The organism is Planotetraspora kaengkrachanensis (genome assembly GCF_016862895.1).
Classification (GTDB): domain Bacteria; phylum Actinomycetota; class Actinomycetes; order Streptosporangiales; family Streptosporangiaceae; genus Planotetraspora; species Planotetraspora kaengkrachanensis.
Genome location: NZ_BONV01000050.1, coordinates 1 through 57671, shown reverse-complemented (window position 1 = coordinate 57671; position 57671 = coordinate 1). Strand labels below are relative to the sequence as shown.

Here is a 57671-nt window from a genome sequence, read left to right as displayed (position 1 = left end):
ATCCGGCCGCGCGGGCCCACGTCGCGTCCGTCTGGGGGGTCGATCCCGCGGACCTGCCGGGGCCGGGCAGGTCCGCGTTCGAGATGCTCGACGCGCTCGGCACCCCCGGCGGCCCGCGGGCGCTGCTCGTGTTCGGCTCCAATCCCGCGGTGTCCGCCCCGGACGCCGGGCGGGTGGCCCGCGGGCTCGGCGCGCTCGACCTGCTCGTGGTCTCCGACATCGTGACGTCCGAGACCGCCGCGCTCGCTGACGTGGTCCTCCCGACCACCCAGTGGGCCGAGGAGTCCGGCACGATCACGAACCTGGAGGGACGGGTGCTGTTGCGCCGCAGGGCGGCCGATCCGCCCGCGGGTGTGCGCAGCGACCTGTCGATCCTGTCCGGCCTCGCCGGACGGCTGGGGCATCACAAGGGCTTCCCAGCCGACCCGGGAACGGTCTTCGGTGAGCTCCGCCGGGCCTCACAGGGAGGGATCGCCGACTACTCGGGCGTCACCTACGAGCGGATAGCCGCGGAGACGGGCGTCTTCTGGCCGTGCCCCGCCGAGGCGCCCGGCGAGATCGCCCACCCGGGAACCCCGCGCCCCTTCCTCGAGCACTTCGCCACCCCGGACGGCCTGGCCAGGCTGGTGCCGGTGGATCACCGGCCGCCGGCCGAGGACGTCGACACCGACTTCCCGATCTATCTCACGACCGGCCGGGTGCTGGCGCACTACCAGTCCGGGGCCCAGACCCGCCGCATCGCCGCGCTCAACGAGGCGTCCCCGGAGGTCTTCGTCGAGCTGCACCCCGATTTGGCCGGACGGCTCGGTGTCGAGCCCGGCGGCAGGGTACGGGTCCGGAGCAGGCGCGGCGTCGTCGAGGCCATGGCCAAGGTGAGCCCGGTGGTCCTGCCGGACACCGTGTTCATGCCGTTCCATTGGGACGGCGTCAACAGGCTGACCAACGCCGCGCTCGATCCGGTGTCCGGGATGCCGGAGTTCAAGGTCTGCGCGGTCGCGGTGGAGCGTGTCGCGTGAGGCTCGTGGTGGTGGGCAACGGGATGGCGGGCGCACGCCTCGTCGGCGAGGTGCGTTCGCGGAGCCGGGACGTCCGGATCACGGTTTTCGGCGCGGAGGCGCGGCAGCCGTACAACCGGGTGCTGCTGTCCAACGTGCTGGCCGGCACGTCCACCCCCGACCAGGCCCGCCTGGTGGACCCCGCCTGGTACGGCGAGCACGACGTGACCGCGCGCCTTGGCGTCCGGGTGACCGCGATCGACCGGGATCGGAAGACGGTCCTCGCGTCCGACGGGACGCGGGAGCCGTACGACGTGCTGGTCCTGGCGACCGGCAGCGAACCGGTCGTGCCGTCGATCCCCGGGGCCGGGCGGGCGCTGCCGTTCCGGACCCTGGACGACTGCGACCGGATCAGGAAGGCGGCGACGTCCGCGCGCGGCGTGGCGGTCGTCGGCGGCGGGCTGCTCGGCATCGAGGCGGCCCGCGGCCTCGCCGGGCGGGGCGTCCCGGTGACGCTGCTGCACCTGGGCGATCACCTGATGGAGCGGCAGCTCGACGTGGAGGCGGGCCTGGTCCTGCGGCAGACTCTCGGGGCGCTCGGTGTCCGGGTGCGCACCGGAGTGACGGTGAGCGCCGTCCACGAACGGCGGGTGGACCTGTCCACAGGCGAGTCGATGGACGCCGACCTGGTCGTCCTCGCGTGTGGCGTCCGGCCGGTGGTCGGCCTCGCCCGCGACGCGGGCCTGGAGGTGGACCGAGGCGTCGTCGTGGACGACGAACTGCGCACGGACGATCCCGCGATCTTCGCGATCGGGGAGTGCGCCCAGCACGCGGGCATGGTCTACGGACTCGTCTCGCCCGCGTGGGAGCAGGCGGCCGTCGCCGCCGACGTCGTCACCGGGGCGGATCGGGCCGCGCGTTACCGCGGGTCCCGCATGGTGACGCGGCTCAAGGCCAGGAGTGTCGAGCTGGCGGCGATGGGCGAGACCCACCTGACCGACGAGCAGGCGGAGATCGTCAGCTTCAGTCACCGCCGCAACGGCACCTATCGGAAACTCGTCATCCGGGACGGCCGGCTGGTCGGGGCGATCCTGCTGGGCGAGACGCCGGCCGTCGGCACGCTGACACGGCTGTTCGACAGAGGGGGACCGCTTCCCGCCGATCGGGCCGGGCTGCTGTTCCCCGGCGTCCTGGCCGACGTCGCGGTGGCGCAGAGCCCGGTGCGGATGCCCGACTCGGCACAGGTCTGCCACTGCAACAACGTGACGAAGGGCCAGATCCGGGCCTGTTGGGAGGCCGGCGCCCGTGATCTGCCGGCCGTGACGGCCGCGACGGCGGCCACCACCGGATGCGGAGGCTGCCGCGACGCGGTGGAGGGAATCGTCGGGTGGTTGTCGGAGCAGGAAGGGGTGAGCGCATGACCTCCCGACCCGAGACCGGGACCCGGGTCGTCGTCGTGGGGTTCGGGCCCGCGGCGCACCGGCTGATCGAGAACCTTGCCCGGCGCGGATTCCCCGGGCGGATCACCGTATTCGGGGAGGAGCCGCGGCCGGCGTACGACCGGGTCGCGCTCACCTCGTACCTGCAGGGCAGGAGCGCCGAGGACCTGACCTGTCCCGTCCCCGACGGCGTCACGCTCCGGCTCGGCCGCAGGGTCGCCGGCATCGACCGGGTCAACCGAACCGTCGTCACGGACGCGGGACAGGCCGAGCCGTACGACGTCCTGGTGCTCGCCACCGGATCGGCGCCCTTCGTGCCGCCCGTGCCGGGGCGAGACCTGCCGGGATGCTTCGTGTACCGGACCATCGACGACCTGGACGCGATCAGGGAGGCGGCCGGGCGGGCAGGCTCCGGAGTGGTCGTGGGGGGAGGGCTGCTGGGCCTGGAAGCCGCGGACGCCCTGCGCGGGCTCGGGCTGGGCACCCACATCGTCGAGATGGGCGACCGGCTGATGCCCCGGCAGGTGGACGAGGGCGGCGGCGCCGTGCTCCGCGGTCACGTCGAGGCGCTCGGCCTGACCGTCCACACGGGCACCGGCGTGCGGGCGATCGAGCCGGGCCCGGACGGCAGGGCCGCGCGGCTGGTGACGTCGCAGGGCGGGGCGATCGAGGCCGGGGTCGTGGTGTTCTCCGCGGGGATCCGGCCCCGCGACGAGCTCGCCAGGCACTGCGGCCTGGACGTCGGCGAGCGGGGCGGCATCGTGGTCGACGCGGGGATGCGGACCTCCGACGAGCACGTCTACGCGGTCGGCGAGTGCGCGCTCGCGGGCGGGATCGTGTACGGCCTCGCCGGGCCGTGCTTCACCCAGGCCGAGGTCGCCGCCGACCGGATCATGGGCGGGACGGCGTCCTTCGAGGGCGCGGACGTGTCCACCAGGCTCAAGCTGCTCGGCGTCGAGGTGGCCCAGTTCGGGGCGATGTCGGGGGCGCTCGACGTGACATACCTCGACCCCGTCGCGGGCGTCTACAAGAAGCTGTTCGTCAGCGACGACGCCATGACGCTGCTCGGCGGCATCTGCGTGGGCGACGCCACGCCGTATGACACGCTGCTGCCGTTCGTCGGGAAGGCGCTGCCCGGATCCCCGAGCGACCTGCTCTTCCCCGGCGCCGGCGCGACGATCGAGGTGCCGGACGATGCGCAGGTCTGCTCGTGCAACAACGTCAGCAAGGGCCGTGTCCGGACCGCGGTCGCGGAGGCCGGGCTGACCGACGTGCAGGGGGTCAAGGATTGCACGCGCGCCGGAACCACCTGCGGCAGCTGCGTGCCGATGCTCAGGCGCATCCTGGCCGAGTCCGGAGTGGACGTCGGGAGGGGACTGTGCGAGCACTTCGCTCTCAGCCGGGCGGAGCTGTTCGAGATCGTGCTCGTACGCGGGATCACCACGTTCTCCCGGCTCGTCGCCGAGCACGGCACGGGACGCGGGTGCGACGTCTGCAAGCCCGTCGTGGCCTCGATCCTGGCGTCGCTCGGCAACGGCCACATCCTCGACGGCGAGCAGGCGGCCCTGCAGGACACCAACGACCACTTCCTGGCCAACATCCAGAAGAACGGCACCTACTCCGTCGTCCCGCGCGTCCCCGGCGGGGAGATCACGCCGGACAAGCTCATCGTCATCGGCGAGGTGGCCCGCGACTTCGGGCTGTACACGAAGATAACCGGAGGCCAGCGCATCGATCTGCTCGGCGCCCGGGTCGAACAGCTGCCGGCCGTCTGGGCGCGGCTCGTCGCGGCCGGGTTCGAGTCCGGCCACGCGTACGGGAAGGCGCTGCGCACCGTGAAGTCCTGCGTCGGCTCCACCTGGTGCAGATACGGCGTGCAGGACTCGGCGGGCCTCGCGGTGGCCCTGGAGCTGCGCTACCGGGGCCTGCGCTCCCCGCACAAGCTCAAGGCCGCCGTCTCCGGCTGCGCCCGCGAGTGCGCGGAGGCGCGGTCGAAGGACTTCGGGATCATCGCGACGGAGCGGGGCTGGAACCTCTACGTGGGCGGCAACGGCGGGTTCACGCCCCGGCACGCGGACCTGCTCGTCGCGGACCTGCCCGCCGACGAGCTGGTCAGGGTCATCGACAGGTTCCTGATGTTCTACGTCCGGACGGCCGATCGGCTCCAGCGGACCTCGGCGTGGATCGAGGGCCTCGAAGGCGGACTCGACCACCTGAGGGCGGTCGTCCTCGACGACTCGCTCGGCATCTGCGCGGACCTCGAGGCCCAGATGGAACGGCACGTCGCGTCCTACGTCGACGAGTGGCGCGCCGCAATCGAGGACCCCGACAAGCTCCGTCGCTTCGTCAGTTTCGTGAACGCCCCCGGCACCCCCGACCCCTCGATCGTGTTCGAGACCGAGCGCGACCAGATCAGGCCGGTGCCTGTCGTCCTGGAGGGAGTACGCGTATGACCACGCCCGCCGAGACCCACGCGACCGCCGAGAACGGCACCTGGACGCGGGTCTGCCGCCACGCCGACCTCACCGCCGAACGCGGCGTGGCGGCCCTGGTCGGCCGGCACCAGGTGGCGGTCTTCCTGACGTTCGACGGAGGGCTGTACGCGCTCGGGAACCGCGACCCGTACAGCGGGGCCCACGTGATGTCCCGGGGCATCGTCGGAACCAGGAACGGCGAACCCTGCGTGGCATCCCCCATGCACAAGCAGGTCTTCTCCCTCGTCACGGGTGCCTGCGTCGACGACCCCGCGGTCGTCGTCCCGACTTATCCGATTCGCGTCAACGACGAAACCGTGGAGGTGAGCGTGGCATGACCGCGCTTCTGGACGATCCCCTTGTCGCGCCTGAGACGGCGCCCGACGCGCTGGCCGGGTTCACCATCGGGGTGACCGCGACGCGGCGTCGCGAGGAGTTCTCCGCGCTGCTGGAGCGCCGCGGCGCTCGTGTGATCCAGGCGCCCGCCATCCGCCTGGTGCCCCTGGCCGAGGACACCGGCCTGCTCGCGGCCACCCGCGCCTGCCTGGAGGCTCCGGTCGACTACGTGGTGATCACCACGGGCGTCGGCCTGCGCGGATGGATGGCCGCGACCGAAGGATGGGGGCTGTCCGCCGACATCGCCCTCCATTTCGAGGCGGCCCGGCTGCTTCCCCGGGGGCCCAAGGCGCTCGGGGCGGTCCGGGCGGCCGGGCTGACCGACTTCTGGACGCCCGCCACGGAGTCCTGCGAGGAGGTGAAGGACTACCTCCTGGCCCAGGACCTCCGCGGCCGCCGCATCGCCGTGCAGTTGCACGGAGAGCCGCTGACCGGGTTCGTCGCCGCGTTGCGGGAGGCCGGCGCCGAGGTCATCGAGGTGCCCGTCTACCGATGGCTGCCCTACCGTGACACCTCGCCGCTGCGCCGCCTGGTGAGCCAGGCCGTCACGGGCTCGGTGGACGCGGTGGCGTTCACCAGCGCCCCCGCGGTGATCGCCATGCTGAACGCCGCCCGTGCCGACGGCCTGGAGGAGCCGCTGATCGCGGCCTTCAACTCGCATGTGGTCGCCGCCTGCGTGGGCTCGGTCACCTCCGCCCCGCTGGAGGCCAGGGGCGTGCGGGTCGTCCGGCCCGACCGGCCCAGGCTCGGCGCGCTCGCCCGCACCCTGGCCCGTCACCTGCCCGTGAACGGCGTCACGCGGATCGTCGCGGGCGGCCACGACCTGGAGATCCGCGGGCACGCGGTGGTCGTCGACGGCGAGCTCAAACCGCTGCCTCCGGCGCCCATGTCGGTCCTCAAGCGGCTCGCCGAGCGGCCGGGCCACGTGGTCGCCCGCGCGGAACTGCGCATGGTCCTGCCAGGCGGCCCGTCGCGCGACTCGGCCGAGCACGCGGTGGAGATGGCGATCACCCGCCTGCGCCGGGCGCTCGGCCCCTCCGGCATCGTGGAGACGGTGGTCAAGCGGGGCTACCGCCTGGCCGTCGGCCGGGACGAACGATGACGGCCACCCTCGTCCTCGCTGCGCACGGGGCCCGCGGCGAGGAGTGGGGGTCCGTCATGCGCTCCCTCGCGGAGCTGGTGCGCCGGGCCCGCCCCGGCCGGCGGGTGGAGCTCGGCTTCCTTGAGCTCAGCTCGCCCGCCCTCATCGACGTGCTGGCCGCCGTGCCCGGGCCCGTGGTGGTCGTCCCGCTGCTGCTCGCCGGGGGATACCACGTGCACATCGACCTGCCGTCCGTGATCGCGCGGACCCGGCCGGACGCGCGGGTCACCGGGCAGCTCGGGCCGCACCCGCTGCTGACCGCGGTCCTCGCCCGGCGGCTCGTGGCCGCGGGCCTGCGGTCGTGCGACGCCGTCGTCCTCGGGGCGGCCGGCTCGTCGGACCCGGCCGCGCTCGAGGACGTCAGGGCCGCCGCCCGGCTGCTCTCCGTACGGCTTTCGCGCCCGGTGACGGCGGCCTTCGCCTCGGCCGGGACCCCGACGGTGGACCAGGCACTGGAACGGATCAGATCCGGGCCCGCCCCGCGGACCGTGATCGCGTCCTACCTGCTGGCTCCGGGGCACTTCCACGAACGCCTGATCGCTTCGGGGGCCGACGCGGTCGGCGCCCCCATCGGCGTCGACGACGACGTGGCGGCACTGGTGTGGCGGAGGTTCGACCGGGCCGTCGTCGCCGGACACCCGGTGTCGCCGGTCCGGCCGGTCCGGGCCCGGCGCCTACCGAGCCTGTCCCTGACCGCGGACTTCCCGCCGCCGGGCGGCCCCGGCGTCACAGGCGCATCTGACGCGTGACGGCCGGGTGGCCAGGCGGCCGCGGCGGGCCGGTCAGCCGTCGGTGCCGCGGTCCCGGCGGCGCAGGTACCGCTCGAACTCGGCCGCGATGGCGTCGCCGCTCGCCTCGGGCAGTTCGGCCGCGTCCTTGCGCTCCTCGAGCTCCTTGACGTACTCCGCGACCTCGGAGTCCTGGGATGCCAGCTCGTCGACCCCGTGCTCCCAGGCGCGGGCCTCCTCGGCCAGCTCGCCGTACGGCATGGGGATGTCGAGCATGTCCTCGATCCGGCGCAGCAGCGCCAGCGTGGCCTTCGGGTTGGGCGGCTGGGCCACGTAGTGGGGGATCGACGCCCACAGCGACATGGCCTGCAGCCCGGCGGAGCCGAGCGAGTGCTGGAGCACGCCCACGATGCCGGTGGGCCCCTCGTACTTGGTCAGCTCCAGGTTGAGCGCCCGGGCGAGCCCGGGATCGCTCACGGACCCGACCACCGGGACCGGGCGGGTGTGCGGGGAGTCGTTGAGCAGCGCGCCGAGCAGGATCGCCAGGTCGACGCCCAGGTCGTGGCAGAGCCCGACGATCTCGGCGCAGAACGAGCGCCAGCGCATGTTGGGCTCGATGCCGCGCAGGAGCACCACGTCGCGCTTGGCGCCCGGCGGGCGGGCGAGCAGCAGACGGGTGGTCGGCCAGATGATGGACCGGGTGAGACCCTCACCGAGCTCCACGATCGGCCGGGTCACCTGGAAGTCGTAATAATCCTCCGGGTCCAGCTCGACGAGCGGGATCGCCTTCCACATCGTCTCGAGGTGGGCGATGACGCCGCTTGAGGCCTCACCTGCGTCGTTCCACCCCTCGAACGCGGCGATGAGCACCGGGTCGACGAGCTCAGGGAGCCCTTCGAACTCGATCACGCGCCGCCTCCCTAACTGGGCCACTGATTTATCGTTCAACCCAAGACTATTCGGTGAGGGTACCCGGGCGTCACCCACGAACATCACCGGGCCTTCGTTGTGCCCGGAAACACAGGGGACACGACGCCGCCAAGGGAGATCATGTGGAATTTGTCATGACACCCAGCCGATAGGCTTTGACGCATGACCAGCAGACCCTCCTTCCGCGAAGCGCTGACCGAGCGAGTCTTGGTCGCCGACGGGGCCATGGGGACGATGCTGCAGTCCTACGACCCCACCCTGGACGACTTCCAGGGCCACGAGGGCTGCAACGACGTGCTCAACGTGAGCCGTCCCGACATCGTCAGAGCCGTTCACGACGCGTATCTCGCGGTGGGCGTCGACTGCGTCGAGACCAACACGTTCAACGCCAACCAGGCGGCTCTCGGCGAGTACGGCATCGCCGACCGGATCTTCGAGCTCTCCGAGGCGGGCGCGAGGCTGGCCAGGGAGCAGGCCGACACGTGGTCGACGGCCGAACACCCCCGGTTCGTCCTCGGCTCCATGGGGCCGGGCACCAAGCTCCCCACCCTGGGCCACCTGCCGTACATGACGTTGCGCGACGCCTACCGGGAGAACGCCGCCGGCCTGATCGCGGGCGGGGCGGACGCCCTGATCATCGAGACGTGCCAGGACCTGCTCCAGGTCAAGGCGGCCGTCGTCGGCGCGAAGCGGGCGATCGCCGAAGCGGGCCGCGACGTGCCGATCATCACGCAGGTCACCATCGAGACCAACGGCGCGATGCTGCTGGGCTCGGAGATCGGCGCGGCGCTGACGGTCATCGAACCGCTGGGCGTCGACCTGATCGGCCTCAACTGCGCCACCGGGCCGGCCGAGATGAGCGAGCACCTGCGCTACCTCGCCAAGCACGCCCGCCTGCCGCTGTCGTGCATGCCGAACGCCGGCCTTCCCCAGCTCACCTCCGAGGGGGCCCACTACCCCCTCACCCCCGACGAGCTCGCCGACGCCCACGAGGGCTTCACCCGCGACTACGGCCTCGCCCTGATCGGCGGATGCTGCGGCACGACGCCCGAGCACCTGCGCAAGGTCGTCGAGCGCAACGCAGGCAAGGAACGCGCCGCCCGGCGCCCCCGCCCGGAGGCGGGGGCGGCCTCGCTGTACCAGCACGTCCCCTTCCGCCAGGACACCTCCTACCTCGCGATCGGGGAGCGGACCAACGCCAACGGCTCCAAGGCGTTCCGCGAGGCCATGCTCGCCGGGAACTACGAGGAGTGCGTCGACATCGCCAGGGCGCAGGCCCGCGACGGCGCCCACATGCTCGACCTGTGCGTCGACTACGTCGGCCGCGACGGCGTGGCGGACATGAAGGAGCTGGCGTTCCGCTTCGCCACCGCCTCGACCCTGCCGATCGTTATCGACTCGACCGAGCCCGCGGTCATCGAGGCCGGCCTGGAGATGCTCGGCGGCCGCGCTGTCGTCAACTCGGTCAACTACGAGGACGGCGACGGGCCCGACTCCCGCTTCACCAAGGTGATGCGCCTGGTCAAGGAGCACGGCGCCGCCGTGGTCGCGCTGACCATCGACGAGGAGGGCCAGGCACGCACCGCCGAGTGGAAGGTCCGCGTCGCCACCCGGATCATCGAGGACCTGGTAACGAACTGGGGGATGCAGGTCCCCGACATCATCGTCGACTGCCTGACCTTCCCCATCGCCACCGGCCAGGAGGAGACCCGCCGCGACGGCATCGAGACCATCGAGGCGATCCGCGAGCTCAAGCGGCGTTACCCCACGGTGCAGACGACGCTCGGCCTGTCGAACGTCTCCTTCGGCCTCAACCCGGCCGCGCGGATCGTGCTCAACTCGGTCTTCCTCAACGAGTGCGTCAACGCCGGCCTCGACTCGGCCATCGTGCACGCCTCCAAGATCCTCCCGATGGTGCGGATCCCCGACGAGCAGCGCCAGGTGGCGCTCGACCTCGTCTACGACAGGCGCCGCGAGGGCTACGACCCGCTGCAGCGCTTCATGGAGCTGTTCGAGGGCATGGACGCCGCCGCGCTCAAGGCCGACAAGGCCGCCGAGCTCCTCGGGCTCCCCCTGTGGGAGCGGCTCAAGCGGCGCATCATCGACGGGGAGAAGAAGGGCCTGGAGGGCGACCTCGACGAGGCGCTCACCCAGCGGCCCGCCCTTGAGATCATCAACGACGTGCTGCTCGACGGCATGAAGACCGTCGGCGAGCTGTTCGGCTCCGGTCAGATGCAGCTGCCGTTCGTGCTGCAGTCGGCCGAGGTCATGAAGACCGCGGTGGCGCAGCTCGAGCCGCACATGGACCGGGTCGACGGGGTGAGCAAGGGCCGGATCGTGCTCGCCACGGTCAAGGGCGACGTGCACGACATCGGCAAGAACCTGGTGGACATCATCCTGTCCAACAACGGCTACGAGGTCGTGAACCTCGGCATCAAGCAGCCGGTGTCGGCCATCCTCGAGGCCGCCGACGACGAGAAGGCCGACGTGATCGGCATGTCCGGACTTCTCGTGAAATCGACGGTCATCATGAAGGAGAACCTCGAGGAGATGAACTCCCGGGGCATCTCGGACAAGTATCCGGTCCTTCTGGGTGGAGCCGCCCTGACCAGGGCGTACGTCGAGCAGGACCTCGCCGATCTCTACCAGGGCGAGGTCAGGTACGCCAGGGACGCGTTCGAGGGGCTGCGGCTGATGGACGCCTTCATGGCGGTCAAGCGCGGCGTGGAGGGGGCGGAGCTGCCCGCGCTGCGGGAGCGCCGGGTGAAGACCGGCGCGGTCCTGACCCGGACCGCCGTCGAGGACCTGCCGGCCCGCTCCGACGTCGCGGCCGACAACCCCGTGCCGAAGCCGCCGTTCTTCGGCGACCGGGTGGTCAAGGGCATCCCGCTCGCCGAATACGCGGCCTTCCTGGACGAGCGGGCCACGTTCATGGGCCAGTGGGGCCTCAAGGGAGCACGCGGCGACGACGGGGCCTCTTACGAGCAACTCGTGGAGACCGAGGGCCGGCCGCGGCTGCGCATGTGGCTCGACCGGCTGCAGACGGAGAACCTCCTCGAGGCCGCCGTCGTGTACGGGTACTTCCCGTGCGTGAGCGAGGGCGACAACCTGATCATCCTCGACGAGGCGGGGAACGAGCGGACCCGGTTCACCTTCCCGCGCCAGCGGCGCGACCGGCACCTGTGCCTGTCCGACTTCTTCCGGTCGCGCGACTCCGGAGAGGTCGACGTCATCGCCTTCCAGGTGGCCACCATGGGCAGCCGGATCAGCGAGGCGGCCGCGGAGCTGTTCGCGAAGGACGCCTACCGCGACTACCTGGAGCTCCATGGTCTGTCGGTGCAGCTCACCGAGGCCCTCGCGGAGTACTGGCACGCACGGGTGCGGACCGAGCTTGGCATCGGCGGCGACGAGTCGCTCGCCGACATGCTCAAGGTCAACATCGCGGGTTGCCGCTACTCCTTCGGGTACCCGGCCTGCCCGAACCTGGAGGACCAGGTTCAGCTCATGGAGCTGCTCGATCCTTCGCGCATCGGCGTCACCCTGTCGGAGGAGTTCCAGCTCCACCCCGAGCAGGCCACGTCGGCGCTGATCACCCATCATCCCGAGGCGAAGTACTTCAACGTCTAGCCTCCGGGCTTTCGCGGAATGCGGGCCGGGGCGGCGGTGTTGACGCCTCCCCGGCCCGGGCCGTACTCCTCTCGGCTCCCCGGGGTGAGGAAGGCTCCGGGGGGACCTCTACCATGTTGGGTCCCCCCTCTTGCTCGACGAAGGCGCTCAGCCGGGGGAAGGGGTCTCGTGGACGCTGTGCTGTTCGACATGGACGGTCTGCTCGTCGACACCGAGCGGGTCTGGTTCGAGGTCGAGGAGGAGGTCGTCGGCCGCCTCGGGGGAACCTGGGGGCCGGAGCACCAGGAGCAGTTGGTCGGGGGGTCCTGGGAGCGGACCGTCGCCTACATGCTGGCCCTGACCCGGACCGACGTCGATCCGGCGATCGTCGGCGAGTGGCTGATCGAGGGCATGGAGAGGCGCCTGTCCACGGGGGTCGTCCTGATGCCGGGCGCGGGCGAACTCCTGCGCAGCCTGGGCGACCACGGGATCCGCATCGGGCTGGTCACCTCCTCCCTGCGGGTGATCGCCGACGCCGTCCTGAAGGGCGTCGGCCGCGAGCACTTCGAGGTGATCGTGACGGCGGACGACGTCTCGCGGACCAAGCCCGACCCCGAGCCCTACCTGACCGCGGCGGCGCTGCTCGGGGTGAACCCGGTGCGGTGCGCCGTCCTGGAGGACTCGCCGAACGGCGTGGCCGCGGCGACGGCGGCCGGCTGCCGGGTCGTGGCCGTGCCGAGCGTGCTCCCCATCGCGCCGGCGGAAGGCCGGCTCGTCATGCCCTCGCTGCTAGATGTGAACGTCGACCTGCTGCGGTCGCACGTCCTCTGATCACGGAGGGGCCGCTCACGGGCCGCTGATCCCGGAGCTCTGATCCCGGGAGCCGTACGTGCTCCCCGGCCGCCGGACGCATGCATGATCGCCACCGGCGGCCGACGGGTGATCACTCCCGCGCGGAGCGGCGGGCCGCGTGCCAGGATGGACAGTGATGTCCGGCCGTGACTTAGGGGACCGCCATGACCTTCGACCAGATCGCCTGGCTGCCGCTCAGCGCCGGGGTCACCGCTGTGGGGATCGCGCTGAGCTATCTGGCCTTCCGCCGCAGGGGACTCGCCGCGGGGTTGCGCGCCACCGCCTGGTCGCTGCTGCCCCTGGCGGCCTACCTCACCGGAGCGCTCAGGACGGTGTGGAACATCGGCTCCGCCGTCGTGGGCTTCGTCACCGGCCTCGTCTTCTCGCCGATGGTCTGGGCGGGCGTCGTCGTCACCGGAGTGTCGGCCCTGCTCTTCTTCGTCTCGGGCGGGATGCGGGGCAGGACCCTGTCCCGGGCGCGCGCGGCCGGCGCCGACCCGGAGGCGGCCGCGAAGCCGGGCACGCCCCGCAAGCCGGCCAAGGCGGCCGGGCCGCAGCCCGTCGAGGGGGGCGCCAAGCCCGCGCCCGCCGACGATTTCTCCGACATCGAGGACATCCTCAAGCGGCGTGGGATCAGCTGAAGATCCCACATTTGGTGACTTGTGACACTCATCGACGTTCTGTCACGGATCTGCGACACAACAGAAACGAGACCCCGACAATCCTTCCAAGATCAACACGAATGAGTTTCGCATGAATCACAGTTGAACAACAGGCGCCCTCTAGGTCCTGGTCACTGCAGCTCAGCGCATACATTGTGCGTTCCAGAGGCCCACACACCCGGGTCTCGGGAACACTGTCGTCTGCGATCCAGGGGGCCCCATACCCATGGCCGCGCGTAGCAAGGTCAGTAAGGAAGTCAGCACCTTGGTCATGGGACCGCGCAAGGAGGGTCTATGACCGCGCCGCTGGACGTGCCCGGATCGGAATTCGAGGCCACGCCAGAATCCGTCCTCGCGGGGCAGTCCGAGGCCAAGGCGATCCAGGGCCGTTCGCTCGGCCAGATCGCCTGGATGCGCCTCAAGCGCGACAAGGTCGCCCTCGCGGGCGGCATGGTGGTGATCTTCCTGATCCTGGTGGCGATCTTCGCACCGGTGATCGCCGGAATCTTCGGCCAGGACCCCACGCAGTTCAACTCCGATCTCATCGACCCGGCCACGCTGGTGCCCAAGAGCGGTACGGGCATAAGCGCCGACCACCTCTTCGGGATCGAGCCCGTCAACGGCCGCGACATCTTCAGCCGCGTCGTCTACGGCGCCCGCATCTCGCTGCTGATCGCCTTCCTCGCGACGTTGTTGTCCGTCGTCATCGGCACGCTGCTCGGCGTCACGGCGGGATATTTCGGCGGAATCGTCGACTCGATCATCAGCAAGGCGATGGACGTCTTCCTGGCCTTCCCGATCCTGGTCTTCGCCATCGCGCTCGCGGGCGTCGTCCCGGACAGCGCGTTCGGCCTGACCGGCGACACTCTGCGTGTCTCCCTGCTGATCTTCATCATCGGCTTCTTCAACTGGCCGTACATCGGCCGCATCATTCGCGGGCAGACGTTGTCGCTGCGTGAGCGTGAGTTCGTGGACGCGGCCCGGAGCCTGGGCGCCCGCGGGCCGTACATCATCTTCCGCGAGATGTTGCCCAACCTCGTCGCGCCGATCCTGATCTACGCGACGTTGCTGATCCCGACGAACGTGCTCTTCGAGGCGGCGCTGTCGTTCCTCGGCGTCGGTGTCAGGCCGCCCACCCCCACGTGGGGCGGCATGTTGTCGGACGCGGTCCGGTTCTACACGGTTCCGCACTTCATGTTCTTCCCCGGCATGGCGATCTTCATCACCGTCCTGGCGTTCAACCTGTTCGGCGATGGCCTGAGGGATGCCCTCGATCCGAAGGCTCGATGAATTCTCTCGATTTCCGGTAAGTTCCCCGGCTCTACCAATCAAGGGATCCGTAGATGCAGAAAACAACGAGACTGGGCGTGGCCGCGCTGAGCGCGGTCCTCGCTCTCGGCCTCGCCGCCTGTGGAGGCGGTTCGAGCAGCACGCCGTCGGCGTCCGGTGGGGCGACGGCGGCCGGAGCGACGGGCGAGTTCAACGGCGCCCTCACCGCGGTGGTCAACCCGTCGGACAAGAAGGGGGGCATCCTCAAGTTCGCGAACGCGGGTGACTGGGACTCCCTCGACCCGGGCGACACGTACTACGGCTACTCCTGGAACTTCATCCGGCTCTACGGCCGCTCGCTGGTGATGTTCAAGTCCGCGCCCGGCAAGGAGGGCAACGAGCTGACGCCCGACCTCGCCGAGGGCCTGGGCACGCCGAGCGACGACGCCAAGACCTGGACCTACAAGCTCAAGGCCGGCATCAAGTTCGAGGACGGCACCCCCGTCACGTCCAAGGACGTGAAGTACGGCGTCGAGCGGTCGTTCGACAAGGAGGTGTTCCCTGACGGGTACACCTACTTCAACGACTTCCTGAACTGGCCCAAGGACTACAAGGGCGCCTACAAGTCGCCGGACGCCAACACCGACAGCGCCATCGAGACGCCGGACGACCAGACGATCGTCTTCCACCTCATCAAGCCGCTGAGCAACTTCGACTACTTCGCCCAGCTTCCCGCCACCATCCCGGTCCCCAAGGCCAAGGACACCGGCGCGAAGTACAAGGAGCACGTGATCTCCACCGGGCCGTACAAGTTCGACAAGAACGAGATCGGCAAGGGCTTCACGCTCGTCCGCAACGACCAGTGGGACCCGGCGACCGACCCGAACCGCAAGGCGCTGCCCGACGGTTACGACGTCGCCACCAACGTCAACGCCGACGACATCGACAACCGGATCCTCGCCGGTGACCTCGACGTCGACATCGCGGGCACCGGTGTGCAGCCGGCCGCCCTCGGCCGCGTCCTGCCGGACCCGGCGATGAAGGCGAACACGGACAACCCGACCGGCACCCGCCTCTGGTACACGTCGATCAACGGCAACGTCCCGCCGCTCGACAACCTCGAGTGCCGCAAGGCCGTCGAGTACGCCGCCGACAAGACGGCGCTGCAGACCGCGTGGGGCGGCGAGTTCGCCGGTGGTCAGATCGCCACCAGCCTGCTGCCGCCGTCGATCCCCGGCCACGAGGACTTCAACACCTGGGTGCCGGGCGCCGACAACAAGGGCGACGTCACCAAGGCCAAGGAGGCGCTGACCGCCTGTGGCCAGCCGAACGGCTTCGAGACCAACATCTCCTACCGGGCCGAGCGTCCGAAGGAGAAGGCGGCCGCCGAGGCGCTCCAGCAGTCGCTGGGCCGCGTGGGCATCAAGCTGACCCTCAAGCCCTTCCCGCAGGCCGACTACTTCGCCCTGTACGCCGGCAAGCCGGGCTACGCCAAGGACAACAAGCTCGGCCTGGCCATGAACGGCTGGCAGTCGGACTGGCCCGACGGCTTCGGCTTCCTCCAGCAGATCGTCGACAGCCGCGTCATCCGTGACACCGGCGGTTCCTCGAACGTCAGCGTCCGCGACCCCGAGGTCGACAAGCTGATCGACCAGGCGATGGAGCAGACCGACGCCAACGCCCGCAACGCCATCTGGACCCAGATCGACAAGAAGGTCATGGATGACGCCTACATCCTGCCGAACGTCTGGGCCAAGGCTCTGCTGGTGCGCAGCAAGAACGCGACGAACGTGTTCGTCAACGACGCGTACGGCATGTACGACTACCTCGGCATGGGCGTCAAGTAACAACCCTGCACATCCGATAGATCCGCGCTACGCGTGAACGCGGCAAGGGGGCCGGCTCGTAAGGGCCGGCCCCCGGAGCCGGGGGGACAGTGGTCACATACATCATCCGGCGGCTGATCTGGTCGGTCGTGATGCTCTCCATCGTGAGCATCATCACGTTCGCCATCTTCTTCCTGGTGCCGCGCCTGGCCGGCGCGACGTCGGAGGATCTCGCCGCCCGTTACGTCGGGCGCACCGCCTCGGCGGAGCAGGTCAAGGTCGCGGCTGAGAAGCTGGGCTTCAACGATCCGCTCGTCGTGCAGTACGGGCGCTTCGCGAAGGGCATCGTGGCCGGCGCCGACTACGACTACGGCCCCGGCGTGGAGCACTGCCCGGCGCCCTGCTTCGGGTACTCCTTCCTCACCCGGCTGCCGGTCTGGCCGGACCTGCTCGACCGGCTCCCCGTCACGGTCTCCCTGGCGATCGGGGCCGCGCTGATCTGGGTCATCGCCGGAGTCGCCACCGGCGTGCTGTCCGCGCTGAGACGCGGCAGCTTCTTCGACCGGGCGGCGATGGGCATCGCCCTCGCGGGCGTGTCGCTACCCATCTTCTTCACCGGAATCGTGTCGCTCGTGGTGTTCAGCTACGGCCTGCACATCACGGCACCGGGCAACACGTATACGCCTTTCCTCGACAACCCGGCCACGTGGGCGTACAACCTGCTGTTGCCGTGGATCACGCTCGCCTTCCTGTACGCCGCCGGGTATGCCCGGCTCACCCGGGCGGGCATGCTGGAGACGATGGGCGAGGACTACATCCGGACCGCGCGGGCCAAGGGCCTGCCGGAACGGGTCGTGGTCGCCAAGCACGGCCTGCGCGGCGCGCTCACCCCCATCCTTACGATCTTCGGTCTCGACCTGGGACTGCTGCTCGGCGGCGCGGTGCTCACCGAGAGCACCTATTCCCTGCCGGGCATGGGCAAGTACGCCATCGACGCCATCGGCCACCAGGACCTTCCCCAGGTCATGGGCGTGACGCTCGTCGCCGCGTTCTTCGTGGTCTTCGCGAACCTGGTCGTCGACCTCCTGTACGCCGTGGTCGACCCGAGGGTGAGGCTCGTGTGAACGAGCGAACGAATAAGCACGGGAGCCCGCGAGTGAGGCCGACGAAGGAGGGCTCGTGAGCTTTCTTGAACTGAAGGACCTGAAGGTCCACTTCCCGACCGACGACGGCCTGGTCAAGTCCGTCGACGGGCTGTCCTTCTCGCTCGACCGCGGCAAGACCCTCGGCATCGTGGGGGAGTCCGGCTCCGGCAAGAGCGTCACCTCGCTGGGCATCCTCGGCCTGCACAAGGGCGGGCGTGCGAAGCTCGGCGGCGAGATCTGGCTGGACGGCGAGGAACTCGTCGGCGCCAGCGCCGATCACGTGCGCACGCTCCGCGGCAAGAAGATGGCGATGATCTTCCAGGATCCGCTGTCGGCGATGCACCCGTTCTACACGGTGGGCGCCCAGATCATCGAGGCGTACCGGATCCACAACGACGTCAGCAAGAAGGTCGCGCGCAAGCACGCGATCGACCTGCTCGGCCGGGTGGGCATCCCGCAGCCGGACCGGCGGGTGGACAGCTACCCGCACGAGTTCTCCGGCGGCATGCGGCAGCGGGCCATGATCGCGATGGCGCTGAGCTGCGACCCCGAACTGCTGATCGCCGATGAGCCGACAACGGCCCTCGACGTCACCGTCCAGGCGCAGATCCTCGACCTGATGCGTGACCTCCAGCGCGACTTCAACGCCGCCCTGATCATCATCACGCACGACCTGGGCGTGGTCGCCGAGCTTTCCGACGACATCCTGGTCATGTACGGCGGCAAGTGCATCGAGTACGGCACCGCCGAGGACATTTTCGAACGGCCCGAGCACCCCTACACCTGGGGTCTGCTGGGCTCCATGCCCCGGCTCGACCGCGATCGGACCGAACGGCTCCTGCCGATCAAGGGCTCGCCGCCGTCGCTGATCAACGTGCCGGCCGGGTGCGCCTTCCATCCGCGTTGCACCTTCGAGGACCGCACGGACGGCAAGGCCAAGAGCGAGGTCCCGCAGCTCGCGGAGACCGAGGGCGGTCACCTGGTGCGCTGCCACATGCCACGTGACATGCGGCGCTCCATCTGGGAGGCCGAGATCAAGCCGAGCCTGGAGGCGTCATGAGCCGGCGCGGTGAGCGAGACACGACGAACGCGGCGTCCCGCCGGAGCGGAGCGCGAGTCGTCACGCGAGGAGAGACCCATGAGTGAGCCCCTGCTGTCCGTCCAGGGGCTGGAGAAGCATTTCCCCGTGACCAAGGGGCTCCTCCAGCGCCAGGTGGCGGCGGTCAAGGCCGTCGACGGCGTCAGCTTCGACGTCGTCAAGGGCGAGACGCTCGGCCTGGTGGGCGAGTCGGGATGCGGCAAGACGACGACCGGGCGGCTGATCACCCGGCTCATCGAGCCGACCGGCGGGAAGATCGTCTTCGAGGGCAACGACATCACGCACATGTCCCAGGGCCGGATGCGCCCGCTCCGCCGGGACGTGCAGATGATCTTCCAGGACCCCTACAGCTCGCTCAACCCCCGGCACACGGTCGGCGCCATCGTCGGCGCCCCGTTCCGGATCCAGGGCATCAAGACCGAGCAGGGCACCAAGAAGGCGGTCCAGGAGATCCTGGAGCTGGTGGGCCTCAACCCGGAGCACTACAACCGTTATCCGCACGAGTTCTCCGGCGGTCAGCGGCAGCGCATCGGCATCGCGAGGACCCTGGCGCTCAAGCCGAAGCTGATCATCGCGGACGAGCCGGTCTCCGCGCTCGACGTGTCGATCCAGGCTCAGGTGGTGAACCTCCTCGAGGACCTGCAGGGCGAGCTCGACCTCACCTACGTGGTGATCGCGCACGACCTGTCGGTGGTCCGGCACATCAGCGACCGGGTCGCCGTGATGTACCTCGGCAAGATCGTCGAGCTGGCCGACCGCAAGAGCCTGTACGAGTCGCCCATGCACCCGTACACGAACGCGCTGCTGTCCGCCGTGCCGATCCCCGACCCCAAGGGACGCGGGCGGGAGCGCATCCGCCTGCAGGGCGACGTGCCGTCCCCGCTCAACCCGCCGCCCGCCTGCCGGTTCCACACCCGGTGCTGGAAGGCCCAGGAGATCTGCAAGACGGTCGAGCCGCCGCTGGAGACGCTCGCCACCGGCCACCAGGTCGCCTGCCACTTCCCGGAGAACACCCCGGCGGCCGCCGCGGAGCCCGCGGCCACCACCGCCTGACCGGACGGCGCCCCCAAGGGTTTCCACCGGTACGGCTCCCGCGTCCCCCCCGAGCGCGGGAGCCGTACCGGTGGAGTTCCTGTCACTGCGCGGCGATCGCCCGCAGCACGTCCATTCTGGCCGCCCGGCGCGCCGGCCAGGCCGCCGCGAGCACGCCGACCAGCGCCGCCGCCGCCAGGTAGGCGCCGAGCTGGGCGGCGGGCACGGACAGGACGTCGATTCCCTGGTCGGCGAGCGCACGCTGGACCGCCCAGCCGAAGCCGATGCCGACGGCGATCCCGAGCAGCGCGCCGAACACCGAGATGAGCACGGACTCGTAGCGGATCATCCTGCGCAGCTGGCGCCTGCCCATTCCGACCGCCCGGAGCAGCCCGATCTCCCGCGTCCGCTCGATGACCGAGAGCGCCAGCGTGTTGATGATGCCGAGGACCGCGATCAGGATCGAGAGCACCAGCAGGGCGCTGATCATCGTGAGGAGCTGCCCGACGCTCGCGCGGGCCTGCTCCTTGATGTCGGACCGATCCTGCAGCGTCAGGTTGGGATAGGCCGCCAGGGAGGCCTCCAGGCCCCTGCGGACGGTCGCGGCGTCGGCGCCCGGCTCCTTGACGACGAGGACGGTGGAGACCCGGGAGTCCGGGTAGTGGGCCGCGTGCGTGGCCTCTCCCAGGAGGTACGGCCCGGCCATCGGGTTGTCCGCGAAGACGCCCGCGATCCTGATCGTCGCATGGGCGCCGTCGGCGTACTGGGCCCGCACGGACGACCCCGTCGTCCAGCCGCTCGCCGCCGCCGTCCTGGCGTCGACCAGGATCTCGTCGGCATCGGCGGCGAGCGTGCCCGACTTCATCTCGAGGCCGAACGGCGCGGCCAGCTCCTCGGGGTCGCCGACGGCGGCGAACACCTGCTGGTCGCCCAGCCTGACCTGGGCGTACGTCATCGGCGTCGCGTTTTTCACACCCGGCACGGCGGCGAGGGCGGCCGACACCGACGGGTCGAACGATCCGGGCGGTCCGAAGCCGCCACCCGCCGAGACCTGGAAGTCGGCGCCGAGCGAGCCGTCGAGCGCCTTGTCGATGGAGGCCGTCATCGAGGCCGCGAGCACCGACACCGTGGCGATCAGAGCCATGCCGATCATGAGCGCCGCCGCCGTGGCGGACGTCCTGCGGGGATTGCGCTGGGCGTTGCCGCTGCCGAGCCTGGCCGTCGTGCCGAACAGCCGGACGAGGGGCGCACCCAGCAGCCGGGTGACCGGCCGCGCGAACAGAGGGCTCAGCATGGCGACCGCCAGGAACACCAGCAGCGCGCCGCCTCCGACCGGCGCAAGCGGGTCGCCGGCGTCGCCCGCGAGACCGGTCGCGAGCAGCGCGCCTCCCGCGGCGGCGAACAGCCCACCGGTCACGGCGCGGGCGCGCAGCGACCGGGCCGGGGGCGCCGTGCCGTCCCGCAACGCCGCCACCGGGGGCGTCCGGGCAGCGCGGCGGGCCGGGAAGAAGGCCGCGACCAGGGTGACGGCGACGCCGACCGCGAGGGTCCACACGACCGTCGACGGCGCGATGACCAGCGCGGTCGTCGGAAGGTCGGCGCCCATGGCGGAGAACAGACCGCGCAGCCCGACCGCCAGCCCGGCCCCCGCGAGCAGGCCGGCGATCGAGCCGAGCAGTCCCACCCCGAGCGCCTCGCCCATGACCGAGAGGGTCACCTGCCGGCGGGACGCTCCGACGGCGCGCAGCAGCGCCAGATCCCTGGTCCGCTGCGCGACCAGCATCGAGAACGTGTTGAAGATGATGAACGAGCCCACGAAGACCGAGATGACGCCGAAGGTCAGCAGGAACGTGCTGAGGAAGCCGAGGAGCTCCTTGACGTCGCCGGCCGCGTCGTCCGCGGCCTGCTCGGCCGTGATCGCCTCGAATCCCGCGGGCACGACCGCGTTCACCCGCCCGGCCAGCTCGGCCGGGGAGACCCCGTTCGCGGCCTTGGCCACGATCCCGGAGAAGGCGCCGGGCTCGGCCAGCAGCCGCTGCGCGGTGGCGGGCTCGAACGCGGTGTAGGTGACGCCGCCCGTCCGCCCGCTCGCGCCGACCTTGAAGACCCCGACCACCTCGTACGGCTCGGCCGGCCCCTTCGTGACGACCTTCACCTGGTCGCCGGTCGCGTATCCGGTCTTCTCCGCGGTGACCGAGTCGAGGGCGACCTCATGGGGAGCCGTGGGACCTCGCCCGCTGACGAGGGTGTAGTCCGACAGGGACGACGGCCAGCCGATCCCCATCTGCGGCGGGCCGTTCCCCCCGGCGACCTTCCCGTCCCTGCCGACGATCGCCGCGAATCCCGTGATCTGGCCGCGGGCCTCGGCCACGCCGTCCACGCGGCGGACCTGGTCGAGGACGGAGGCGGGAACCGGCTTCGCGGCGAGGTCGTCGGCCCCGCCTGTGAACGCCCGCGTGCCCTGCACCGTCACGTCCACCGTGTGCGTGCCCTCCGAGAACAACTCGTCGAAGGCCTTGTCCGTCGTGCTGGAGAAGATCAGCGTTCCGGCGACGAACGCCGTGCCCAGCACCACGGCGAGCGCGGTGAGGCCGAGGCGCAGCCGGTGCGCGGCGAGGTTCCGCAGGGTCAGCCGGGTGATCATCGATCCAGGCCCTTCATGCGTTCGAGCACGCCCTGAGGGGTCGGCCCGGCGAGCTGGTCGACGATGCGGCCGTCCGCGAGGAAGACGACGAGGTCGGCGTAGGACGCCGCCACGGGGTCGTGGGTCACCATGACGACCGTCTGGCCCATCTCCCGCACCGAGTTGCGCAGGAACGACAGGACCTCGGCGCCGGAACGCGAGTCGAGGTTGCCCGTGGGCTCGTCGGCGAAGATGATCTCGGGCTTGCCTGCCAGGGCACGGGCGCAGGCCACCCGCTGCTGCTGGCCGCCGGACAACTCGGACGGCCGGTGCCGCAGCCGCGGGCGCAACCCCACCGTGTCGATCACCGCGTCGAGCCAGGCCTGGTCGGGCCGCACACCCGCGATGTCCATCGGGAGCGTGATGTTCTCCAGCGCGGTCAACGTCGGGATCAGGTTGAACGACTGGAAGACGAATCCGATCCTGTCGCGGCGCAGCCGGGTCAGCCGCCTGTCGTCGAGGCGGGTCAGCTCGACGTCGCCGACGAACACCTGGCCGCCGGTCACGCCGTCCAGGCCGGCGAGGCAGTGCATCAGGGTCGACTTGCCCGATCCGGACGGGCCCATGATCGCGGTGAACCGCCCGCCGGGGATGCCCAGGGTCACTCCGTCGAGCGCGTTCACCCGGGCGTCGCCGGTGCCGTACACCTTGGTCACGCCGACGGCCCGCGCGGCCAGCGAACCGGCGGACCGGATCTCGTCATCGGTCGTGGGCGCGGTGCCGGCGTGGTCTCCGTACGCGGAGGCGGTCAGGGGGGTCGTCAGGGGGAACGTCATGCTTCGACGCTATGGGCGCCCGCACGGCGGGGGATCGGCCTGCGGGACCTACTCGGACTGCCCCCGCGGCAGGAGAACCCGGACCGGCCCCTACTACCCGAGGAGTAGGCCTGTCAGGGCAGCGCGCCCGGCGTGATCAGGCCCGTCTCGTACGCGAGGACGACGGCCTGGACCCGGTCGCGCAGGCCGAGCTTCGTGAGCACGTTGCCGACGTGGGTCTTGACGGTCGTCTCGCTGACCACCAGTTCGGCGGCGATCTCGGCGTTGGACATGCCCTTGGCGATCAGGCGGAGGACCTCGAGCTCCCGCTCGGTCAGCCGATCGACCCGGGCCGGGGTCGTCTGCTGGTGCGCGGAGGGCAGCCGCGTCGCGAAGCGGTCGAGCAGGCGGCGCGTGACGCTCGGGGCGACGATCGCGTCGCCCGCCGCGACGACCCTGATGGCCTGCACGAGCTCGTCCGGCGGGACGTCCTTGAGCAGGAAGCCGCTCGCGCCGGCCCGCAGCGCCTCCACGATGTACTCGTCGAGGTCGAACGTGGTCAGCACGAGCACCTTCGGCACATGGACGCTCGGCGCCGCCTCCCGCACGATGCGGCGGGTCGCCTCGATGCCGTCCATGCCGGGCATGCGGACGTCCATGAGGACGACGTCCGGCAGGAGGGCGCGCGACTGGTCCATGGCCGTCGCCCCGTCCCCGGCCTCCCCGACGACGGTGACGTCCTTCTCCGCCTCGAGGATGAAGCGGAAACCCGTGCGCAGCAGTGGCTGGTCGTCCACCAGCAGGACGCGGATCGTCATGATCCGTCCTTCGGTGGTGCGGGGTGCCGGAGGGAGGGGGTCACCCTGTTCGTCATGGTCTGTCCTTGAGGGGGAATCGAGCCCGGACCTCGAATCCGCCACCGTCGCGGGGGCCGATCCTCAGGACTCCACCATAGAGGGCCACCCGCTCCTTGATGCCGACGAGGCCGTGCCCCGTCCCGTTGGACGGCTGGGCGAGCTCCGCCGCCGCGCCCCTGCCGTCGTCCTCGACGTGGACCGTCAGCTCCCCGGCCTCCTGGCGTACGGTGACCCAGGCGCGGGCGGTGGGCCCGGCGTGGCGGAGGCTGTTGGTGAGCGCCTCCTGGATGAGACGGTAGGCGGCCAGGTCGAGGCCCGGGGGCAGCCCGAGCCGCTCGCCCTCGACCCAGAGCTGGGTGCGCAGGCCCGCCTCCCGCATCTGCTCGACCAGCGTGGGGAGGTCGTGCATGCCCGGCTGCGGCTCGCGCTCGGCCGGACCGTCGGTGCGCAGCACGCCGACGATGTTGCGCATCTCCGCCATCGCGGTGCGTCCCATCTCCTCGATCGCGGTGAGCGCGTCGCGCGCCACGTCGGGGTCGGAGTCGAGCATCCTGCGCGCGGCGGAGGCCTGGACGGTCATGACGCTGACGTGGTGGGCGACCACGTCGTGCAGCTCGCGCGCGATGCGCGAGCGCTCTTCGGCCCGGGCGGCACGCGTGTCGGCCTCCCGGGCCCGCTCCAGCCGGTCGGCCCGCTGGGTCAGCTCCGCCAGATAGGCACGGCGCAGCCGCACACTCCGCCCGATGACCCAGCACAGGGTCATCACCACGAAGATCACCAGCTGGTCCATCCACGTCACGGGCTGGGACCCGATGGCGACGTTGACGGCGGATGTGATGACGAAGACGGCGACCGCCGCGAGACTCAGCGCGAGGCCCCGGTAGGCCGCCACCGTGTAGAGCAGGACGAGCCCGCCGATGCCGCCGAGCCCGGCGTTGTAACCGAGCGCGTTCAGCACCGCCTCCGGCACGCCGGTCAGCACGAGCAGCACGAACGGCCACCGTCGCCGGAACGCCACCGGGAGCGTGGACAGGGCCGCGGCGAACAGGTTGAACCAGTCGGGGTCGCGCACGGGCGCGAAGGACGTGCCCTGCCAGTTCGTGAGGCCCGCGGGATTCGTCAGCAGGATGAACAGCAGCGAGGCCGCCGTCAGCACCACCGCGATGACCGAGTCGCTGATCGGAGGAAGAGCTCGGATCAAGGACCGCGGCTTCACGGGGGTGGTGCGCACGTATCAAATTTAGGTCGTGCCGGGACGGAGCAACCCTGCGCGCGGCGGATATCGGCCTCCTTCGCACGGAGGAGACGCGCATCACGGCCCGGACGGCGGGCCGCCCCGCTCCCGTCCGCCGCGGCGGACCGGCTCACAACTCGTCGGTGGCGGACCGCGCCCTGCCGCGTGCCCGCGACCTCGTGCTGGGCCGATGGTCGGGCACGGGCGGCGGAGTGCCGCCGAACTCGGGGCACAGCGCCTGGTGGTCGCACCAGTCGCACAGGCGCGAGGGACGGTGCCGCCACTCCTTGGTGCGGACGGCCCGCTCGATCGCCTCCCACAGCGCCTGCACCTTGCGCTCGGTGGCGCGCAGGTCGGCCTCGTCCGGCGTGTAGCGCAGGATCTCCCCGTTGCCGAGGTACATCAGCTGGAGCATCCTCGGCACGGTCCCGTTGAGCCGCCACAGGGCCAGCGCGTAGAACTTCATCTGGAACAGCGCCTTGGCCTCGAAGTCGCGCCGGGGCGCCGTGCCCGTCTTGTAGTCGACCACGCGGATCTCGCCGGTGGGCGCCACGTCCAGGCGGTCGATGTAGCCCCGCAGCAGCAGGCCGCTCTCGAGCACGGTCTCCACGTACATCTCACGTTCGGCGGGCTCGAGCAGCCGCGGGTCCTCGAGCGTGAAGTAGCGCTCGACCATTGTCCTGGCCTGCGCGAGCCACTGGTCGCGCTCCTCGTCGGTCTCGAACAGCGCGGCGTAATCCGGCTCCTCCGTGAGCAGGCGCTCCCACTGTGGCTCCAGGAGGTCCTGCGCGGCCGCTGTGGTCCTCGCCTCGGACGGCAGGTCGTACAGCCGCTCGAGCACCGCGTGGACGAGCGTGCCGCGCACCGCCGCGGGGGACGGCCGCTCGGGGAGCTGGTCGATCACCCTGAACCGGTAGAGCAGCGGGCAGGTCATGAAATCACCGGCACGAGAGGGGGACAGGGCGCCGATGATCGAGCGCTCTTCGGCGAGGGTCATGCCCGCACTGTAGGCCACGCGGCCGACAACCACGGAGCCCACAACCACGGAGCCGGTGAGCGGGAGCCGGGAGAGGGGTGACCGGAATCGGGCGCCGGGGAGCGCGGGGTGTGGGACCGGAGACGACGCGAGGTGCGGCACGGGTACGCGAAGCGCGCGTGAACTCATAGGCTGATCTCACCTCGGCGGCGCGTAGCATCGAGGTCGAGGAGATAAGGCGGCCAACATGAGTACACCTGCCAACCAGTCCCCGGGATTTCGGATTGGTAGCCCCTTCGGCATTCCGGTGTACGTGTCGCCGACCTGGCTGATCGTCGCGGCCTTCATCACCTACGCTTCCCAGCCGGTCTTCGCCAGGAGCCTGCCCGAGTACGGGGTCGTCGGCAGCTACGTGGTGGGTTTGGTCTTCGCCGTCCTGCTCTACGCCTCGGTCCTGCTGCACGAACTGGCCCACTGCGTCGTGGCGAAGTACTACGGCCTGCCGGTCCGACGGATCACCCTCTACATGCTCGGAGGCGTCTCGGAGATCGAGCGTGAGCCTGAGACGGCGGGGCGCGAGTTCAACATCGCGTTCGCCGGCCCCCTGCTCTCGCTGGGCCTCGCGGTGATCGGCTACGCGGTGTCCGCGGCCCTGTTCGTCGAGGGGTCGATCAACCCCCTGTACATGGCGACGCATCCACCGGACGGGCTCATCCCCGTGCTGGTCTGGCAGCTCTGGACGTCGAACCTGATCGTGGGCATCTTCAACCTGCTGCCGGGCCTGCCGCTCGACGGCGGCAGGCTGCTGCGGGCCGGAGTCTGGAAGATCACCAGGGACGCGATCCGGGGCACCGTCGCCGCCGCCTGGGTGGGCCGCACCGTGGCCGTGATCATCGTGGTCGTCCCGCTGCTGCTCTACGTGATGGCGGGGCAGCAGCCCGACCTGGGCAACACCCTGTGGTCGATCCTCCTCGCGTCCTTCATCTGGATCGGCGCGTCCCAGTCGCTCAAGGTCGCCCGGGTGCGCACCAGGCTGCCGCACCTGCGGGCGCGGGTCCTCGCGCGCAGGGCCCTGCCCGTGACCGCCGAGGTCCCGCTGTCTGAGGCGCTCCGCCGTGCGGGCGACGCCGGAGCGGGCGCGATGATCGTGGTCGACCACGACGGGCGTCCGGTCGGGATCGTCAACGAGGCGGCCATCAACGCCACCCCGGAACAGCGCAGGCCGTGGGTCAACGTGGGCTCCCTGTCGCGCACGCTCGAGCCGTCGCTGGTCCTGGGGGCCGATCTCGAGGGCGAGTCCCTGCTCGACGCCATGCGCGGCACCCCCGCGGCGGAGTATCTGCTGGTCGAGCAGGGTGGCGAGATCTACGGCGTGCTGTCCACGGCTGATGTCAACCGTGTGTTCACCGGGGTCTGACGGCCCGGGAGTGAGGTCCCGCCGTCACGGCCGACTGGCCCCCGGGTCCGTTCTGCCCACAGGTCTGGGCGGCGTAGATTCAGGAACGGCGTTCACCATTGGTTTGCTACGTTCTGGGATGATCGATCCGGTGCCATCAGCCGCCGCGTTCCGTTTCCCGTGGGTCGCCCCACGGGCCGGATGCCGCGACGACGGCCGGTGGGCCGGGCCGGGTACCGATGGTCAGGTGGCGATTCCGGGGTATCCGGGAGGGAGAGTTCTGTGACGGAACAGGGCGTGGGCTTGATCCGCCCGATGCCGGGAGATGGCGTTGTCGCCCATCTGAACGGCCTGCTGCTCGTCTGTGCCGCGGCCGAGCAGGAGGTGGGGGAGTTCCTGGCGGCGCTGCGGGAGACCGCGGCGACGGGCGGGGACGGCCGGGCCCTGGCCCGCCGGGTGGCCCAGGTCCTCGCCAGGGCGATGGACAGGTCGATCGCGGGGGAGCCGGTCCCCTGCGCAGTCGCGGGTCCCGCGGGGGGCGGCGTCGCCGTCCTCGTCAGCGGAGCCGCGACGGCCACCGTGTCCGGAGGGCCGGACGGAGACGTCTACCTTGCCGGCCGGGAGGCGCTCACGTGGACCGATCGGCTCATCGCCGGTCCGGTAGCCAAGATCGAACTCAGGCTTCCCGGCGCCGGGCAGGCCAGCCCCTTCGCCAGGCTCGACAGCGGCGTGGTGCCCGGGGCCGGCATCGAGCTGGATCTCACCCAGCGCGGCGACTCCGCGGTGGTCCCGCCGCTGCCGCAGCGGACGCCGCATCTGTCCGCCCCGCCCCCGCAGGCGCCACCCCACATGCCGCCGCCCCACCTCCAGCCGAATCCGTTCCCGCCGATCGGGCCGCCGGATCCGCTGCCCGCGCGGGAGCCCGTCGTCCCGCCGCCGCTGCCTCCCCTTCCGCCGCTGCCCCCGGGCCCTCCGTCGGGGCCGCCTCCGGAGCCTGTGCCGGGTCCGCAGGGCCAGGGGCCGTCCGGTCCGTCCGGGCCCAGCCCGCTCGACCCCCTGTCGGGTCCCTCACCGATCTCACCGGCGGCCTCGCTGCCTCCCCTTCCTCCGCTGCCAGGACCTTCACCGCTCTCCGACCAGTGGACGCCCCTCGACGGGCCGCGCGAAGAGGGACGGCACGGCCAGCGGTCCGAACTCCGGCACGACGGCCCGCCGAGCGGACCCTTCGACCTGCCCGGGCCCGAGGCCGGCCGCGAGCCGCCCAGGGAGTTCGGCCGGGACATGCCCCGGGACATGCCCCAGGGGCGGGAGGCGCCGCCTCAGGGAATGCAGGACGCCACGCAGTTCGACACCTCTCCCGATCCGGGCTCCGAACCCGGTGCGGGGCCCATGGTCCTCGGCGTCGACTGCAAGAACGACCACTTCAACGACCCGCGCGTGCCGTACTGCGCGGTCTGCGGCATCGCGATCGACCAGCGCTCGGTGATGCCGTACCAGGGGTCGAGGCCGCCGCTCGGGGTGCTCGTGCTCGATGACGGGATGACGCTGCAACTGGACTCCGACTACGTGCTCGGGCGTGATCCCGAGCGGGCCGCGGAGGTGCAGGCGGGCAAGGCCCGTCCGGCCAGGGTGACCAGCCCTGACGGTTCGGTGTCGCGCCGTCACCTGCGGGTCGCCCTGGAGGGCTGGGACGTCAACCTCATCGACCTCGGCTCGGTGAACGGCACCCAGATCCAGCCGCCCGGCGACCCGAACTTCTACGACATCCCTCCGGAGGAGGAGGTGGCGATCCACCCGGGCACGACCGTGCGGGTCGGCGTCTCCCGGACGATGCGCTACGAGGCCCATCGAGGGGCGTGACGCGGACGGCCCGGGGGCGCAGGGCGTTCCCGGGCCGAACGTGCAAGCGGAGCGGTGGGCCTGACGGCCGCGACCCGCCTTCGGGCTTCTAGGGCCGGAGCCGGTCCAGTTCGCCGAGGATGAGCCGTTCCAGGCGTTCCCCGGTGATCCTGGCCGGATAGAGCAGCCGGTGGACGCTCAGGCCGTCGACGAGCGCGAGCAGCCGTTCCGCGACGTCGTCCAGGTCTTCGTCGGTGCGGATCTGCCCGGCCTCGGCGGCCGACTGCAGCAGGCTCACCACCAGGTAGCGCAGGTCGGCGGCCTCACGGCGCTGGACCTCGAGCAGTTCGGGGCTGGTCAGACTGCGCCCCCAGAACCCGATCTCGAGACCGGTCTCCATCGCCCGCTCCTCGTCGAGCGGCACGTTGTCGACGAGGACCTCCCGCAACGCCTCGAGGCCGCCGAGGCCCGACAACTTCCGCGCGAGCCGTTCGGCGATCCGCCGATGGGAGGCCTCCAGCGCCGAGAGCAGGATGTCGTCCTTGTCGGCGAAATAGTGGGTCAGCACGCCGTTGGAGTAGCCGGCCTCCTTGGCGATGGCCCGGGTGGTGGCGGCCTCGATCCCGTCGCGCAGGATGATCCGGCGGGCCGCCGCGACCACCTCGCCGCGGCGCTCCTCATGATTGACGATCTTCGGCATGCGCCCCCCTGTTGTTTTAGTCGGTCGCCCGTCTATTATCCGCACATGTCGGTTGTCACGCTTGGCGTTCACATCGTGGACGTCCTGGCACGTCCGGTGGAGTCCATCCCGGAGGGCCAGGACACGCATCTGGTGGAGCAGATCCGCATCACCGCCGCCGGCGCAGCCGCCGGCACGGCGGTCGACCTGGCGAAGATGGGCGTCCCCGTCGCCTCCCTCGGCGCGGTGGGCGACGACGACCTGGGCGACGTCCTACTCATGATCATGAAGAGGCACGGGGTCGACGTGAGCGGCGTGGTGCGCAAGCCCGGCGAGCAGACCGCCGCCTCCATCCTGCCGATCCGCCCGGACGGAGGCCGCCCGTCGTTCCACGTTCCCGGCGCGAATCTGGGGCTGTCGGTTGCCGATCTCGACCAGGAGCGGATCGCGGGCGCCGAGATCGTGCATCTCGGCGGCATGGACGTGACGTGGGGCCTGCACGACCCGGCGTTCTTCGAGCTCCTGGACAAGATCCGGGAGAACGGGACCGTGGTCACGATGGACCTCCTGTCCAACATGCCCGACCTGATGCCGGCGGTGCGGGCCTTTCTGCCGCACGTCGACTACTTCCTGCCCAACGAGGAGCAGGCGCTCATGCTGACCGGGGCGGACACGCCGGAGGGGGCCGCGTCGGCGCTGCTCGGCGACGGGCTCACGGGCGCTCTCATCACACTGGGCGGGCAGGGCAGCCTGGTCGCCACCTCGTCCGGCCACACGAGCGTCCCCGCGCTCGATGTGCCCGTCGTCGACACCACCGGGTGCGGCGACGCGTACTGCGCGGGATTCGTGGCGGGCCTGCTCGGCGGACGCGACGTCGTCGGCTCCGCCAGGCTCGGAACGGCGGTCGCCGCCCGCGTGGCGGGCGGCCTCGGCTCCGACGCCGGTCTCGACGGGCCCGTCGAGGCGCCCTGACCCCGCCGGCGGGCCGTACGCGCCGCCGTACGCCGCAGGCGGCCTGCCGCGCCTTTCACCGTGAATCACCGCTTCGAAGAGGAGAGCCGTCCCATGAGTGAGTTGTCCCGCGACGTCGCGCCCGGCCACGCGGCCGCGGGTGACGCCTCCCTGCGCGCGCGTGCCGCGAAGGTCATCCCCGGCGGCATGTACGGCCACCTCAACGCGGCGCTGCACGGCGACAAGTACCCGCAGTTCTTCGTCAGGGGCGAAGGCGCCCGCCAGTGGGACGCGGACGGCAAGGAGTACGTCGACCTGATGTGCAGCTGGGGCCCGATGATCGTGGGGCATCGCAACCCCCGGGTCGAGGCCGCCGCCGCCGCGCAGCAGGCGTCGGGCGACTGCCTCAACGGGCCGGGCCCGGTCATGGTCGAACTGGCGGAGCTCCTCGTCGACCTCATCCCGTCGGCCGACTGGGCGATGTTCTCCAAGAATGGCACCGACGCGACGACCCAGGCCCTGATGGTGGCCAGGGCGGCCACCGGAAGGACCAAGGTGCTGGTCGCCCACGGCGCCTACCACGGGGCCGACCCCTGGTGCACGCCCGGCCTTTCCGGCGTGACCCCCAACCAGCGGGCGGACACCATCGAGTTCACCTACAACGACCTCGCGTCCGCCGAGGCCGCGGCGGCACAGGCCGAGGGCGACGTCGCCGCGATTCTCGTCACGCCGTTCAAGCACGACTCGTTCGAGGACCAGGAACCGGCGGAGGTGGAGTTCGCCCGGGGGATCCGCGCCCTCGCGGACCGCCTCGGCGCGGCCCTCGTCATCGACGACGTCCGCGCCGGGTGGCGGCTCGACCTGCGGGGCTCGTGGGAGCCGCTGGGAGTGCGCCCCGACCTGACGGCCTGGAGCAAGGCCATGGCCAACGGCTTCCCGATCGCCGCGGTCACGGGGGCCGAGGCCCTGCGCGCCCCGGCGCAGACGTTGTACTCGACCGGCTCGTTCTGGTTCTCCGCGACCGCGATGGCCGCCGCGACGGCGACGATCGAGATCCTCAGGGAGACCGACGGGGTCGCGCTGATGCACCGGGCGGGTACCCGGCTGCGCGAGGGGCTGGCGGCGCAGGCGGCGTCACACGGGTTCGTCGTGAAGCAGACGGGTCCCGTACAGGTGCCCTGGTTGTCCTTCGAAGGCGACGAGACCCTCGAGAAGGCGATGCACTGGGCCGGGGCCTGCCTGGACGAGGGCGTCTTCCTCCACGCGTGGCACAACTGGTTCCTGTCGACCGCCCACACCGACGCGGAGATCGACCGGGCGCTCCAGGGCACCGACGCCGCCTTCGCCAAGCTCAGGACGGCGTACGGCGCCGACTGACCCCCGTCGTGCGGCGGGCGCGGACCGCGGTCAGCGGGTCCGCGCCCACTGGAGGTCGTCGATCCGCGTGCCGTCGGGGCCGGGGAGCAGGCCCTCGACCAGCAGTTCGCGGGCGAATCCCGCGCGCTCGAGCACCCGGTGCGAGGCGACGTTGTCTGAGGCGGTGCCCGCGACGAGCCTGCGGATCCCCGTGTGCTCGAACGCCCAGGACGCCAGGAGGTCCACCGCCCGGGTCATCACGCCCCGCCCCTGGTACTCCGGCAGGAGGCTGTACCCCACCATGGCCTGGCCCAGCGGGGGTATCACGGCCGTGAGCTGGACATGCCCGGCGAAGGCGCCGGTCTCGGCCCAGCGGATGGCCAGCTCGACCCGGTCGCCGGACAACCACCACATCCCGGCGTACCGGCACCGCATCGCGCTGTCGGCGTAGGACGGCGGCTCCGGCGGGACGCTGAACTTGTACATCTGCGGGTCGGACTGCATGGCGTGGTAGTCGTCGGCGTCGCCGGGCAGAAGCGGCGTCAGCCGTACGACGCCGTCGGTCAGCGAACCCGAGGGGAAGCCGCCCGGGAAGAACGGCAGGAAGGGCTCGATCGGGTCGCCGGGATCGCCCGCCAGCCGGGCGAAGGCGATCGAGTCGTGCCGCACGCCGTCGCCCGTCGCGTATTCCTCGCGCAGCACTCCCTCCCGCGCGAAGCCGGACCGGTACGCCACCAGCTGGCTCGGGATGTTCTCCACGTCGGTGATCAGCCCGATGCGGGGCACGCCCTGGGCGAAGCCCCACTCGGCGAGGGCGCGGACCGCCGCCGTCGCGGCTCCCCGGCCCCGGCCCCACGGGGCCAGCAGGTAGCCGACCTCGCTGTTGCCGAAGCGGTCCGGCGGCTTGAGCAGCGTGGCCCCCAGGACCTCGCCGGTGTCCCGATCGGTGATCACGAACTGGGCGCCGCCCTCGTCCCACACGACCTGCGCCGCCGAGATCCAGTTCAGCGCGTCCTCGCGTCCGTAGTCAGGTGGGACCAGCGGAACGAACCGGACCACCTGCGGGTCGGCGTACACCCGCGCGACGGCGTCGGCGTCCTTCTCTTCGGGGATGCGGAGGACCAGGGAGCCGACCTGGATGACTTCTCGGGGCAACATGCACCATTGCTACCAGCGAGCCAGGGAAGGGGCCAACCTATATCCGGCTCGGGCTCATTCTCGGCCGCGCAGGCCGTCGGTGTGCGGCTCTATCCGCACATATAGTCGTATATCCGGCTCGCGGGCGGCAGTCGCGCCGGCAATGCCCGATAGCCTTTTCACCATGGGTTTTCGCAGGCACGGCCCGTTCCAGGCCGGAGATCAGGTTCAGCTCACCGACACCAAGAACAAGCGGCACACGGTGACGCTCAAAGAGGGCGGCGTCTTCCACACGCACAAGGGGTCGATCCCGCACGACGAGCTGATCGGCAGGCCTGAGGGCTCCGTCGTCCGGTCCTCGGGCGGCACCGACTATCTGGCGTTCCGCCATCTCCTGGCCGACTACGCCCTGTCCATGCCGCGCGGCGCCGCGGTGATCTATCCCAAGGACGCCGCGCAGATCGTCGGCATGGCCGACATCTTCCCCGGCGCCCGTGTGGTCGAGGCCGGAGTCGGCTCGGGGGCGCTGACCTGCTTCCTGCTGCGCGCCGTCGGGCCCGAGGGGTCGGTCACGTCGTACGAGCGCAGGGAGGACTTCGCGGAGGTCGCGACCAAGAACGTGGAGAAGTTCTACGGCGGCCCCGTGGACCAGTGGCGACTGGTCGTGGGCGACTTCGTCGACGCGCTCGACGAGGTGGACGTCGACCGCGTGATCCTCGACATGCTCGCCCCGTGGGAGTGCGTCGACGCCGCCGCCAAGGCCATGACTCCCGGCGGCGTTATTTGCTGTTATGTAGCGACCACTACGCAGATGTCCAGAACCGTGGAAACACTCAGAGAACACGGGAGTTTCACCGAGCCCCACGCGTGGGAGACCTTGGTTCGCGACTGGCATGTCGAGGGCCTCGCCGTACGGCCGGACCACCGCATGGTCGGCCACACCGGGTTCCTCGTAAGCGCCCGTCGCATGGCGGACGGTGTCACGCCCCCGCCACGGCGCCGGCGTCCCGCGAAGGGGGCATATGGGGAGGCTACCGATTGAGGGTGACGATTCAGCTACAAACGGGCAAAGCCCAGTGACACGGGAACATAAGGGTGTGTTCCTTATGCTGCGAGAATAAACGCTCAATTAGGTATCAAACGGCGAACACCCAATGTAACTACACGAACACTGCCCGGCCAGGTTACGTACAGCGCCAAGATAGGTAGGGTCTTGAGTAGTCGTTCTCGACGGGGAAGGAGGTGACGGGGCGTGGCAGCTCGCGACGACGCTGAGGCTCGGGCCGCGCAGCGCGAACGGGAGGTCGCGGATCTCACAACACAGGTCTCCTTCCTCCAGGAGGAGATCACCGCGTTGCGCCGGAAGCTGGCCGAGTCACCCCGGCAGGCCAGGGTCATCGAAGAGCGGCTTCATGAGGTCCAGGCCCAGGTGGCGGCCCTCACGAGCCAGAACGAGCGGCTGGTCTCCACCCTCAAGGAGGCCAGAGACCAGATCGTCGCCCTCAAGGAGGAGGTCGACCGGCTGGCCCAGCCGCCGTCCGGCTTCGGAGTGTTCCTCGAGGCCAGGGGAGACGGCACCATCGAGGTTTTCACGGGCGGCCGGAAGCTGCGGGTCAACGTCAGCCCCGCCGTCGAGGTCGAGTCGCTCAAGCGTGGCCAGGAGGTCATGCTGAACGAGGCGCTCAACGTCGTCGAGGCCCTCGGCTTCGAGGACGTCGGCGAGATCGTCATGCTCAAGGAACTCCTCGAGGACGGGCAGCGCGCGCTCGTCATCTCGCACGCCGACGAGGAGCGCGTGGTGAAGCTGGCCGAGTCCCTCCTCGACCAGCCGATCAGAGCCGGCGACTCCCTCCTGCTCGAGCCCCGTTCCAACTATGTCTACGAGCGGATCCCCAAGTCCGAGGTCGAGGAGCTCGTCCTCGAGGAGGTCCCGGACATCTCCTACGAGGAGATCGGCGGCCTCAGCAGGCAGATCGAGCAGATCAGGGACGCGATCGAGCTGCCCTACCTGCACGCCGACCTGTTCAGGGAGCACAAGCTGCGCCCGCCGAAGGGCGTCCTGCTGTACGGCCCTCCCGGGTGCGGTAAGACGCTGATCGCCAAGGCGGTCGCCAACTCCCTCGCCAAGCAGGTCGCAGAGAAGACCGGCCAGTCCGGCAAGAGCTTCTTCCTCAACATCAAGGGTCCCGAGCTTCTCAACAAGTACGTCGGCGAGACCGAGCGGCACATCCGCCTGGTCTTCCAGCGGGCCAGGGAGAAGGCCTCCGAGGGCACACCGGTGATCGTGTTCTTCGACGAGATGGACTCGATCTTCCGTACCCGCGGCTCCGGCGTCTCCTCCGATGTCGAGAACACCATCGTCCCCCAGCTGCTGTCGGAGATCGACGGCGTCGAGGGCCTGGAGAACGTCATCGTCATCGGCGCCTCCAACCGCGAGGACATGATCGACCCCGCGATCCTGCGGCCCGGCCGTCTGGACGTGAAGATCAAGATCGAGCGGCCGGACGCCGAGGCGGCCAAGGACATCTTCTCGAAGTACATCATCAGCGAGCTCCCGCTCCACGCCGACGACCTGTCCGAGCACGGCGACAGCCGTGAGGGCACGATCGCGGGCATGATCCAGCGGGTCGTCGAGCGGATGTACACCGAGAGCGAGGAGAACCGCTTCCTCGAGGTGACCTACGCCAACGGCGACAAGGAAGTCCTCTACTTCAAGGACTTCAACTCCGGGGCCATGATCCAGAACATCGTGGACCGCGGCAAGAAGATGGCGATCAAGCAGTTCCTCGAGACCGGGCAGAAGGGCCTGCGGATCGCGCATCTGCTGGCGGCCTGCGTGGACGAGTTCTCCGAGAACGAGGACCTGCCCAACACCACCAACCCCGACGACTGGGCCCGCATCTCCGGCAAGAAGGGTGAGCGGATCGTCTACATCCGCACGCTCGTCCAGGGCAAGCAGGGCACGGAGGCCGGCCGGTCGATCGACACGGTGGCCAACACCGGTCAGTACCTCTGAGCACCACCACCTCAGAGGGCGGCGCAGGCACTCGCGCACCTGCCGTCAGCCGGTGACACTCGCGGCGTCACGAGCGGCGCGGTCCCCCAGGGGCCGCGCCGTTTCGCGTCCCGGGGGCCCGGACGGCCCGCCGGTGCCGGCGCCGGACCCGACCGGGCGAAATGCGGTTTTCTCGCCCCGGCCGCTCGTTCCGGTACAAACTCCCTAGGCATCGGTGCCGTAACTGTCTGGCAGCCGGGCATAGAGAAGGGGCTAGGCTCGGGGATATAACGGCGGAACGACAGCCTGAAACAGGCGGGGTGCGCATGACGGTTCGGCGGGTGATGGGCATCGAGACCGAGTACGGCATCGCCGTACCCGGGCAGCCAGGGGCCAACGCGATGGTGACCTCCTCACAGGTCGTCAACGCGTACCTGGCGGCGTCGGCCGCGCGGGCCCGGCGCGCTCGATGGGACTTCGAGGAGGAGAACCCGCTCCGTGACGCCCGTGGGTTCGACCTGGCCCGTGAGGTGGCCGACCAGAGCCAGTTGACCGACGAGGACCTCGGCCTGGCCAACGTCATCCTCACCAACGGCGCGCGGCTCTACGTCGACCACGCCCACCCCGAGTACTCGACCCCCGAGTGCACCAACCCCCGGGCGGCGGTCATCTGGGACAAGGCGGGGGAGCGCGTCATGCACGACGCCGCGGTCCGCGCCTCGGCGATGCCGGGCAACGCCCCCATCCAGCTGTACAAGAACAACACCGACGCCAAGGGCGCCTCATACGGCTGCCACGAGAACTACCTCATGCGCCGGGCCACCCCGTTCGCCGACATCGTCCGCCATCTCACCCCGTTCTTCCTGTCCCGCCAGGTCGTCTGCGGCGCGGGAAAGGTCGGGATCGGGCAGGACTCGCGCGGCGAGGGTTTCCAGATCAGCCAGCGGGCCGACTTCTTCGAGGTGGAGGTCGGCCTCGAGACCACGCTCAAGCGGCCGATCATCAACACGCGTGACGAGCCGCACGCCGACCCGGAGAAGTACCGCCGCCTCCACGTCATCATCGGCGACGCCAATATGTCGGAAATTTCGACGTATCTGAAGCTGGGGACGACGGCCCTCGTCCTGGCGATGATCGAGGACGGCTTCCTCACCAACGACCTGTCGGCGGAGTCGCCGGTCGCGGCGCTGCGCGCCGTGTCCCACGACCCGACCTGCAAGTACGAGATCGCGCTGCGGAACGGCCGCAAGATGACCGCCGTGCAGCTCCAGATGGAGTATCTCGAGCAGGCCCGCAAGTACGTCGAGGACCGCTACGGCTCCAGCGTCGACGAGATGACCAAGGACGTGCTGAACCGCTGGGAGTCGGTGCTGACCCGGCTGGCCGAGGACCCGATGCAGCTGTCCAGAGAGCTCGACTGGGTGGCCAAGCTGGAGCTCCTCGAGGGTTACCGCACCCGCGACAACCTGCCCTGGAGCCACCCGCGCCTGCAGCTCGTCGACCTGCAGTATTCCGACATCCGGCCCGAGCGCGGCCTATACAACCGGCTCGTCGCCCGTGGCCGCATCCAGCGGCTGGTGGCCGAGGACGAGGTCGAGCGCGCGATCGAGATGCCGCCGAACGACACCCGTGCCTACTTCCGCGGCCGCTGCCTGCGCCAGTACAGCGAGTCGGTCGCCGCCGCGTCGTGGGACTCGGTGATCTTCGACATCCCCGGCAGGGAGTCGCTGCAGCGGGTGCCCACCCTGGAGCCCCTCCGCGGCACCAAGGCGCACGTGGGCGACCTGCTCGACCGGTGCAGGACGGCGGCCGACCTCGTGGCCGCGCTGACCGGCGAAGGCTGAGCCCCCGCGCGGCCGGGCCACCCCCGAACCGATGACCACGCGCCTCCTGCTGATCTGTCACGCGTTCACCGCGGCGACGGCGGCCGCGTCCTTCCCCGGGGACGAACCGGTGGAGGAGCGCCGCCTCCACGGCCATTGTGAAGGAAGCCTCGCAGCCCCTTACACGGACGGCCTCGCGCTGCGGGGCCCCGAGCTCCGGTGCGCCCAGACGGCGGACTGGCTGGGGCTTGCGGCCGAGCCCGTCCCGCAGCTGGGCGACTGCGATTTCGGCGGATGGCGTGGCCGCACGCTGGCCGATGTCCAGGCGGCCGACCCCGAGGGCGTGAGCCGCTGGCTCGGCGACCCGACGGCGGCGCCGCACGGCGGGGAGTCCGTCGTCGACGTGGTCGCCCGGGTGGGAGAGTGGCTCGCCGGCCTGGCCGCCGGCCGCGTGGTCGCCGTCACCCACCCGTCCGTGATCCGGGCCGCGGTCGTGCACACGCTCGGGACCTGGCCGGGAGCGTTCTGGCGGATCGACGTCGAGCCGCTGAGCCGGGCAGAACTGACCGGCAGGGGAGGACGCTGGAACCTGCGGCTGGCCGCCGCCGTCTGACGCTCCCCGCCCGCCGACGTCTGTCCGACGCCCCCTCCCGCCGATCATGACGCGGCACACCTGACCCGGCCCCGCGTGGCGGTACGTCGTACACTTCGGGCGGCCGGGCAGGCCCGCGGCGAGTGCCGGGCCGGAAGCCGAGCGGACCCGGCCACAGCCCTACCCGATCGGGGCGAGGACCCCGGGAATGGATCATCCGTGCCGCCGACCCTGCCATCGAGCCCGACACCGGTCAGACCGCCGAGCGGGAGCCGGCGATGAGCGGCGTGCCCCGGCTCGTGATCGCGGCGCCCGGTTCGGGGACGGGCAAGACCACGGTGGCCACCGGCTTGATGGCCGCCCTGGCCGAGCGCGGCCTGCGCGTGTCGCCGCACAAGGTCGGGCCGGACTACATCGACCCCGGCTACCACTCCCTGGCGACCGGCCGGCCGGGGCGCAACCTCGATCCCTGGCTGACCAGTGAGGACCTCGTCGGCCCTCTGTTCCGGCATGGTTCGGCCGGTTCGGACCTCGCCGTCGTCGAGGGTGTCATGGGGCTGTTCGACGGGGTCGCCGCGAGTCCTGGCGGGCCCGGCAGGCACGGCCACTTCGCCTCCACGGCCCACGTCGCCCGGCTGCTGGACGCGCCCGTCGTCCTCGTCGTGGACGCCGCGGGGCAGGGACAGTCGGTGGCCGCCCTCGTCCACGGATTCGCGTCGTACGACACCCGGATCCGGCTCGGCGGAGTCATCCTCAACCGGCTCTCCTCCGACCGGCACGAGGAGATCTGCCGCGGGGCGCTCGAAGACGCCGGAGTCCCCGTTCTCGGAGCGATCAGGAAGGCGGGGGAGATCGAGACGCCGTCCCGCCACCTGGGCCTGATCCCCGTGGCTGAGCGGCGTGCCGAGGCCGTCAGGACCGCCGGGCTGCTCGCCGCCCTGGTCGCCGGGTCCTGCGACCTCGACGCGCTCGTTCGGCTCGCCCGCTCGGCTCCGGCGTCGCCGGGACCGGTCTGGTCGCCGTCCACGGCCGTCACGGAGGGCGGGGCGGAGCCGGAAGGGGACCGGACCAGGATCGCGGTGGCGGGCGGCGCGGCGTTCACGTTCGGCTACGCCGAGAATGTGGAGCTTCTCGAGGCCGCGGGCGCCGAGGTCGTCACCTTCGACCCGTTGCACGACGAGTCGTTGCCTGAGGGGACACGGGGGATCGTCGTGCCCGGTGGTTTCCCCGAGGTGTACGCGAGCGACCTGTCGGCGAACGTGCCGTTGCGCGAACAGGTGGCCGGCTTCGAAGGGCCCATCGCCGCCGAGTGCGCCGGCCTGCTCTATCTGGGGCGGGAGCTCGACGGGCTCCCGATGTGCGGCGTCCTCGACACGACGGCGCGGATGACCTCCAGGCTCACGCTCGGCTACCGCGACGCGGTGGCCGTGACCGACACGGTGCTTACCCGGGAGGGCGAGCGCTTCCGCGGGCACGAGTTCCACCGGACGGTCTGCACCCCGCCGGACAGGCCGGCCTTCCGCTGGCGGGGCGGGGCCGACGGATACGCCAGTGGCCGGGTCCTCGCCTCGTACCTGCACCTGCACTGGGCGGGCAGCCCCCGGCTCGCGGCCCGCTTCGTCGCCGCCGCCCGGCGGGCGACGCACGCGGCGGCCGAATAAATCTACTTTGTAAAGACGGGGGGCATGGGCGACTCGGCCCGGCGGCCGGGCAACGTGGCCGCGATGCCCTCCTTCTTCAGGATCTCCACGAGGAGAGAGGTCGCCTCCTCGGCCGGCATCCGCCGTTCCGGGGCCGCCTGGAGCATGCCGACGAGGATCGGCCGCAGCGGGCCCGCATGGCGGGGCGGGTCCGGCTCGGCGCGGCCCTCGGCGGCGACGAGCGCCTCGACCGGGTAGGGGGGCCTGCCCTCCACCCCGAAGTACAGCGTGGCCCCGAACGACCACAGGTCAGACGTCTCGGCGGGGAGGGCGCCGAGGGCCCGCTCCGGCGCGGCGTACGGCGAGGCGACGGTCGCGGCCTGCGCCGGCGCGTTCTCCGGCGTCGCGAACCCGAATCCCGTCAGCACCACGCGTTCCTCGGTCAGCAGGACCCTGGACGGCCTGATGCCGTCGTGCAGGACCTCGTTCGCGTGGGCGTACCTGATCCCGGCGAGCAGCTGGAAGCCGACCCAGGCGGCCCAGTGGACCGGCAGCCTGGACAGGTGGCGCACCGTCTCCCTCAGCGTGAGGCCGCGCAGGAGCTCGGTCACCATCCAGAGCCTGCCCTGATCCTCCAGGAGGTCGTGAACGGTCACGATCGCCGGATGGGACAGGCGGGCGGCGGCGCGCGCCTCACCGAGCGCGTGGCGCCGTGCAGAGGGCAGGTCGGACTTGTCGATGCTGGCGGGCGGGCGCACCTCCTTGAGCACCACGTCGCGGCTGAGCCGCAGATCGTGAGCCCGCCACATGACGCCGCCGTCCTCCCGGTGGAAAGGCGAGACGAGTCTGTACCGATCCCCGAGCAGTTGTCCTGCTCGATCTGCTTCCATCAGTTCCCCGTCCGCGCTCCAGCCGCCCCCGTGGGCCCGAGAATCCCTGCACATTGTGGTCCGGACGGGCGCCGCCGAACGCCGGAGGACGGCGCTGAGGGCATAACGATCCGATCTACAGCAGGCCGGTGCCGAGATCATTGTGCCTGCTCCCAAGGCTTACTCGCCCCAGCAACCCCCACGTAAACGACCTTGTTCGGCCCGGAGCGCGGGCCGGAGGAGAAAGATCGTGGGGGCTGGCGCGCGAATGTCGTGCGGTTCGGGGAAAATAGAGGAAGAGGGACATCCCCGAGTAGCGGAGGTAGCACCCATGGCGACCAAGGACACCGGCGGTCAGAAGCAGACCGGCCGCCAGGAGAGCGACGTCGAGGAAGTCGAGGCGCAGGCGGCCCCGGACGTCCAGGAGCGTCAGGAGAAGCTCACCGACGACGTCGACGCCATCCTCGACGAGATCGACGAGGTCCTCGAGGAGAACGCGGAGGAGTTCGTGCGGAGCTACGTCCAGAAGGGCGGGGAGTAGAAGCGGGTCCCGTGACGGGCGCCCGCCGGACGATCCAGCGGGGGTCCGCCTACCGGCACGACACCTGAACGGTCGCTATCTCGAAGGGGCGGAGCGGAAGCCGTACCGATCCTTCTGCGACATCCAGCGGGGCGGCGGGGGAGCCGAGCGCGTCGGCGAGACGCGCGCCGGCGAACCCCCCGTGGATCACGGCCTCGGTGGCCACCGGATGCTCGGCCACCAGGCGGATCTCCAGCCATCCGTCCCTCTCACGCAGCGCCGCCATCGTCACCCCGTCACCGGTGATCATGAGTCGCCCCCGCGCGGACGCGGCGGCTGACCGCCCGGAGCCGGGGACGGCGAGCAACTCGAGCCGGAACTCCTCGGCGAGACGCGGCAGCTCCGCCCCGTGCCAGGTCCCCGAATAGGGCAGGACCGCGAAGCGGGTCGAGAACGGGCCCGGACACTGGGCCGCGGGAGTCGCCACCTGCGGCCCAGCGGGTTCGTCCCGGTTGGGATTGCGGTTGCCGGACAGCAGGCCCACCGACCTGACCAGCGTCAACGCCAACTCCTCCGCGACCTGCGGGACCCGCCCGCCGACCAGTTCGTACTCGCTGACGTGGTCGAGCAGCACCGCGAGGCCACCGGCGGCCACGAACGACTCCGCGGGAAAGGTGGGCACGGGCTCCTCGCCGCCTCCGCCCTCGGCCGTCAGACCACGCCGGACCACGGCGAACTGCCCCGCCGCGAACGACTCGCCGGTCGCCGCCGGCAGCGGGGCGTGCCACCTGATCCGGTGGTCGCGGCACCCGACGTCGAAGGACACCTCGCACCGCACGTACGGCTCGCCCGCCCGCAACTCGACCCTGGTCCGCACGTCGGTGGTCACCTGGGAGGCCGCTCGGCCGTCCGCCGGCCACTCGTAGGTCCGGACGATCTCGAGTACCGAGACGAGCGGCCCGGCGTGCACCTCCTCGACGGACACGTGGACCGGGACGTCGTGGACGCGGTCGCACGACGGAGGGGCGTAGTTGTACGTGTCGCCCACGTCACCGCCGTGGGCGATCCGTCCGACCCCGTGGACCTCGACCCCCTCGGCGCCGCGCAGCGACAGCGTGCCGTCGGCGGCGACCCGGACGCGCAGCAGCCCGTTGTCCATCGTGGCGCCGTCCTGCTCCTGATCGAGGAGCCCGCCCGCGGGGAGCCCCGCGCGGGGGCCGCCGAAGACCGGCGCGCTGGAGGTCAGCACGGCACGCCCGAGCGGCGGCACGGTGACGTGGGCGGCGACGGTGACGACCGGTTCCGCCAGCGTCCGGACGGTCCAGGGCCCCGGCCCGGCATGGAGGATGGCCTGGCGCAGGTCCTCATAGGCGTACGTCCCCGAGGCGTGACGACTGACCGTGACGGTGAACACGCCGCCCTCGCCCTCACGCGGCCGCTCCACGGCCCAGGAGACGATCTCGTGGCCGAACAGCTCCCGTTCGTGCACCCGCCCGAGCAGGCGGCTCAGGTCGTCCATGACGGTCTCGTCCACGAGCGTGGGGGCGTGCTCCAGGCGCTGGACGGGCACGGCCCGGCCGTCGGCGTCCACGAGCACGGCGGTGCGCTCGGGTAGGTCGGCGAGCACCAGGCCGGCCCGCTCGAACGGTGAGGGATTGACGACCACGACCGCGTCCCTGCCCGCGGAGGCGGCGAGGGATGATCCGACGAGGTCGACGACCGCCTGGCCGATCTGCTCGGCCTCGGCGATCCTGGCGGCCACCTGCTGCGCCGTCTCGTCTGCGCCGCAGCCGGTCACGGAGTCGTGCCCGCTGCACGCGATGACGCGCCGCCACGCGAGGTCGATCAGCCGGGCGGAGGCCGTGCGGTCGGCGAGCCACAGCGCCGACAACGGCTCCGCGTACCGCGTGACGACCCGCTCGGCTCGGGCCATGGCCTGCTTGAGAGCCACGCGGGCGGAGATCACGCCGGGCAGGATGTTGGCCCGTGCGTGGGATCGCAGCTCCCCGGTGACCTGTGGCAGCTCGCCGGCGTGCGTTCCCGCGGCCGCGTCCATGAACTCGCCGAGCGTGGCGACGCGCAGGCCCGCCCGGGTGATCTCCCTGGACGGGGCGGAGTGGTCGGCCCCGTACATCGCGAGCAGCGGGCCGCCCGAGCGCCAGCCGTCCATGGAGGAGGCGAAGGCGGCGACGCGGTCGGGCAGGCCCTCCGGCGGGCCGCTGAGGAGCGCGACGGCGTTGCCATATCCTCCGGGCAGGTATCTGGCCGTCACCGCGGTCCCGTCGGCACCCGTCCAGACGAACGTGTCGCGGTCGACGTGGGCGGGCACCCCGCGCCACACGCAGGCCGTGCGCAGCCCGGCCAGCGCCAGGATCTGCGGCATCTGAGCGCAGTGCCCGAACTGGTCGGGGAGGTGGCCGACGCGCATCGCGCCCCCGAGGGCCGCCGATCCGCGCATGCCGTACTCGAGGTTGCGGACGAGGGTCTCACCCGAGCAGAGGAACTCGTCGGACAGGATCAGCCACGGGCCGACGGCGAACCGGCCCTCGGCGACGAAGCGGGCGACGTCGCCGCGGCGGTCCGGCCGCACCTCGAGGTAGTCCTCCACGGCGGCGAGCTGGCCGTCCATGGTGAACCGGTAGGCCGGGTCCTCGTCCATCGCGGACAGGACGTCGTCGAGCATGCGGACCAGGCCCATCCGGAACCGCTGGAACGGCAGGTACCACTCGCGGTCCCAGTGGGTGTGGGGGACGACGACGATCTCGGGACGGTCAGCCGAGGGGTCGTCCGAGGGGTTCGGTAAGGGGTTCACGCGTTCGCTCGCTCTTCCTGACGCATTCGCCGCTGACGGGGATGCCGGCCCATTCGGCGTAGCGGCGGATGATCCGCTGGGCGATGACGATGTCCTCCATGGCGGCTTCGAGGCCGGTGAGAGGGGGCTCCTCCTGGGTGACGAACCGGTGGAAGGCGACGAGCTGCCGTTCGAACGGCTCCGCCACGTCACGGTAGACGGTCCGGCGCTCCGTCGTGCCGACCCGCGACAGGCAGGACAGGGCGGTGGGGGCGTTCAGGAGGTACGGGGAGGGGTAGTGCAGCTCCAGCGAGCCGTGGTCGTGGTGCACCCGCACGGTCTCGTGGTAGGCGGGATAGCTCGGCAGGTGATGCAGGCGGATGCCGTACCTGGCGGAACCGCCGCCGCGCAACGTGCCGCTCACCTCGATCGAGGGCGGGAAGGCGTCGACGGGCCACACGGCGACGTGGTCGACCGTGTCGGGCGGGACGGTGAACATCCGCATGAGCGACAGTTCGTGGCAGACGCTGCCCAGCACGACCCGGGCGTACAGGCGCCGCAGCCGCTCCGAGGCCGTCCCGACCGCGGCGGTGAGCGCCAGCTCGTCGGCCTCCGCGTACGGCGCGAGCCGGTCCGCAGGTGGCCTGGTCACGCGGGCCCTGGCGAACAGCAGTTGCGACTCCTCCGAGGGCTGCAGCACGGTCACGTCGAGATGGCGGATCGCGGCCGGCCCGCCCACCTCGTGCAGCGCCTCGAGCATGCGGTGCGCGGCCGGGTCGTACTGCTTCATGTAGGCCACCATGAGCCGGGCGTCGGTGGGGACGCCCTCCAGCTCGGCCAGGCTGTAGGCCAGGGGATTCTCGGTGAGCACCCAGTACCCGCGGTCGAGGGCCGGTTTCACGATCGGCCCGTGGGACCCGCGGGTCAAGACGATCAGCGCGTCGAACCCGCCGCCGTCCAACATGGCGACCGGGTCGTCGAACGCCGTGGCGCCGAGCTCGCGTCCCACCGTCTCCGCGTGCTCGCGATCGAGGTCGCAGACGGCGCTGACCTGGAAGATGTCGCGTCGCCGCGCCAGCAGCGGCAGATAGACGACCTGGGCGGTCACCCCGAGGCCCACGACGGCCACCCTCACCACGTCCACGCCTGTCACCGTCCCCCCGGCGTCACGGGCGTCTTGTCCCGGTTGCCACGTGACGTTCCCACGATGCCGGTGTGATCACGCCTGCGTTCCCGCAAAGGCCGTGCCACGCGCGGGGCGGGTCAGGTGCACAGGGCCATCACCTCGTTGACCGGCGTCTCGAGCCGGTGGACACCCGGTCGCGCGGGCACGAGCACGCGGTCGCCGCGGATGACCCGCCGCGTGTCCGGCCCCCACAACACGAGCCCGTCGGCGCCGTCGACGAGGAACTCCTCCCCGTGCCGGAGCAGCAGGGGCCCGTCGGGAGACGCCGACACCGCGGTACGGCCGTCGGCGATCGCCCGCACGACCTTCTCTGATCCCTCACACGCGGGGTCGGCGAGCACCCACGTCGTCGGAGCCCCCGGGGGATGGCCGTCCTCCGGCCGGTGGAAGTCCCCGCCGCCCACGACGACCAGGTCGTCCGTCCAGGCCTGGCCCCAGGCGAGCGGCGCGCCCCAGGTGCGGTCCCACCAGCTCCAGTGCCACAGCTCCGCCGTCCTCGGCCGGGTGCAGAAAGGCTGCCGCCACGCGCAGTCGGCCGCGAGGGGATGGTTGACCGACAACACCCCGCCCCGGTCCTCCGCGGTGCGGGCCCACTCGTCCGGCGGGCGCCGGAAGTCGACCCAGCCGATGTCGCCCCACGCGTTGGCGTGGCCGAGGTCGGTGGTGATCTCCTGACCGGGGACGAGCAGAATGCCGGCCAGGGCCGAGGCCGAGGCCAGCTCGGCGTGGTGGCTGACGGTGTTGTGGTCGGTGACGGCGAGGTAGTCGAGCCCGCGGTCGGCGGCGACGCACGCCAGTTCGTAGACGCTGAGCGTGCCGTCCGAGTGGTGCGTGTGGGCGTGGAGGTCCCCGGCCAGCCAGGTGAACCCGTCGAGCGAGGGCAGGCCGCGCCGGTCGGTCGCGGGCAGCCGGTGCGGCTCGCGCGGGGCGCGCCTGGACCGCCTGGAGTGGTCGCGCGGCGCGACCGGCGGCCGCGGGTGGGCGATCACCGTGATCTCGTACGGCAGGCCCTCGAGGGGGATGCGGTGGAGGCCGAACAGGACCCGCCACATACCGGGCTCGATGTCGCCGGGAAGGTAGCCGGGGGTCGCCCACAGGGGGCCGATCGTGTACTCGGTGCGGGCCCCGCCCGACCAGCCGCGGAAGCCGTCCGGTCCCGAGCAGCCGAGGTCGATCACCCCGGACGAGCGGTCGTGGCCGAGCCGCACCGTGAGGGCGGCGGTGCCGGCCGGGATCTCGAACGCCACCTCCTTGACCGGTCCGGAGATCCGGTCGTCGAGCGTCCACGTCCCCCGGATCGTCTCCCCGGGCGCTCCCGTGATCCAGGCCATGCTCAGGCCACCGTGAGGAGTCGGTCGTCGCGGTAGAGAAGGGCGCGGCCGGTACGGGGGACGGCCCAGGCGGGGGCCCCGACGGCCGGCTCATCTCCCTCCGGCACGACGACCTGGATCAGCAGGTCTCCCGAGTCGAGCGTGACCAGGTGGGCGGCGCCGAGATTCTCCACGACGGCTACCTTCCCCGAGAAGACGTCCCGCCTCCCGGTTGGCGCGGATTGTGATAGATCCGCATATTCAGGGCGCAGGCCGTACACGAGCGGGCCGTCCGCGATGTCGCCCGGCAGGGGGAGCACGGCGCCGGCGACGTGCAGCCGGCCCCCCTCCGCTGAGGCCGGCAGCAGGTTCATGGGCGTCGAGCCGATGAACCCGGCCACGAAGGTGCCAATGGGACGGTGGAAGACCTCCGACGGCGTGCCGACCTGCATGATCCGGCCCGCGTTCATCACCGCGATCCGGTCGGCCAGCGCGAGCGCCTCACCCTGGTCGTGCGTCACGAAGACGGTCGTCACCGCGAGCTCACGCTGGAGGCGCTTGAGGAACGTGCGGGCCTCCAGTCGCAGGCGGGCGTCGAGGTTGGACAGGGGCTCGTCGAACAGGAACACCTGGGGGTGACTGGCGATGGCCCTGGCCAGCGCGACCCGCTGCTGCTGCCCGCCGGACAGCTGGCCCGGCCGCCGCGCCAGCAGTTCGGACAGGCTGAGGCGGGAGGCCGTCTCGGCCGCCCTGGCCTCGCGCCTCGACCGGGAGACCTTCTTGATCCGGAGGGGATAGGCGATGTTGGATGTGACGTCCATGTGGGGGAACAGCGCGTAGTCCTGGAAGACCATCGCGACGTTCCGCCGTCCGGGTGGCAACGCCGTCACGTCGTTACCACTGATCCGGATTTTTCCGGATGTTGGGGTCTCCAGGCCGGCGATCGAGCGGAGCAACGTCGTCTTGCCGCACCCGGACGGGCCGAGCAGGGCGAAGAACTCGCCGTCGCCGATCTCGAGATCGAGGGAGTCGACCGCCCGGACGCCTCCGGGGAACTCCTTGGTCAGGCCGCTGAGCGAGATCACCTCTTGATCCCTCCGTGGAATCGGAAGCCGTACCTGCGGCTGACGAAGACGTACATCACGACCACCGGGAGCGAGTAGAGGAGCGAGAACGTCGAGATCAGGTCGAGGCGCGGCGCCCCTCCCTCGGTGTACAGGGTGTAGAGGATCACCGCGCCGGGCGCCTTGTCGGGGTCGCGCAGAAGGATGAAGGGCTGCAGGAAGCTGCCCCACACGTTGGCGACCGCCCACACCGCGATCGTGGCCAGGCCGGGCCGGACCAGCGGGATCACGATGTGCCGCAGGATCTGCAGCGGCGACGCACCGAAGACCCGGGCCGACTCCTCGTACGACGTCGGCGTGCCGTCCATGAAGTCCTTGAGAATGAAGATCGCCGCGGGGAGCAGGCCGCCCGACAGCGTGAGGACCACGCCCAGATGGGTGTCGATCAGGTTCAGCCGCGTGGCGAGCTCGAAGAGCGGCACCATCGCCGCGGTGCCCGTGACCACGGACGACAAAAGCAGCAGCACGTACAGCAGCGCGTCCCTGCCGGGCACCCGGACCCGGGACAGCGCGTACGCCGCGAGGGCCGCGAGCACCACCACGAGCACCGCGCTGCCGGCCGCCTGCAGGAGCGAGTTGCGCAGAGAGCTCACGACGTACGGGTTGTCGAGCAGGGAACGGAAGTTGCCGAACGTGAACTCGGGCAGCGACGTCGTGATCGACGGGTGCGCGTCGAACGGCGCGGAGGCCAGCCAGAGCAGCGGCAGGGAGAAGAATCCCAGCACGACCGCGAGGAACGTGGCGCGGCCGATCGTCCCGAGCACGTGGCGTGTCATGGCCGTGCCCCCGGCACGACCGGCCGGGGGTTCCACGCGGCGGTGCCGTCCCTCGTCGCGCTTCGGCCGCCTCGTTTCCGCGCTCTCCTCAGGCTCCCCGCGGGTCATGGGACGACCACCTTCCTGCGGTCGCGCAGCAGGCGCAGGTAGACGAAGGCGAAGACGAGGTTGATCAGCAGGACGAGGAACGAGATCGCGGCCCCGAATCCCAGTTGGCCGCCGCTGAGCGCGACGTTGTAGATGTACACAGGGAGGATCTCCGACCTGCCCTCGGGCCCGCCCGCGGTGAGCTGGAACGACGTGAAGTCGTTGAAGGTCCACAGGCTGATCAGCAGCAGGTTGGTCAGCACGTGACCCTTGATCCTCGGGAAGACGACGTCTCTGAGCTGCTGGAGGGTCGACGCGCCGGCGAGCCTGGCCGTCTCCAGGTGGGACGGCGGCACGTTCTCCAGCGCCGCGCCGTACAACATCATCGAGAAGGCCGTGCCCCGCCAGACGTTGAACACGATGATCGACAACATGGGGTAGTCGAGCAGCCACGCGAAGCCCGGTGTGTGCAGCAGCGTGTTCAGCGTGCCGTCGTCGCGGTCGAGCAGCGCGATCCAGAGGAACGCGACCACCGACGACGGGAGGATCCAGGCGAGCAGCACGAGGCCCTCGGTGATCCGCTTGACCGGCCCGGGGCGATTGCGCAACACCCACGCGATCGCGAACCCGAGCACGGCCTGGCCGATCACCGCGGACCCGAGCACGTACTGCAGGGTCAGCCACAGTGAGTTGCGGAACCGTTCGTCCCCCAGCGCCGTGGTGTAGTTGTCCACGCCGACGACCTGCGGGTCCGCCGCGGCGAGCCCGGTCAGGCGGTAGTCGGTCAGGCCGAGGTAGATGGTCCACAACGCAGGGAAGACCAGGAAGACCCCGATCAGCACCAGGCCTGGGAGCACGAACCCGACGGCCCGTGCGCGGCCCAGGCCCGATGGGTCAGCTTGTGACATTGGCGGCGCCGCCGACCAGCGACTCCACCTTCTGCTGGTAGGCGGCGGCCGCCTCGTCGACCGTCTTGCCCGCGACGACGTCGGCCGTGGCCTCCTGCAGGGCGACCGACACCTGCGGATACACGGCCAGCGGAGGCCGGTAGGCCGTGATCGGCAGCACCTCGTCCGACACGAACTTCAGCATCGGGTCGACCCCGAGCACCTGGTCGTTCACGTCCGAACGCGAGGTGATCCTGGCCGCTCCCGCGAGCTGCGAGGTGGTGGCCTTGGCCGAGTGCATGAACGACAGCAGTTCCCAGGCCAGCTTCGGGTTCTTCGAGTTCGGGTTCAGGACCCGTACGGCGCCGCCCGACATGCTGACGAAGTCCTGCCCGCGGATGCCGGAGCCCGGCTGCTCGGAGGGGATGAGGGCGTACCCGACGGCGGAGTCCCGGTTCTGCATCGGGGCGACGCCGGCGTCGGGCTCGACGACGGCCCGCCAGAAGTAGTCGCCCTCCGCCAGGATGCCGATCTTGCCTTCGGCGAACTGGGCGAACGACTTGTCCCTGCCCTGTGCCTCCTGCTGCAGCTTCGGATCGCCGAGACCCGTCGTGTAGATCTGGCGGTAGAAGCCCAGCACGTCCTTGAGCGCCTGGGATCCGCCCGTCCACTTGCCGTCGGCGTAGATCTGCGCCCCGGCGCCGGCGAGGAGCGGCAACGCGCCCTGCATCGTCGTGGCCTCGCCCATCGCGGTGCCCGCGTTGAGCTGGATCGGCACCGGCACCCCGGCGGCCTTCAGCGCGTTGCCGGCGTCGATGATCTCCTGCCAGCTCTTGGGCTGCCAGTCGGCCGGCAGCCCGGCCTTCTCGAACAGGTCCTTGTTGAAGTAGAGGACGCGGCCGTCGGTGCCCTGGGGCAGGCCGTACTTCTTGCCCTCGAAGATCCCCAGGCCCTGGACCGCCTCCGGGATCTGGCTCCAGCCCTCCCAGGAGTCGACCTCGGGACCGGCGACCTCGGCCAGCGGCTTGACGTAGCCGGCCTGGGCGAACTCGCCCACCCAGATGCCGTCGAGGTCGATCACGTCGGCGCCGGCGTGCGACTTGAGGTCGAGAGCGATCTTCGTCTTGTACTGCTCGTCGTCCACCCCGCTCGGCTGGAACAGCACGTGGACCTGACGGCCCTTCGCCTTCTGCTCCGCCTCGAACTGCGGGATGACCCACCGTGTGGTCCAGTCGGCCGTCTCGGCGTTCTTTCCGCCGGAGATCGCGTTCGCCGTGATGATGAGGGTGACGCTGCCGTCCGAGGATCCGCTCCCCGTGCCGCAGGCCGCCAGGACCAGTACGGCTCCCGCCACCGCCGCGAGTACAGGTCTCATGAAGACCTCCCCGTCAAAGTCATGACGTGCAGACAAATCGACAGTCGCACGGGACAACTGACGAGTAAAGAAACGGTTTGGTGAAGCGGTGAAGGAGGAGCGCGGCCCCGCCGGGCGCCCGCGGCGAACGACGATCAAGAAACGAGGTTCGCGCTGAGCTGATCGGGAAGAGTGCAACCAGTGCGGTGACATGAGTAGGGTCGGGCGTAACAACGCACGCTTGGAGGGAGTCGCGTGGCATCTCAGCAGGCCGGGATGAACAACCTCTTCACATACACGGGGTCCTCGTCTTTCACCGAGTTTCTCGGCGCGTACGCGCCGGATCTACTGCCGTCCCGGATGCAGGCGCCGGCCGTGCCGGTCGGTGATCAGATTCCCCACGCGACCACGATCGTCGCGGCGACCTGCGCCGGGGGAGTGGTGATGGCCGGCGACCGCCGCGCCACCTCGGGGAACATCATCTCCCAGCGGGACATAGAGAAGGTCTTCCGCACCGACGACTACTCCTGCATGGGCATCGCGGGCACCGCGAGTACGGGCATCGAGATGGCCCGGCTGTACCGGGTGGAGCTCGAGCACTACGAGAAGACGGAGGGCCGCTCGCTCTCGACCGAGGGCAAGGCCAACCGGCTCGCGACGATGATCCGCGGCAACCTCGCCATGGCGATGCAGGGCCTCGTGGTCGTGCCGCTGTTCGCGGCCTACGACCCGGCCATCGACGGCGGGCGGATCTTCGGCTACGACGTGGGCGGTGGGCCGTACGAGCAGCGGAACTACCATTCGATCGGCTCCGGTTCGATCTTCGCCCGCGGTTCGCTGAAGAAGCTGTACCGCGAGGGCGCCTCGCCCGAGGACACCGTCCTGGCCTGCCTCAACGCGCTGTACGACGCGGCCGACGACGACTCGGCGACCGGCGGGCCCGACGTGACGCGGAAGATCTGGCCGGTGATGGCCGTGATCACCGCGGACGGCTTCCGCCGCCTGCCCGAGGAGGAGGTCTCGGAGCTCGTCCAGACCATGCTCGCCGGGCGGATGGAAGACCCCGACGGACCGACCGCCCCGCTGCGCTAACTCGAAGAGAGGAACACCCCCGGTGTCCATGCCCTTTGGATATGCCTCACCCGAGCAGATCATGCGGGACAGGGCGGAGTATGCGCGAAAGGGCATCGCGCGAGGCCGCAGCGTGGTCGTCATGCAGTATGCCGACGGCATCCTGTTCGTGGCGCCCAACCCGTCCAAGGCTCTCCACAAGATCAGCGAAATCTACGACCGCATCGGGTTCGCCGCGGTCGGGCGGTACAACGAGTTCGAGTCGCTGCGCCTGGCCGGCATCCGCTATGCGGACATCAACGGCTACACCTTCAACCGCAACGACGTCACCGGCCGCGGTCTCGCCAACCTGTACGCCCAGCAGCTCGGCATGATCTTCACCGAGTCGATCAAGTCCCTGGAGGTGGAGATCGTCGTCGCGGAGGTCGGCGACTCCCAGGCCGAGGACCAGATCTACCGGCTGACCTTCGACGGGTCGGTGTTCGACGAGCAGGGCATGGCGGTCATCGGCGGCCAGGCCGAGGCCGTCGCGGGCCGCCTCAAGGAGCGCTACAAGGACAACATGCCGCTTCCTGAGGCGCTCGAGGCCGCCCTGGTCGCGCTGACCGAGCCGGGAGGCGAGCGCCCGCCCGCCACCCAGCTCGAGGTGGCGGTCCTCGACCGCGGCCGCGAGCACCGCAAGTTCCTGCGCCTCACCGGTCCCCGTCTCGAGCGGCTGCTCAAGACGGTCAAGTCCGAGACGAAACCGGATAAGCCTGCCGAAGACGTGTCGCTGCCGGAGCCGCCGACCGCTCCGGACGGAGACATCGACACCGGCTCGGCCGAGTAGAGACCAAGGCCGGTCCCGGCGATTACCAGGTGATCCCTATCCGGTTGTCACATTCGGGGAATAGGGTTAGGTGATGGATCGACGCATCTTCGGGCTGGAGAACGAGTACGGCGTCACCTGCACGTTCCGCGGGCAGCGCAGGCTGTCACCGGACGAGGTGGCGCGGTACCTGTTCCGGCGAGTGGTGTCCTGGGGCCGATCGAGCAACGTCTTCCTGCGCAACGGCGCGCGTCTGTACCTGGACGTGGGCAGCCATCCCGAGTACGCCACCCCTGAATGCGACAACGTCGTGGAGCTGGTGACCCACGACAAGGCGGGGGAGCGGATCCTCGAAGGTCTCCTCGTGGACGCCGAGAAGCGGCTGCGCGAAGAGGGCATCGCAGGAGACATCTACCTGTTCAAGAACAACACGGACTCCGCCGGGAACTCCTACGGCTGCCACGAGAACTACCTCGTCGGGCGGCACGGGGAGTTCGGGCGCCTGGCCGACGTACTGATCCCCTATCTCGTCACCCGGCAGATCATCTGCGGGGCGGGCAAGGTGCTGCAGACGCCTCGGGGCGCGGTCTACTGCGTGTCCCAGCGTGCCGAGCACATCTGGGAGGGCGTCTCCTCGGCCACCACCCGCTCGCGTCCGATCATCAACACGCGTGACGAGCCGCACGCCGACGCGGAGCGCTTCCGCCGGCTGCACGTCATCGTGGGCGATTCGAACATGAGCGAGACGACCATGCTGCTCAAGGTCGGCGCGACCGACCTCGTCCTGCGCATGATCGAAGCCGGCGTCGTGATGCGGGACCTGTCGCTCGAGAACCCGATAAGGGCGATCCGCGAGGTCTCGCATGACATGACCGGCCGGCGGAGGGTGCGGCTGGCCAACGGGCGCGAGGCCTCGTCCCTGGAGATCCAGCAGGAGTACCTGACCAAGGCGAAGGACTTCGTCGACCGGCGCGGCGGCGACGAGACCAGCAAGCGGGTCCTGGAGTTGTGGGAGCGGACGCTCCGGGCGGTCGACACCGGCGACCTCGACCTCGTTTCGCGGGAGATCGACTGGGTCACCAAGTACCAGATGATCGAGCGTTACCGGCAGAAGTACGACCTTCCGCTCTCTTCGCCGCGAGTCGCTCAACTCGATCTCGCCTACCACGATGTCCACCGCAAGCGCGGCCTGTTCTACCTGCTGCAGAAGCGCGGCGCGGTCGAGCGGGTGGCGAGCGACGTCAAGATCTTCGAGGCGAAGTCGGTGCCCCCGCAGACCACGCGGGCCAGGCTCCGCGGGGAGTTCATCCGCAAGGCACAGGAGAAGCGGCGCGACTTCACCGTCGACTGGGTCCACCTCAAGCTCAACGACCAGGCCCAGCGGACCGTGCTCTGTAAGGACCCGTTCCGCAGCGTCGATGAAAGGGTTGACAAGCTCATCGCCGGGATGTGATCTCCTTACGTCTTTCCGACAGCGGGTTCGGGTAGTGTTACCCGAGCCTTGCTGTCTGTCTGAGGGAATTCACATGCGCCGCCGTACGGCAGTAGTCGCCGCCGCCTTGCCTTTGTTGCTCGCCGCGGCCTGTGGGACCGCGGAGAAGAGCGCGTCCCCCAGCGCGGGCGGGGGGACGACCGCCGCCGCCGCGGACCTGAAAGTGGCGGGCGAGGCGGGCAAGAAGCCGACGGTGACGTTCCCGGCCGGCCAGCCTCCGCTCACGTCGTCGTCCCTGAAGGTCCTGGACGGCTCCGGCGTGGCGGCCAAGGACGGCGACGTCCTCACGGCCAAGGTGACCGTCTTCAACTGGGACGGCAAGGAGAACAAGTCGTCGGGCTCCGACTACGACCAGGGGCACTCCGAATTCGTCACGGTCAGTCCCCAGCTGCCGAAGTCCCTGCATGAGGCCCTCGTCGGCGCCAAGCCGGGCGGCCGGGTCGTCGCGGTCGTCGCGAAGGACAGCCTGTCGCCCGACCAGATCACCCAGGCGAAGGACCAGGGCACCGACTTCAACACCACCTCGCAGGTGCTGGTGGTCGACGTCGAGTCCGCCGCGCCGAAGGCGGCCCAGGGCTCCGCGGTGGACCCCGGCGTGGAGGGGGTCAAGCTTGAGAACCCGGGTGGCGACAAGGCCCCGACGCTGACCACCAAGACCGACGCCAAGGCGCCGAAGGACCTCGTGGTCAAGACCGTGATCAAGGGTGCCGGGCCGCAGATCAAGGCCGACCAGATGGTCCTCGCGCACTACACCGGCAAGATCTGGGGGACGGACAAGGAGTTCGACTCCAGCTGGCAGCGCGGCGAGCCGGCCACGTTCGCTCTCAACCAGGTCGTGAAGGGCTGGTCGCAGGGGCTCACCGGAGTCCCGGTCGGCAGCCGCGTCCTGATCTCCATCCCGCCGGACCTCGGGTACGGCAAGGAGGGGAACGCCCAGGGAGGTATCAAGGGCACCGACACCCTGGTCTTCGTGGTGGACGTCCTCGGCGCGGTCTGACGCTCCCGTAGCACTCAGAAAAGGCTCTTCCCCGGATGACGGGGAAGAGCCTTTTTCTTGAGCCCCTTCATGAGGCCCGGTCTTCTTGGGCCGGTTCTCTTGGGCTCAGCTGTTGATGCTGAAGCTGTCGCCGTAGACCTTCCACTTCAGCGGCGGGGTGAGGTCGAGGTTGCCCGCCTTGAGGAAGACCCGCTGCGCGGTGTCGACCCTGCTCGTGTCGCTGTGCGCCTCTTCGGTCTTCATCGCCGCCTTGCGGGCGTCGAGGAACGCGTTGAGGTAGGCGACCTCGTCGCCGCCCTGGGCCGGGGTCTTGGCCTTCTTCATGGCGGTCTTGCGGATGCCGCCGAAGCTGACGAGATCGCTGCCCGGGCCGTGCATCACCATCGCGTCGTAGTAGGTGAACTGGCCCAGCGCGCGCAGGCCGTCCGACTTCGCCTGCTTAACCGCAGGATTGAAGTAGACACGGTCGCGCTCGTCGTTCTGCGCCTGCTGGAAGGCCGGGTCGGCCGCCGCCTTGCGCCAGTCCTTGGTGAAGTTAGGGTCGAGGCCCTTGTGGGAGTCGGTGCCGTTCACCTTGCGCAGCGGGGGCAGGTACGGCGCGAGCACGTTGCCGGGCTTGCGCTGGGCGTAGAGCTCGACGAGTTCCAGCATGTCGCCCGTTCCGGAGCAGAACCCGATGATGCCCGCCGTGTAGCCCCGGCCGTCGTCGATGTCCTCGATGTACTTGTACTGGGCCTTCCAGTCGAGCGAGGAGTTCTCCGCGCTGGAGACGAGCTCCATCGCGATCTCCTTCTTCTTCGGATCGGTCAGGTCGGCGGAGGCGGCCTTGGCCTTGTTCGTGCTCTTGGATTCGCCCGCGGATTTCTTCGGGGTCTTGCTGGTCGACTTGTTGGTCGACGCGGGAGTGGAGGCGGGCTTGGGCTTGGTGCTCGGCGTGCCGCTTCCGTCGCTCGCTTTGGTGCCGGCGGGCGCGGTGGGCTCGGTCGGCGTCTCCGTCACGCTGCCGGCGTCCTCGGCGGCGGGGACGGCCGCGTCTGGCGAGTCCGGTGCGGGGGCGAGCGCGGCGACCTTCGCGGGGTCCACCTTGGCCGGGGTGGCGTCGGCCGCCGCGCATCCGGCCGCCGACGCCACCGGGAGTACGGCGACGCTGACGGCGAGGAGGAGTGCGCCTCGCCGGGGGGTACGCCTGCTCGTCGGCAGGGGTGTCACTGTGTCTCTCCGTTTCTCCGCCGATCTCGCCGGCGTCCAACGGCGGTGTGGGGAGCACGTTGCGACGTTGGGGAAGCGCGCGGCCGAGAGGGGGTGGCGGCTGCTGGGGGAGGAACCCTGGCAGGTTAGTTAGTAAGGTTTCCTAATGAAACCAGGGGCTGGTGATGCTGTCAATGTCCAGTTTTACTGGAGTGATGACAGCTATCTGCTGTGATTTAACTTATGTAAGGGTTAAGGGTGACTTAAGGGGTTGTGCCTGCCGGGAGTCGCGGGCGCGTTTGGGACAGTCCGGGCGCCTGTGTTCTCCTGGGCTATTTACGCGGATGGGTTCGGCGGAAATATTTCTTATCGGCATTGGTGTCGATCGAGCGGGTCCGAACCTCGTGGTGCTAAATGTCGTATATGCGCTGGTTGATTGGATGTTTCGGTCAATTCAAACAAGTGCCGCGTCGGCATATTGGCCCGTCTGGCCTGCGGTGATCCCCGGTTCGGCAGTTTTCCGCGGTGACCCTGTCTTGCCCCGATTCGTGGCTTGATCTGAACTAGTCGACCATTCCAACAAATGGAAGAGGCGGCTTATCGCGGACGCCTTGATTACTCGTCGGTATTAGTTGCCAGGCGCCCATTCCCATGAAATGATTCGTACGGGAGTTCGAATTTCTTCGCTTCGGGGGTGGGGTGGG

At 70.5% G+C, this 57671-nt stretch carries 45 protein-coding genes (1 of these 45 running past the window's edge); 28 read left to right on the top strand and 17 right to left on the bottom strand.

Annotation, left to right across the window (positions count from 1 at the left end; genetic code table 11):
- The 6 genes in view from Pka01_RS36885 to Pka01_RS36860 are tightly spaced (each overlapping or abutting the next) and all read left to right on the top strand, a layout consistent with a single transcriptional unit that may run on beyond the window.
- Positions 1-1016: the final stretch of a molybdopterin oxidoreductase family protein gene (locus Pka01_RS36885; protein ID WP_203887632.1), read on the top strand. Its footprint begins 1099 nt before the window's first position; the window shows 1016 of its 2115 coding nt (coding positions 1100-2115); its start codon lies beyond the left edge, outside the window; it ends in the stop codon at positions 1014-1016.
- A complete protein-coding gene (locus tag Pka01_RS36880; protein ID WP_203887631.1) occupies positions 1013-2416 on the top strand; it encodes an FAD-dependent oxidoreductase in 1404 nt (467 codons plus the stop codon). Before Pka01_RS36885 ends, Pka01_RS36880 begins: the two co-directional genes overlap by 4 nt.
- Positions 2413-4887: a nitrite reductase large subunit NirB gene (gene nirB, locus Pka01_RS36875; RefSeq protein ID WP_203887630.1), complete on the top strand. Its 2475-nt coding sequence runs from the start codon at positions 2413-2415 to the stop codon at positions 4885-4887. Before Pka01_RS36880 ends, nirB begins: the two co-directional genes overlap by 4 nt.
- Positions 4884-5246 carry a nitrite reductase small subunit NirD gene (nirD, locus tag Pka01_RS36870; protein WP_203887629.1) on the top strand — a complete coding sequence of 121 codons (363 nt, stop codon included), beginning with the start codon at positions 4884-4886 and terminating at the stop codon, positions 5244-5246. Before nirB ends, nirD begins: the two co-directional genes overlap by 4 nt.
- The gene (locus Pka01_RS36865; protein WP_203887628.1) at positions 5243-6406 is read left to right on the top strand and encodes a uroporphyrinogen-III synthase; all 1164 of its coding nucleotides are present in this window, start codon (positions 5243-5245) and stop codon (positions 6404-6406) included. Before nirD ends, Pka01_RS36865 begins: the two co-directional genes overlap by 4 nt.
- Positions 6403-7194: a sirohydrochlorin chelatase gene (locus Pka01_RS36860; RefSeq protein ID WP_203887627.1), complete on the top strand. Its 792-nt coding sequence runs from the start codon at positions 6403-6405 to the stop codon at positions 7192-7194. The genes Pka01_RS36865 and Pka01_RS36860 overlap by 4 nt, the downstream gene beginning before the upstream one ends.
- Before the next feature lie 33 nt (positions 7195-7227).
- Here Pka01_RS36860 and Pka01_RS36855 read toward each other — a convergent pair whose 3' ends face one another.
- Positions 7228-8082: a PAC2 family protein gene (locus Pka01_RS36855; protein WP_203887626.1), complete on the bottom strand. Its 855-nt coding sequence runs from the start codon at positions 8080-8082 to the stop codon at positions 7228-7230.
- 183 nt (positions 8083-8265) lie between these two features.
- On the opposite strand from Pka01_RS36855, the gene metH reads away from it, so the two are divergent.
- The 8 genes from metH (at position 8266) to Pka01_RS36815 (ending at position 19615) form a co-directional block, all read left to right on the top strand.
- Positions 8266-11730: a methionine synthase gene (gene metH / locus Pka01_RS36850; protein WP_203887625.1), complete on the top strand. Its 3465-nt coding sequence runs from the start codon at positions 8266-8268 to the stop codon at positions 11728-11730.
- Positions 11731-11898: 168 nt separating this feature from the next.
- Positions 11899-12540 (top strand): HAD family hydrolase, encoded by a 642-nt coding sequence (locus Pka01_RS36845; RefSeq protein ID WP_239116008.1) that lies wholly within the window; start codon positions 11899-11901, stop codon positions 12538-12540.
- 185 nt (positions 12541-12725) lie between these two features.
- On the top strand, positions 12726-13202 hold the full coding sequence (locus Pka01_RS36840; RefSeq protein ID WP_203887624.1) for a cellulose synthase: 477 nt from the start codon (positions 12726-12728) through the stop codon (positions 13200-13202).
- A 315-nt stretch (positions 13203-13517) separates the two neighbouring features.
- Entirely contained in the window at positions 13518-14513 is a 996-nt protein-coding gene (locus Pka01_RS36835) for an ABC transporter permease (RefSeq protein WP_203887623.1), read from the top strand.
- A 53-nt stretch (positions 14514-14566) separates the two neighbouring features.
- Positions 14567-16339: an ABC transporter substrate-binding protein gene (locus Pka01_RS36830; protein ID WP_203887622.1), complete on the top strand. Its 1773-nt coding sequence runs from the start codon at positions 14567-14569 to the stop codon at positions 16337-16339.
- A gap of 89 nt (positions 16340-16428) precedes the next feature.
- Entirely contained in the window at positions 16429-17442 is a 1014-nt protein-coding gene (locus Pka01_RS36825) for an ABC transporter permease (protein WP_203887621.1), read from the top strand.
- A gap of 55 nt (positions 17443-17497) precedes the next feature.
- Complete coding sequence (locus Pka01_RS36820; RefSeq protein WP_203887620.1) at positions 17498-18523, top strand: ABC transporter ATP-binding protein; 1026 nt, start codon at positions 17498-17500, stop codon at positions 18521-18523.
- A 78-nt stretch (positions 18524-18601) separates the two neighbouring features.
- A complete protein-coding gene (locus Pka01_RS36815) occupies positions 18602-19615 on the top strand; it encodes an ABC transporter ATP-binding protein (protein ID WP_203887619.1) in 1014 nt (337 codons plus the stop codon).
- An 82-nt stretch (positions 19616-19697) separates the two neighbouring features.
- Here the strand turns inward: Pka01_RS36815 and Pka01_RS36810 are convergent, their stop codons facing one another.
- From Pka01_RS36810 to Pka01_RS36790, 5 genes are all read right to left on the bottom strand, one after another.
- Positions 19698-22238, bottom strand: a complete 2541-nt coding sequence (locus Pka01_RS36810; RefSeq protein WP_203887618.1) for an ABC transporter permease — start codon at positions 22236-22238, stop codon at positions 19698-19700.
- The gene (locus Pka01_RS36805) at positions 22235-23053 is read right to left on the bottom strand and encodes an ABC transporter ATP-binding protein (protein ID WP_203887617.1); all 819 of its coding nucleotides are present in this window, start codon (positions 23051-23053) and stop codon (positions 22235-22237) included. The genes Pka01_RS36810 and Pka01_RS36805 overlap by 4 nt, the downstream gene beginning before the upstream one ends.
- A 113-nt stretch (positions 23054-23166) precedes the next feature.
- Entirely contained in the window at positions 23167-23850 is a 684-nt protein-coding gene (locus tag Pka01_RS36800) for a response regulator (protein WP_203887616.1), read from the bottom strand.
- Between the two features lie 52 nt (positions 23851-23902).
- Positions 23903-25120 (bottom strand): sensor histidine kinase, encoded by a 1218-nt coding sequence (locus tag Pka01_RS36795; protein WP_203887615.1) that lies wholly within the window; start codon positions 25118-25120, stop codon positions 23903-23905.
- A 133-nt stretch (positions 25121-25253) separates the two neighbouring features.
- Positions 25254-26120 carry a RecB family exonuclease gene (locus tag Pka01_RS36790; RefSeq protein ID WP_203887614.1) on the bottom strand — a complete coding sequence of 289 codons (867 nt, stop codon included), beginning with the start codon at positions 26118-26120 and terminating at the stop codon, positions 25254-25256.
- Between the two features lie 226 nt (positions 26121-26346).
- Here Pka01_RS36790 and Pka01_RS36785 point away from each other — a divergent pair, with 226 nt between their 5' ends.
- Positions 26347-27516 carry a site-2 protease family protein gene (locus Pka01_RS36785; RefSeq protein ID WP_203887613.1) on the top strand — a complete coding sequence of 390 codons (1170 nt, stop codon included), beginning with the start codon at positions 26347-26349 and terminating at the stop codon, positions 27514-27516.
- A gap of 261 nt (positions 27517-27777) precedes the next feature.
- Positions 27778-29355 carry an FHA domain-containing protein gene (locus Pka01_RS41425; protein WP_203887612.1) on the top strand — a complete coding sequence of 526 codons (1578 nt, stop codon included), beginning with the start codon at positions 27778-27780 and terminating at the stop codon, positions 29353-29355.
- An 88-nt stretch (positions 29356-29443) separates the two neighbouring features.
- Here the strand turns inward: Pka01_RS41425 and Pka01_RS36775 are convergent, their stop codons facing one another.
- Positions 29444-30034 (bottom strand): TetR/AcrR family transcriptional regulator, encoded by a 591-nt coding sequence (locus Pka01_RS36775; protein ID WP_203887611.1) that lies wholly within the window; start codon positions 30032-30034, stop codon positions 29444-29446.
- Positions 30035-30079: 45 nt separating this feature from the next.
- On the opposite strand from Pka01_RS36775, the gene Pka01_RS36770 reads away from it, so the two are divergent.
- Both Pka01_RS36770 and Pka01_RS36765 read left to right on the top strand, forming a co-directional pair.
- A complete protein-coding gene (locus Pka01_RS36770; RefSeq protein ID WP_203887610.1) occupies positions 30080-30985 on the top strand; it encodes a carbohydrate kinase family protein in 906 nt (301 codons plus the stop codon).
- A gap of 93 nt (positions 30986-31078) precedes the next feature.
- Positions 31079-32341, top strand: a complete 1263-nt coding sequence (locus Pka01_RS36765) for an aminotransferase class III-fold pyridoxal phosphate-dependent enzyme (RefSeq protein ID WP_203887609.1) — start codon at positions 31079-31081, stop codon at positions 32339-32341.
- 30 nt (positions 32342-32371) lie between these two features.
- On the opposite strand, the gene Pka01_RS36760 is transcribed toward Pka01_RS36765, so the two are convergent.
- Positions 32372-33478, bottom strand: a complete 1107-nt coding sequence (locus Pka01_RS36760; RefSeq protein ID WP_203887608.1) for a GNAT family N-acetyltransferase — start codon at positions 33476-33478, stop codon at positions 32372-32374.
- Between the two features lie 163 nt (positions 33479-33641).
- On the opposite strand from Pka01_RS36760, the gene Pka01_RS36755 reads away from it, so the two are divergent.
- From Pka01_RS36755 to Pka01_RS36735, 5 genes are all read left to right on the top strand, one after another.
- Positions 33642-34499, top strand: coding sequence for a tRNA (adenine-N1)-methyltransferase (locus tag Pka01_RS36755; protein WP_203887607.1), 858 nt, complete (start codon positions 33642-33644; stop codon positions 34497-34499).
- Positions 34500-34709: 210 nt separating this feature from the next.
- A complete protein-coding gene (arc, locus tag Pka01_RS36750) occupies positions 34710-36473 on the top strand; it encodes a proteasome ATPase (protein ID WP_203887606.1) in 1764 nt (587 codons plus the stop codon).
- A 305-nt stretch (positions 36474-36778) separates the two neighbouring features.
- Entirely contained in the window at positions 36779-38296 is a 1518-nt protein-coding gene (gene dop / locus Pka01_RS36745; RefSeq protein ID WP_203887605.1) for a depupylase/deamidase Dop, read from the top strand.
- Between the two features lie 31 nt (positions 38297-38327).
- Entirely contained in the window at positions 38328-38888 is a 561-nt protein-coding gene (locus Pka01_RS36740) for a histidine phosphatase family protein (RefSeq protein ID WP_203887604.1), read from the top strand.
- 257 nt (positions 38889-39145) lie between these two features.
- Positions 39146-40528, top strand: a complete 1383-nt coding sequence (locus Pka01_RS36735) for a cobyrinic acid a,c-diamide synthase CobB (RefSeq protein ID WP_203887603.1) — start codon at positions 39146-39148, stop codon at positions 40526-40528.
- A 2-nt stretch (positions 40529-40530) separates the two neighbouring features.
- Here Pka01_RS36735 and Pka01_RS36730 read toward each other — a convergent pair whose 3' ends face one another.
- Complete coding sequence (locus Pka01_RS36730) at positions 40531-41397, bottom strand: serine/threonine-protein kinase (protein WP_203887602.1); 867 nt, start codon at positions 41395-41397, stop codon at positions 40531-40533.
- 310 nt (positions 41398-41707) lie between these two features.
- Here Pka01_RS36730 and Pka01_RS36725 point away from each other — a divergent pair, with 310 nt between their 5' ends.
- Positions 41708-41917: a ubiquitin-like protein Pup gene (locus Pka01_RS36725; RefSeq protein ID WP_203887601.1), complete on the top strand. Its 210-nt coding sequence runs from the start codon at positions 41708-41710 to the stop codon at positions 41915-41917.
- Positions 41918-41966: 49 nt separating this feature from the next.
- Here Pka01_RS36725 and Pka01_RS36720 read toward each other — a convergent pair whose 3' ends face one another.
- The 7 genes from Pka01_RS36720 to Pka01_RS36690 form a co-directional block, all read right to left on the bottom strand.
- Positions 41967-44708, bottom strand: a complete 2742-nt coding sequence (locus Pka01_RS36720; RefSeq protein ID WP_239116006.1) for a glycoside hydrolase family 38 N-terminal domain-containing protein — start codon at positions 44706-44708, stop codon at positions 41967-41969.
- Positions 44668-45831, bottom strand: coding sequence for a Gfo/Idh/MocA family protein (locus tag Pka01_RS36715; RefSeq protein WP_239116004.1), 1164 nt, complete (start codon positions 45829-45831; stop codon positions 44668-44670). Before Pka01_RS36715 ends, Pka01_RS36720 begins: the two co-directional genes overlap by 41 nt.
- Positions 45832-45950: 119 nt before the next feature.
- Complete coding sequence (locus Pka01_RS36710) at positions 45951-47204, bottom strand: CehA/McbA family metallohydrolase (protein WP_203887600.1); 1254 nt, start codon at positions 47202-47204, stop codon at positions 45951-45953.
- 2 nt (positions 47205-47206) lie between these two features.
- Positions 47207-48268, bottom strand: coding sequence for an ABC transporter ATP-binding protein (locus tag Pka01_RS36705; RefSeq protein WP_203887599.1), 1062 nt, complete (start codon positions 48266-48268; stop codon positions 47207-47209).
- Positions 48265-49191 (bottom strand): carbohydrate ABC transporter permease, encoded by a 927-nt coding sequence (locus Pka01_RS36700; protein ID WP_239116001.1) that lies wholly within the window; start codon positions 49189-49191, stop codon positions 48265-48267. Before Pka01_RS36700 ends, Pka01_RS36705 begins: the two co-directional genes overlap by 4 nt.
- Positions 49188-50078 carry a carbohydrate ABC transporter permease gene (locus tag Pka01_RS36695; RefSeq protein WP_203887598.1) on the bottom strand — a complete coding sequence of 297 codons (891 nt, stop codon included), beginning with the start codon at positions 50076-50078 and terminating at the stop codon, positions 49188-49190. Before Pka01_RS36695 ends, Pka01_RS36700 begins: the two co-directional genes overlap by 4 nt.
- On the bottom strand, positions 50065-51432 hold the full coding sequence (locus Pka01_RS36690) for an extracellular solute-binding protein (protein ID WP_203887597.1): 1368 nt from the start codon (positions 51430-51432) through the stop codon (positions 50065-50067). The genes Pka01_RS36695 and Pka01_RS36690 overlap by 14 nt, the downstream gene beginning before the upstream one ends.
- 255 nt (positions 51433-51687) lie before the next feature.
- Between Pka01_RS36690 and prcB the strand changes: the two genes are divergently transcribed.
- The 4 genes from prcB (at position 51688) to Pka01_RS36670 (ending at position 55779) form a co-directional block, all read left to right on the top strand.
- Positions 51688-52503 carry a proteasome subunit beta gene (prcB, locus tag Pka01_RS36685; RefSeq protein ID WP_203887663.1) on the top strand — a complete coding sequence of 272 codons (816 nt, stop codon included), beginning with the start codon at positions 51688-51690 and terminating at the stop codon, positions 52501-52503.
- Positions 52504-52531: 28 nt separating this feature from the next.
- A complete protein-coding gene (prcA, locus tag Pka01_RS36680; RefSeq protein ID WP_203887662.1) occupies positions 52532-53311 on the top strand; it encodes a proteasome subunit alpha in 780 nt (259 codons plus the stop codon).
- 73 nt (positions 53312-53384) lie between these two features.
- A complete protein-coding gene (gene pafA / locus Pka01_RS36675) occupies positions 53385-54743 on the top strand; it encodes a Pup--protein ligase (protein WP_203887596.1) in 1359 nt (452 codons plus the stop codon).
- A gap of 73 nt (positions 54744-54816) precedes the next feature.
- On the top strand, positions 54817-55779 hold the full coding sequence (locus Pka01_RS36670) for an FKBP-type peptidyl-prolyl cis-trans isomerase (RefSeq protein WP_203887595.1): 963 nt from the start codon (positions 54817-54819) through the stop codon (positions 55777-55779).
- Positions 55780-55884: 105 nt separating this feature from the next.
- Here Pka01_RS36670 and Pka01_RS41420 read toward each other — a convergent pair whose 3' ends face one another.
- Complete coding sequence (locus tag Pka01_RS41420) at positions 55885-56988, bottom strand: chitosanase (RefSeq protein WP_275414538.1); 1104 nt, start codon at positions 56986-56988, stop codon at positions 55885-55887.
- Positions 56989-57671 lie beyond the last annotated feature (683 nt).

Bases quoted from the DNA above. Each gene is read 5' to 3' on its own strand.
- nirB (WP_203887630.1), top strand. From the start codon at position 2,413: ATGACCTCCCGACCCGAGACCGGGACCCGGGTCGTCGTCGTGGGGTTC.
- nirD (WP_203887629.1), top strand. From the start codon at position 4,884: ATGACCACGCCCGCCGAGACCCACGCGACCGCCGAGAACGGCACCTGG.
- Pka01_RS36865 (WP_203887628.1), top strand. From the start codon at position 5,243: ATGACCGCGCTTCTGGACGATCCCCTTGTCGCGCCTGAGACGGCGCCC.
- Pka01_RS36860 (WP_203887627.1), top strand. From the start codon at position 6,403: ATGACGGCCACCCTCGTCCTCGCTGCGCACGGGGCCCGCGGCGAGGAG.
- metH (WP_203887625.1), top strand. From the start codon at position 8,266: ATGACCAGCAGACCCTCCTTCCGCGAAGCGCTGACCGAGCGAGTCTTG.
- Pka01_RS36840 (WP_203887624.1), top strand. From the start codon at position 12,726: ATGACCTTCGACCAGATCGCCTGGCTGCCGCTCAGCGCCGGGGTCACC.
- Pka01_RS36835 (WP_203887623.1), top strand. From the start codon at position 13,518: ATGACCGCGCCGCTGGACGTGCCCGGATCGGAATTCGAGGCCACGCCA.
- Pka01_RS36830 (WP_203887622.1), top strand. From the start codon at position 14,567: ATGCAGAAAACAACGAGACTGGGCGTGGCCGCGCTGAGCGCGGTCCTC.
- Pka01_RS36815 (WP_203887619.1), top strand. From the start codon at position 18,602: ATGAGTGAGCCCCTGCTGTCCGTCCAGGGGCTGGAGAAGCATTTCCCC.
- Pka01_RS36810 (WP_203887618.1), bottom strand. From the start codon at position 22,238: ATGATCACCCGGCTGACCCTGCGGAACCTCGCCGCGCACCGGCTGCGC.
- Pka01_RS36805 (WP_203887617.1), bottom strand. From the start codon at position 23,053: ATGACGTTCCCCCTGACGACCCCCCTGACCGCCTCCGCGTACGGAGAC.
- Pka01_RS36800 (WP_203887616.1), bottom strand. From the start codon at position 23,850: ATGACGATCCGCGTCCTGCTGGTGGACGACCAGCCACTGCTGCGCACG.
- Pka01_RS36790 (WP_203887614.1), bottom strand. From the start codon at position 26,120: ATGACCCTCGCCGAAGAGCGCTCGATCATCGGCGCCCTGTCCCCCTCT.
- Pka01_RS36785 (WP_203887613.1), top strand. From the start codon at position 26,347: ATGAGTACACCTGCCAACCAGTCCCCGGGATTTCGGATTGGTAGCCCC.
- Pka01_RS36775 (WP_203887611.1), bottom strand. From the start codon at position 30,034: ATGCCGAAGATCGTCAATCATGAGGAGCGCCGCGGCGAGGTGGTCGCG.
- Pka01_RS36770 (WP_203887610.1), top strand. From the start codon at position 30,080: ATGTCGGTTGTCACGCTTGGCGTTCACATCGTGGACGTCCTGGCACGT.
- Pka01_RS36765 (WP_203887609.1), top strand. From the start codon at position 31,079: ATGAGTGAGTTGTCCCGCGACGTCGCGCCCGGCCACGCGGCCGCGGGT.
- Pka01_RS36760 (WP_203887608.1), bottom strand. From the start codon at position 33,478: ATGTTGCCCCGAGAAGTCATCCAGGTCGGCTCCCTGGTCCTCCGCATC.
- Pka01_RS36755 (WP_203887607.1), top strand. From the start codon at position 33,642: ATGGGTTTTCGCAGGCACGGCCCGTTCCAGGCCGGAGATCAGGTTCAG.
- dop (WP_203887605.1), top strand. From the start codon at position 36,779: ATGACGGTTCGGCGGGTGATGGGCATCGAGACCGAGTACGGCATCGCC.
- Pka01_RS36740 (WP_203887604.1), top strand. From the start codon at position 38,328: ATGACCACGCGCCTCCTGCTGATCTGTCACGCGTTCACCGCGGCGACG.
- Pka01_RS36735 (WP_203887603.1), top strand. From the start codon at position 39,146: ATGAGCGGCGTGCCCCGGCTCGTGATCGCGGCGCCCGGTTCGGGGACG.
- Pka01_RS36730 (WP_203887602.1), bottom strand. From the start codon at position 41,397: ATGGAAGCAGATCGAGCAGGACAACTGCTCGGGGATCGGTACAGACTC.
- Pka01_RS36725 (WP_203887601.1), top strand. From the start codon at position 41,708: ATGGCGACCAAGGACACCGGCGGTCAGAAGCAGACCGGCCGCCAGGAG.
- Pka01_RS36710 (WP_203887600.1), bottom strand. From the start codon at position 47,204: ATGGCCTGGATCACGGGAGCGCCCGGGGAGACGATCCGGGGGACGTGG.
- Pka01_RS36700 (WP_239116001.1), bottom strand. From the start codon at position 49,191: ATGACCCGCGGGGAGCCTGAGGAGAGCGCGGAAACGAGGCGGCCGAAG.
- Pka01_RS36695 (WP_203887598.1), bottom strand. From the start codon at position 50,078: ATGTCACAAGCTGACCCATCGGGCCTGGGCCGCGCACGGGCCGTCGGG.
- Pka01_RS36690 (WP_203887597.1), bottom strand. From the start codon at position 51,432: ATGAGACCTGTACTCGCGGCGGTGGCGGGAGCCGTACTGGTCCTGGCG.
- prcB (WP_203887663.1), top strand. From the start codon at position 51,688: ATGAACAACCTCTTCACATACACGGGGTCCTCGTCTTTCACCGAGTTT.
- prcA (WP_203887662.1), top strand. From the start codon at position 52,532: ATGCCCTTTGGATATGCCTCACCCGAGCAGATCATGCGGGACAGGGCG.
- pafA (WP_203887596.1), top strand. From the start codon at position 53,385: ATGGATCGACGCATCTTCGGGCTGGAGAACGAGTACGGCGTCACCTGC.
- Pka01_RS36670 (WP_203887595.1), top strand. From the start codon at position 54,817: ATGCGCCGCCGTACGGCAGTAGTCGCCGCCGCCTTGCCTTTGTTGCTC.